At 69.9% G+C, this 56,017-nt stretch carries 55 protein-coding genes and 1 riboswitch (2 of these 56 running past the window's edge); of the genes, 34 read left to right on the top strand and 21 right to left on the bottom strand.

The genetic code is table 11. From position 1 onward, the window contains the following. The 5 genes from ACWDUM_RS05865 to ACWDUM_RS05845 all read left to right on the top strand — a co-directional run. On the top strand, positions 1-34 hold the end of the coding sequence (locus ACWDUM_RS05865) for a cysteine dioxygenase (protein ID WP_450112348.1). Its footprint begins 536 nt before the window's first position; only the last 34 of its 570 coding nucleotides appear in the window; its start codon lies beyond the left edge, outside the window; its stop codon occupies positions 32-34. Beyond that, the gene (locus tag ACWDUM_RS05860) at positions 31-453 is read left to right on the top strand and encodes a rhodanese-like domain-containing protein (protein ID WP_450112347.1); all 423 of its coding nucleotides are present in this window, start codon (positions 31-33) and stop codon (positions 451-453) included. The genes ACWDUM_RS05865 and ACWDUM_RS05860 overlap by 4 nt, the downstream gene beginning before the upstream one ends. 93 nt (positions 454-546) lie before the next feature. Then, positions 547-2,055, top strand: a complete 1,509-nt coding sequence (gene lysS, locus ACWDUM_RS05855; RefSeq protein WP_450112346.1) for a lysine--tRNA ligase — start codon at positions 547-549, stop codon at positions 2,053-2,055. A gap of 117 nt (positions 2,056-2,172) precedes the next feature. Continuing rightward, positions 2,173-2,517, top strand: coding sequence for a histone-like nucleoid-structuring protein Lsr2 (locus ACWDUM_RS05850; RefSeq protein ID WP_450112345.1), 345 nt, complete (start codon positions 2,173-2,175; stop codon positions 2,515-2,517). 152 nt (positions 2,518-2,669) lie between these two features. Then, positions 2,670-3,584: an esterase/lipase family protein gene (locus ACWDUM_RS05845; protein WP_450133336.1), complete on the top strand. Its 915-nt coding sequence runs from the start codon at positions 2,670-2,672 to the stop codon at positions 3,582-3,584. A gap of 163 nt (positions 3,585-3,747) precedes the next feature. Here ACWDUM_RS05845 and ACWDUM_RS05840 read toward each other — a convergent pair whose 3' ends face one another. Then, on the bottom strand, positions 3,748-4,722 hold the full coding sequence (locus tag ACWDUM_RS05840; RefSeq protein ID WP_450133214.1) for an Acg family FMN-binding oxidoreductase: 975 nt from the start codon (positions 4,720-4,722) through the stop codon (positions 3,748-3,750). 415 nt (positions 4,723-5,137) lie between these two features. Here ACWDUM_RS05840 and ACWDUM_RS05835 point away from each other — a divergent pair, with 415 nt between their 5' ends. From ACWDUM_RS05835 to ACWDUM_RS05810, 6 genes are all read left to right on the top strand, one after another. Further along, positions 5,138-7,684: an ATP-dependent Clp protease ATP-binding subunit gene (locus ACWDUM_RS05835; protein ID WP_450112343.1), complete on the top strand. Its 2,547-nt coding sequence runs from the start codon at positions 5,138-5,140 to the stop codon at positions 7,682-7,684. 157 nt (positions 7,685-7,841) lie between these two features. Beyond that, complete coding sequence (locus tag ACWDUM_RS05830) at positions 7,842-9,008, top strand: alpha/beta hydrolase family protein (protein ID WP_450133213.1); 1,167 nt, start codon at positions 7,842-7,844, stop codon at positions 9,006-9,008. 131 nt (positions 9,009-9,139) lie between these two features. After that, positions 9,140-10,771, top strand: a complete 1,632-nt coding sequence (locus tag ACWDUM_RS05825; RefSeq protein WP_450133212.1) for an MFS transporter — start codon at positions 9,140-9,142, stop codon at positions 10,769-10,771. 94 nt (positions 10,772-10,865) lie between these two features. Continuing rightward, a complete protein-coding gene (locus ACWDUM_RS05820) occupies positions 10,866-11,300 on the top strand; it encodes an OsmC family protein (RefSeq protein ID WP_450133211.1) in 435 nt (144 codons plus the stop codon). A gap of 185 nt (positions 11,301-11,485) precedes the next feature. After that, the gene (locus ACWDUM_RS05815) at positions 11,486-11,665 is read left to right on the top strand and encodes a hypothetical protein (protein WP_450112339.1); all 180 of its coding nucleotides are present in this window, start codon (positions 11,486-11,488) and stop codon (positions 11,663-11,665) included. A gap of 182 nt (positions 11,666-11,847) precedes the next feature. After that, positions 11,848-12,594 (top strand): DsbA family oxidoreductase, encoded by a 747-nt coding sequence (locus ACWDUM_RS05810; protein WP_450133210.1) that lies wholly within the window; start codon positions 11,848-11,850, stop codon positions 12,592-12,594. Between the two features lie 85 nt (positions 12,595-12,679). On the opposite strand, the gene ACWDUM_RS05805 is transcribed toward ACWDUM_RS05810, so the two are convergent. From ACWDUM_RS05805 to ACWDUM_RS05795, 3 genes are all read right to left on the bottom strand, one after another. Then, positions 12,680-13,489 (bottom strand): CbtA family protein, encoded by an 810-nt coding sequence (locus tag ACWDUM_RS05805; protein ID WP_450133209.1) that lies wholly within the window; start codon positions 13,487-13,489, stop codon positions 12,680-12,682. After that, positions 13,480-13,674, bottom strand: a complete 195-nt coding sequence (locus ACWDUM_RS05800; protein ID WP_450112336.1) for a CbtB domain-containing protein — start codon at positions 13,672-13,674, stop codon at positions 13,480-13,482. The genes ACWDUM_RS05805 and ACWDUM_RS05800 overlap by 10 nt, the downstream gene beginning before the upstream one ends. Before the next feature lie 27 nt (positions 13,675-13,701). Continuing rightward, positions 13,702-13,839, bottom strand: a riboswitch (cobalamin riboswitch). Positions 13,840-13,913: 74 nt separating this feature from the next. Next, a complete protein-coding gene (locus ACWDUM_RS05795) occupies positions 13,914-14,276 on the bottom strand; it encodes a nuclear transport factor 2 family protein (RefSeq protein ID WP_450133208.1) in 363 nt (120 codons plus the stop codon). Positions 14,277-14,408: 132 nt separating this feature from the next. Here ACWDUM_RS05795 and ACWDUM_RS05790 point away from each other — a divergent pair, with 132 nt between their 5' ends. After that, positions 14,409-15,200, top strand: a complete 792-nt coding sequence (locus ACWDUM_RS05790; RefSeq protein WP_450133207.1) for a helix-turn-helix domain-containing protein — start codon at positions 14,409-14,411, stop codon at positions 15,198-15,200. 54 nt (positions 15,201-15,254) lie between these two features. Here ACWDUM_RS05790 and ACWDUM_RS05785 read toward each other — a convergent pair whose 3' ends face one another. Further along, positions 15,255-15,566 (bottom strand): antibiotic biosynthesis monooxygenase family protein, encoded by a 312-nt coding sequence (locus tag ACWDUM_RS05785; RefSeq protein ID WP_450112333.1) that lies wholly within the window; start codon positions 15,564-15,566, stop codon positions 15,255-15,257. 40 nt (positions 15,567-15,606) lie between these two features. After that, positions 15,607-16,002: a MarR family winged helix-turn-helix transcriptional regulator gene (locus ACWDUM_RS05780; RefSeq protein WP_450133206.1), complete on the bottom strand. Its 396-nt coding sequence runs from the start codon at positions 16,000-16,002 to the stop codon at positions 15,607-15,609. Positions 16,003-16,102: 100 nt separating this feature from the next. On the opposite strand from ACWDUM_RS05780, the gene ACWDUM_RS05775 reads away from it, so the two are divergent. The 3 genes from ACWDUM_RS05775 (at position 16,103) to ACWDUM_RS05765 (ending at position 18,799) form a co-directional block, all read left to right on the top strand. Further along, positions 16,103-17,569, top strand: coding sequence for an MFS transporter (locus ACWDUM_RS05775; protein WP_450133205.1), 1,467 nt, complete (start codon positions 16,103-16,105; stop codon positions 17,567-17,569). 49 nt (positions 17,570-17,618) lie between these two features. Beyond that, on the top strand, positions 17,619-18,371 hold the full coding sequence (locus tag ACWDUM_RS05770) for an alpha/beta fold hydrolase (protein WP_450133204.1): 753 nt from the start codon (positions 17,619-17,621) through the stop codon (positions 18,369-18,371). A 62-nt stretch (positions 18,372-18,433) separates the two neighbouring features. Further along, positions 18,434-18,799, top strand: a complete 366-nt coding sequence (locus tag ACWDUM_RS05765; protein WP_450133203.1) for an Imm51 family immunity protein — start codon at positions 18,434-18,436, stop codon at positions 18,797-18,799. A 26-nt stretch (positions 18,800-18,825) separates the two neighbouring features. Here ACWDUM_RS05765 and ACWDUM_RS05760 read toward each other — a convergent pair whose 3' ends face one another. Beyond that, the gene (locus ACWDUM_RS05760; RefSeq protein ID WP_450133202.1) at positions 18,826-19,695 is read right to left on the bottom strand and encodes an A/G-specific adenine glycosylase; all 870 of its coding nucleotides are present in this window, start codon (positions 19,693-19,695) and stop codon (positions 18,826-18,828) included. A 78-nt stretch (positions 19,696-19,773) separates the two neighbouring features. On the opposite strand from ACWDUM_RS05760, the gene ACWDUM_RS05755 reads away from it, so the two are divergent. Beyond that, a complete protein-coding gene (locus ACWDUM_RS05755) occupies positions 19,774-20,406 on the top strand; it encodes a carbonic anhydrase (RefSeq protein ID WP_450112327.1) in 633 nt (210 codons plus the stop codon). Positions 20,407-20,490: 84 nt separating this feature from the next. After that, entirely contained in the window at positions 20,491-21,183 is a 693-nt protein-coding gene (locus ACWDUM_RS05750) for a hypothetical protein (protein WP_450112326.1), read from the top strand. 71 nt (positions 21,184-21,254) lie between these two features. Here ACWDUM_RS05750 and disA read toward each other — a convergent pair whose 3' ends face one another. After that, positions 21,255-22,334 (bottom strand): DNA integrity scanning diadenylate cyclase DisA, encoded by a 1,080-nt coding sequence (gene disA / locus ACWDUM_RS05745; RefSeq protein ID WP_450112325.1) that lies wholly within the window; start codon positions 22,332-22,334, stop codon positions 21,255-21,257. Positions 22,335-22,433: 99 nt separating this feature from the next. Here disA and ACWDUM_RS05740 point away from each other — a divergent pair, with 99 nt between their 5' ends. Next, a complete protein-coding gene (locus ACWDUM_RS05740; RefSeq protein WP_450112324.1) occupies positions 22,434-22,994 on the top strand; it encodes a PaaI family thioesterase in 561 nt (186 codons plus the stop codon). Between the two features lie 161 nt (positions 22,995-23,155). Here the strand turns inward: ACWDUM_RS05740 and radA are convergent, their stop codons facing one another. The 3 genes from radA to ACWDUM_RS05725 all read right to left on the bottom strand — a co-directional run bounded on the left by radA (position 23,156) and on the right by ACWDUM_RS05725 (position 25,969). Beyond that, complete coding sequence (radA, locus tag ACWDUM_RS05735; RefSeq protein WP_450112323.1) at positions 23,156-24,556, bottom strand: DNA repair protein RadA; 1,401 nt, start codon at positions 24,554-24,556, stop codon at positions 23,156-23,158. 95 nt (positions 24,557-24,651) lie between these two features. After that, on the bottom strand, positions 24,652-25,179 hold the full coding sequence (locus ACWDUM_RS05730) for a gamma carbonic anhydrase family protein (protein ID WP_450112322.1): 528 nt from the start codon (positions 25,177-25,179) through the stop codon (positions 24,652-24,654). 169 nt (positions 25,180-25,348) lie between these two features. Further along, entirely contained in the window at positions 25,349-25,969 is a 621-nt protein-coding gene (locus ACWDUM_RS05725) for a hypothetical protein (RefSeq protein ID WP_450112321.1), read from the bottom strand. 278 nt (positions 25,970-26,247) lie between these two features. On the opposite strand from ACWDUM_RS05725, the gene carD reads away from it, so the two are divergent. From carD to ACWDUM_RS05685, 8 genes are all read left to right on the top strand, one after another. Beyond that, positions 26,248-26,736, top strand: coding sequence for an RNA polymerase-binding transcription factor CarD (gene carD, locus ACWDUM_RS05720; RefSeq protein WP_345352957.1), 489 nt, complete (start codon positions 26,248-26,250; stop codon positions 26,734-26,736). A gap of 23 nt (positions 26,737-26,759) precedes the next feature. Beyond that, positions 26,760-27,467, top strand: a complete 708-nt coding sequence (gene ispD, locus ACWDUM_RS05715; protein WP_450133201.1) for a 2-C-methyl-D-erythritol 4-phosphate cytidylyltransferase — start codon at positions 26,760-26,762, stop codon at positions 27,465-27,467. A gap of 12 nt (positions 27,468-27,479) precedes the next feature. Then, complete coding sequence (gene ispF, locus ACWDUM_RS05710; protein WP_450133200.1) at positions 27,480-27,956, top strand: 2-C-methyl-D-erythritol 2,4-cyclodiphosphate synthase; 477 nt, start codon at positions 27,480-27,482, stop codon at positions 27,954-27,956. Between the two features lie 11 nt (positions 27,957-27,967). After that, positions 27,968-29,374 carry a cysteine--tRNA ligase gene (gene cysS, locus ACWDUM_RS05705; protein WP_450133199.1) on the top strand — a complete coding sequence of 469 codons (1,407 nt, stop codon included), beginning with the start codon at positions 27,968-27,970 and terminating at the stop codon, positions 29,372-29,374. A 2-nt stretch (positions 29,375-29,376) separates the two neighbouring features. Continuing rightward, positions 29,377-30,354 (top strand): 23S rRNA (guanosine(2251)-2'-O)-methyltransferase RlmB, encoded by a 978-nt coding sequence (gene rlmB, locus ACWDUM_RS05700; RefSeq protein ID WP_450133198.1) that lies wholly within the window; start codon positions 29,377-29,379, stop codon positions 30,352-30,354. 63 nt (positions 30,355-30,417) lie between these two features. Next, positions 30,418-31,623 (top strand): amidase family protein, encoded by a 1,206-nt coding sequence (locus ACWDUM_RS05695; RefSeq protein WP_450133197.1) that lies wholly within the window; start codon positions 30,418-30,420, stop codon positions 31,621-31,623. 170 nt (positions 31,624-31,793) lie between these two features. Further along, complete coding sequence (locus tag ACWDUM_RS05690; RefSeq protein ID WP_450133196.1) at positions 31,794-32,483, top strand: ZIP family metal transporter; 690 nt, start codon at positions 31,794-31,796, stop codon at positions 32,481-32,483. A gap of 60 nt (positions 32,484-32,543) precedes the next feature. After that, the gene (locus tag ACWDUM_RS05685) at positions 32,544-33,959 is read left to right on the top strand and encodes an MFS transporter (RefSeq protein WP_450133195.1); all 1,416 of its coding nucleotides are present in this window, start codon (positions 32,544-32,546) and stop codon (positions 33,957-33,959) included. Here ACWDUM_RS05685 and ACWDUM_RS05680 read toward each other — a convergent pair. Genes ACWDUM_RS05680 through ACWDUM_RS05665 form a run of 4 tightly spaced genes read right to left on the bottom strand, consistent with a single transcriptional unit; the run spans position 33,944 to position 40,433 of the window. Further along, on the bottom strand, positions 33,944-37,570 hold the full coding sequence (locus ACWDUM_RS05680; RefSeq protein WP_450133194.1) for a hydantoinase B/oxoprolinase family protein: 3,627 nt from the start codon (positions 37,568-37,570) through the stop codon (positions 33,944-33,946). The two genes, ACWDUM_RS05685 and ACWDUM_RS05680, sit on opposite strands and share 16 nt — an antisense overlap. A gap of 49 nt (positions 37,571-37,619) precedes the next feature. Continuing rightward, positions 37,620-38,507: a metal ABC transporter permease gene (locus ACWDUM_RS05675; protein WP_450133193.1), complete on the bottom strand. Its 888-nt coding sequence runs from the start codon at positions 38,505-38,507 to the stop codon at positions 37,620-37,622. A 13-nt stretch (positions 38,508-38,520) separates the two neighbouring features. Continuing rightward, positions 38,521-39,354: a metal ABC transporter ATP-binding protein gene (locus ACWDUM_RS05670; protein WP_450133192.1), complete on the bottom strand. Its 834-nt coding sequence runs from the start codon at positions 39,352-39,354 to the stop codon at positions 38,521-38,523. After that, complete coding sequence (locus ACWDUM_RS05665) at positions 39,351-40,433, bottom strand: metal ABC transporter solute-binding protein, Zn/Mn family (RefSeq protein ID WP_450133191.1); 1,083 nt, start codon at positions 40,431-40,433, stop codon at positions 39,351-39,353. The genes ACWDUM_RS05670 and ACWDUM_RS05665 overlap by 4 nt, the downstream gene beginning before the upstream one ends. 85 nt (positions 40,434-40,518) lie before the next feature. On the opposite strand from ACWDUM_RS05665, the gene ACWDUM_RS05660 reads away from it, so the two are divergent. Next, positions 40,519-41,628: a LacI family DNA-binding transcriptional regulator gene (locus tag ACWDUM_RS05660; RefSeq protein WP_450112309.1), complete on the top strand. Its 1,110-nt coding sequence runs from the start codon at positions 40,519-40,521 to the stop codon at positions 41,626-41,628. Between the two features lie 120 nt (positions 41,629-41,748). Further along, positions 41,749-42,120, top strand: coding sequence for a nuclear transport factor 2 family protein (locus tag ACWDUM_RS05655; RefSeq protein WP_450112308.1), 372 nt, complete (start codon positions 41,749-41,751; stop codon positions 42,118-42,120). A 67-nt stretch (positions 42,121-42,187) separates the two neighbouring features. Here the strand turns inward: ACWDUM_RS05655 and otsB are convergent, their stop codons facing one another. Both otsB and kstR read right to left on the bottom strand, forming a co-directional pair. Beyond that, the gene (gene otsB / locus ACWDUM_RS05650; RefSeq protein WP_450133190.1) at positions 42,188-44,728 is read right to left on the bottom strand and encodes a trehalose-phosphatase; all 2,541 of its coding nucleotides are present in this window, start codon (positions 44,726-44,728) and stop codon (positions 42,188-42,190) included. A gap of 14 nt (positions 44,729-44,742) precedes the next feature. Then, positions 44,743-45,399, bottom strand: coding sequence for a cholesterol catabolism transcriptional regulator KstR (kstR, locus tag ACWDUM_RS05645; RefSeq protein ID WP_450112306.1), 657 nt, complete (start codon positions 45,397-45,399; stop codon positions 44,743-44,745). Between the two features lie 127 nt (positions 45,400-45,526). Here kstR and ACWDUM_RS05640 point away from each other — a divergent pair, with 127 nt between their 5' ends. The 6 genes from ACWDUM_RS05640 (at position 45,527) to ACWDUM_RS05615 (ending at position 52,652) form a co-directional block, all read left to right on the top strand. Then, positions 45,527-47,704, top strand: coding sequence for an acyl-CoA dehydrogenase (locus tag ACWDUM_RS05640; protein ID WP_450133189.1), 2,178 nt, complete (start codon positions 45,527-45,529; stop codon positions 47,702-47,704). A gap of 110 nt (positions 47,705-47,814) precedes the next feature. Further along, a complete protein-coding gene (locus ACWDUM_RS05635; protein WP_450112304.1) occupies positions 47,815-48,924 on the top strand; it encodes an acyl-CoA dehydrogenase family protein in 1,110 nt (369 codons plus the stop codon). Beyond that, positions 48,909-50,075 (top strand): acyl-CoA dehydrogenase family protein, encoded by a 1,167-nt coding sequence (locus ACWDUM_RS05630; protein WP_450133188.1) that lies wholly within the window; start codon positions 48,909-48,911, stop codon positions 50,073-50,075. The genes ACWDUM_RS05635 and ACWDUM_RS05630 overlap by 16 nt, the downstream gene beginning before the upstream one ends. Further along, positions 50,072-51,076 carry a bifunctional MaoC family dehydratase N-terminal/OB-fold nucleic acid binding domain-containing protein gene (locus ACWDUM_RS05625; protein WP_450133187.1) on the top strand — a complete coding sequence of 335 codons (1,005 nt, stop codon included), beginning with the start codon at positions 50,072-50,074 and terminating at the stop codon, positions 51,074-51,076. Before ACWDUM_RS05630 ends, ACWDUM_RS05625 begins: the two co-directional genes overlap by 4 nt. Then, positions 51,076-51,486 (top strand): MaoC family dehydratase, encoded by a 411-nt coding sequence (locus ACWDUM_RS05620; RefSeq protein WP_450133186.1) that lies wholly within the window; start codon positions 51,076-51,078, stop codon positions 51,484-51,486. Before ACWDUM_RS05625 ends, ACWDUM_RS05620 begins: the two co-directional genes overlap by 1 nt. After that, positions 51,483-52,652, top strand: coding sequence for a lipid-transfer protein (locus tag ACWDUM_RS05615; RefSeq protein WP_450133185.1), 1,170 nt, complete (start codon positions 51,483-51,485; stop codon positions 52,650-52,652). Before ACWDUM_RS05620 ends, ACWDUM_RS05615 begins: the two co-directional genes overlap by 4 nt. A gap of 82 nt (positions 52,653-52,734) precedes the next feature. Here the strand turns inward: ACWDUM_RS05615 and ACWDUM_RS05610 are convergent, their stop codons facing one another. The 4 genes in view from ACWDUM_RS05610 to ACWDUM_RS05595 are tightly spaced (at most 11 nt apart) and all read right to left on the bottom strand, a layout consistent with a single transcriptional unit that may run on beyond the window. Continuing rightward, positions 52,735-53,994, bottom strand: coding sequence for an FAD-dependent monooxygenase (locus tag ACWDUM_RS05610; protein ID WP_450133184.1), 1,260 nt, complete (start codon positions 53,992-53,994; stop codon positions 52,735-52,737). A gap of 11 nt (positions 53,995-54,005) precedes the next feature. Next, positions 54,006-54,716, bottom strand: a complete 711-nt coding sequence (locus tag ACWDUM_RS05605; protein ID WP_450133183.1) for a maleylpyruvate isomerase family mycothiol-dependent enzyme — start codon at positions 54,714-54,716, stop codon at positions 54,006-54,008. Then, positions 54,713-55,549: a fumarylacetoacetate hydrolase family protein gene (locus ACWDUM_RS05600; RefSeq protein WP_450133182.1), complete on the bottom strand. Its 837-nt coding sequence runs from the start codon at positions 55,547-55,549 to the stop codon at positions 54,713-54,715. Before ACWDUM_RS05600 ends, ACWDUM_RS05605 begins: the two co-directional genes overlap by 4 nt. Next, positions 55,546-56,017, bottom strand: partial view of a cupin domain-containing protein gene (locus ACWDUM_RS05595; protein ID WP_450133181.1) — the end only. 665 nt of this gene lie beyond the right edge of the window; only the last 472 of its 1,137 coding nucleotides appear in the window; the start codon falls outside the window, past its right edge — the gene reads right to left on this strand; the stop codon is at positions 55,546-55,548. Before ACWDUM_RS05595 ends, ACWDUM_RS05600 begins: the two co-directional genes overlap by 4 nt.

The following is a 56,017-nucleotide window of genomic DNA, read 5'->3' as shown; positions in this document are numbered from 1 at the left end:
GCTCACCGATCTCCCGGAAGGACTGTCGGCATGACCATCGACGAAATGCTCGAGAATGCCCGCAGCGCCTACCGGCGCACCACCGTGTTCGAACTCGCGGACGCCGTCGCCCGGGGCGCCATCCTGGTCGACATCCGACCGCAGGCCCAGCGCGATCGCGAGGGCACCCTGCCCGGCGCGCTGGCGATCGAGCGCAACGTGCTCGAGTGGCGACTCGACCCGGCCAGCAACGCGCGCATCGCGCTGGCCGCCGACCACGACGTCGAGTGGATCGTCGTCTGCTCCGAGGGGTACACCTCCAGTCTGGCCGCGGCGGCGCTGCAGGAACTGGGTCTGCGCCGGGCCAGTGATCTGGTCGGCGGGTACCAGGCGATCCGGGCCGCCGGCCTGCTCGGCGTCGCCACCCGGTCCCGGCACCTGATCCGGGACACCGAGGCGGTCGCCGCTCACTGAGCGGCGGTCACGCCCGGCGTCGGCGGGTCCCGTCGGCCGGTTGGGACGACCGTCGCGGTCGCTCCTCACGGCGGGGCATTACCCTGGTCAACCGTGAGTGATGTAGCAGCCGAGCACGACGACACCCCCGAGCAGCTTCGTATCCGCCGCGAGAAGCGGGAGCGGATCCTGGAGCAGGGCGGGCAGGCGTATCCCGTCTCGGTGCCGCGCACCCACTCGCTGGCGGAGATTCGCGCGAAGTACCCCGACCTGGAGCCGGACACCGCGACCGGCGAGCAGGTCGGTGTCGTGGGCCGGGTGATCTTCGTCCGCAACACGGGCAAGCTGTGCTTCGCGACCCTTCAGGAGGGCGACGGCACCCAGCTGCAGGCGATGCTCAGCCTCGCGAACGTCGGTGAGGACGCCCTCGCCGCATGGAAGTCGGACGTCGACCTCGGCGACCACGTGTTCGTGCGCGGCGAGGTGATCAGCTCCCGCCGCGGCGAGCTGTCGGTGATGGCCGATTCGTGGCAGCTCGCGTCCAAGTCGCTGCGTCCGCTCCCGGTCGCGCACAAGGAGATGAACGAGGAGTCGCGCGTCCGTCAGCGCTACGTCGACCTGATCGTGCGGCCCGAGGCCCGTGAGATGGCCCGCAAGCGGGTCTCGGTGGTGCGGGAACTGCGCAACGCGCTCGAACGCCGGGGCTTCCTCGAGGTCGAGACCCCGATGCTGCAGACCATCGCCGGTGGTGCCGCAGCCCGGCCGTTCATCACGCACTCGAACGCGCTCGACATCGACCTGTACCTGCGGATCGCTCCGGAACTGTTCCTCAAGCGCTGCGTGGTCGGTGGCATCGAGAAGGTTTTCGAGATCAACCGCAATTTCCGCAACGAGGGCACCGACTCGACGCATTCGCCGGAGTTCGCGATGCTCGAGACCTACGAGGCGTACGGCACCTACGACGATTCCGCGACGATGATCCGCGAATTGATCCAGGAGGTTGCGCAGAACGCCCTGGGCACGCAGGTCGTCACGCTGGCGGACGGCACCGAGTACGACCTGAGCGGCGAGTGGAAGACGATGGAGATGTATCCGTCGTTGTCCGCCGCGATCGGCGTCGAGGTGACCCCGGACACCACCGTCGACGAGCTGCTCGCGCTCGCCGCGAAGGTGGGTCTCGAGGTGCCGAAGGACAAGGGTTACGGTCACGGCAAGCTCGTCGAGGAGCTGTGGGAGCACCAGTGCGGCGATCAGCTCCACGAGCCGACGTTCGTCCGCAACTTCCCGGTGGAGACGTCGCCGCTGACCCGGCAGCATCGCAGCCTGCCCGGGGTCACGGAGAAGTGGGACCTGTACGTGCGGGGCTTCGAGTTGGCCACCGGGTACTCGGAACTCGTCGATCCCGTCATCCAGCGCGAGCGGTTCGTCGATCAGGCGCGTCTGGCCGCGGCCGGTGACGACGAGGCGATGGCCCTCGACGAGGAGTTCCTCGCGGCGATGGAGCACGGCATGCCGCCGACCACCGGCACCGGTATGGGCATCGACCGACTGCTGATGGCATTGACCGGATTCGGTATCCGGGAAACCATCTTGTTCCCAATTGTCCGGCCGTCCGCGCGGTGATCGATTTCTAATAGATTTGCCATTATCCGACATTCGGTATTCTCGGTGCGGGGGTAGACTCGCGGAATCCGGTGCACGGGGCTCGGAATGCGCGTTATTGCGAAGGGAACTCGGGTCATGGCAAAGAAGGTCACCGTCACTCTGATCGACGACGTGGATCAGGAGTCGACAGCTGACGAAACGGTTGAGTTCGGGCTCGACGGGGTGACCTACGAGATCGATCTGTCGTCGGAGAATGCGGCCCGTTTGCGTGAGCAGCTCGAGGTGTGGGTTTCGCACGCACGCAAGTCGACGGGGCGTCGTCGCGGAAAGCCTGCTCAGGTCGCCGGAAAGTCCCGAGTGGCGGTGGATCGCGAACAGAGTGCCGCGATCCGCGAGTGGGCGCGGCGCAATGGCCATCCCGTGTCCGCCCGGGGTCGAATTTCCGCCGAAATCACCGAGCTGTACAACAAGGCAAACTGAACCACCACATTTCCCTGCCCGTTTCCCCTGTCCACGCATCGCTGCGCTGCTAGCCTGCGGGCAGGGGAAACGGCGTCAACAAAGGGGGGTGCGTGGTGCGAGTGCGAAATGTCTCCAGTGTCAGGCTCGGGGCCGCATTGTTCGCTGCGTTAATTCTTGCATCGGCGACTCTATTTCTCGGCGCCGGTAATGTCCGCGCGACACCGGCGCCCCTCCCCGTTCCGTACCAGTTCCTGGCCGGCGTCCCGTTGGAACTCGGCAATCCCGGCGGATCCGCCCCGGGGTCGAACGACTGGAACTGCAAGCCCACCGCGGAGCATCCGGAGCCGGTCGTGCTCGTGCACGGCACCGCAGGCAACCGGCAGACCAACTGGGCGACCTACGCGCCTCTGCTGGCGAACGAGGGTTACTGCGTCTTCGCCCTGACCTACGGCGCCCACGAGGCTCTCCCGTGGCCGATCAGCGCCCTCGGTGGGATGGCCCCGATGGAGGAGAGCGCCGCACAACTCGGTGCGTTCGTGGATCGGGTGCTCGCCGCAACGGGCGCGCGGAAGGTCGACATCGTCGGCCATTCCCAGGGCACCCTCATGCCGACGTACTGGGTCAAGTTCCTCGGTGGCGCCGACAAGGTGGGGAAGTACGTCTCGCTGGCGCCGCTGTGGAACGGAGAGGGAGCGTTCGAGCTGGACACGAACCTCGCCGCACTCCGGCAGGGCGGGCTCGACGTGGCCGGGCCTGCGATCGCCCCGCTGTGCTCCGCGTGCGGGCAGTTCGTCGCCGGATCCCGGTTCATGACCGCGCTGCGTGACGGCGGTGTCTACGCGCCGGGCATCACCTACACGAACATCATCACCCGGTACGACGAGGTCGTGATCCCGTACACGAGCGGCTACGAGGAGGGTCCGAACGCAACCAACATCCTCGTCCAGGACCGCTGCGACCGGAACTTCGGCGACCACCTGTCCATTGCCGGTGAACCGGTCGCGGCGACGCTCGTGCTCAACGCGCTCGATCCCGCGCATCCGCGACCGGTGCCGTGCGTGTTCGTCCCGCCGGTCGTCGGCTAGACCTGGGGCATCTCTCCCAATCCCCGTTTCGGCGCCCCTGTCGCCCAATCGCCGCCCTGCTGCGTTGTCGTCGGCGCCGATACAACCCCGGTATCGGCTTCTCCTCCGCCTTCGGGGGCGATTGCTTCACCAGGTGCATCCGAGAGGAATTGAGAGACACGCACTAAGCGAAGGTCAGCACCTGGGTGACCGGTCGGCGCGGGGTGTCGTTCAAGGTCGCCGGGTGGGTCGGCGTGCCGACCCGGATCAGCAGTTGCGGGAACCCGGCCTCGGGGGCGAGCGCGTGGATGACGTCGCGGCTGCGATCGATGTCGGTCAGGTGGGTGAGCGGGCACGTGGCGAGCCGCTGCACCGTCGCCTCGAGCGAGACCGCGGACAGGGCCTGACCGCACCGAACCCAGTCGGTGGGGCCGTCCCCCCGGGTGCTGAGCACCAGCACGGTCGATTCGTCGACCGCGTCATCACCCGGGGCCGGTGCGGTGTGCGGGTCGGGGAACGCACGACCGACCGGCACCTTCGCGCGCTCGGCGCGGGTCGCCAGTGCGCTCTCCGGGATGCCCTCGGTCTCGAAGCTGTGCCCGGCCCACCAGTGCAGTTCGGCCTGGTAGGAGGCGTCGTACCGGCGTGCCGCGGAGCTCAGCTCGGTGGCCTCGGCCAGCGTGGGGCGGGTGTCGGCGGCCAGGAAGGTCACCGTCACGTCGTCGTCGGTGACGGTGCCGAGCAGTTTGTGCAGCAACGGGTTGTCGGGCAGCGGCGCGAACGCGGTGCGGTCGGTGCGGCGCCGCCGGATCGCGGCTAGCAGGTCGAAATCGTGGGACTGGGGCCGCGCATCCCGGCTGAAGCGGATCGTCGCCACCAGTTGCGGCTGTGCGGGGTCCGGGAGCAGGTCGACGTGGGCGCACCAGCGCAGTGCCGTCAGCGCGACCGTCAGATGGTGCAGGGCCGCGCCGCAGCTGATGAGCAGCTGCCGGCCGCGCGGGTCGGCGGCAACCAGGAGGCGGCTGGGGTCGGCGTACAGGTCGAGCCGGCCTGCGTCGTAACGCCACAGCCACGGCTGACTGTTGTGCACCGACGGGGCCCGGCAGGCCAGGTCCACTGCGGTGCGTACGACATCGGTGTCGGGGATGATGGCGTCCATGGCGTGGTCCTCACGATCTTGTCCTTGTGGACAAGTCTCGGCCGGGCCGAATCCCGAGGCTAGGGTCGATGGTCCCGACTTCGTCGCCCGTCGTCCGAGCGCGGCGAATCGTGTTCCGGGCCGCCGGTCGGAAACCTCGATGTTCGGCGGCGGGAATTTCCTCGACCGTTTCTCGTTCGGACAATAGGAACGCATTGCGGGGGAGCAAACTGCCCCTTCCGGCACTGTTCGCTGATGGCGTAGCGCCGTCGGGAAACGAAACCCCTGGCTGCTGCGTTGGGACAGGTAAGCATGCAGACTGTCCCCGTCTTCAATGGGATGGAGGCGGCGCAGGTCGCATCACCGGCCACTAGAGTGGAGGTGCGGCTCGTAAATCCCGCTGGGGATCTACCCATAAAGAACGTGAGGGAGAGCGATGTTCGAGAGGTTCACCGACCGCGCACGGCGCGTTGTTGTCCTGGCCCAGGAAGAGGCCCGGATGCTCAACCACAACTACATCGGCACCGAACACATCCTGCTCGGCCTCATTCACGAGGGCGAGGGTGTGGCGGCGAAGTCGCTTGAGTCGTTGGGTATCTCCCTCGAGGGCGTGCGCAGCCAGGTGGAAGAGATCATCGGGCAGGGGCAGCAGGCCCCGTCCGGTCACATCCCGTTCACCCCGCGTGCGAAGAAGGTGCTGGAGCTGAGCCTGCGCGAGGCGCTGCAGCTCGGCCACAACTACATCGGCACCGAGCACATCCTGCTCGGCCTGATCCGTGAGGGCGAGGGCGTCGCCGCCCAGGTGCTGGTCAAGCTCGGCGCCGACCTGAACCGGGTCCGTCAGCAGGTCATCCAGCTGCTGTCCGGCTACCAGGGCAAGGAGCCGACGGAGACCGGCGGAGGCCGCGGCGAGGCAGGCACCCCGTCCACCTCGTTGGTTCTCGACCAGTTCGGCCGCAACCTGACGCAGGCCGCGCTCGAGGGCAAACTCGACCCGGTCATCGGCCGCTCGAAAGAGATCGAGCGCGTCATGCAGGTGCTCAGCCGTCGCACCAAGAACAACCCGGTGCTGATCGGCGAGCCCGGCGTCGGCAAGACCGCCGTCGTCGAGGGCCTGGCGCAGGCCATCGTCAACGGCGAGGTCCCCGAGACCCTCAAGGACAAGCAGCTCTACACCCTCGACCTGGGTTCCCTGGTCGCGGGCAGCCGGTACCGCGGTGACTTCGAGGAACGCCTGAAGAAGGTCCTCAAGGAGATCAACACCCGCGGCGACATCATCCTGTTCATCGACGAGCTGCACACCCTGGTCGGTGCCGGCGCGGCCGAGGGCGCGATCGACGCGGCCTCGATCCTGAAGCCGAAGCTGGCCCGCGGCGAGCTGCAGACCATCGGTGCGACCACCCTCGACGAGTACCGCAAGTACATCGAGAAGGACGCCGCCCTCGAGCGCCGGTTCCAGCCGGTGCAGGTCGGTGAGCCGACGGTCGAGCACACCATCGAGATCCTCAAGGGTCTGCGGGACCGGTACGAGGCGCACCACCGCGTCTCGATCACCGACGGTGCGCTCGTCGCGGCGGCCACCCTCGCGGACCGCTACATCAACGACCGCTTCCTGCCGGACAAGGCGATCGACCTGATCGACGAGGCAGGCGCCCGGATGCGCATCCGCCGGATGACCGCGCCGCCGGACCTGCGCGAGTTCGACGACAAGATCGCCGACGCGCGCCGGGAGAAGGAGTCCGCGATCGATGCGCAGGACTTCGAGAAGGCCGCGAGCCTGCGCGACAAGGAGAAGCAGCTGGTCGCGCAGCGCGGCGAGCGGGAGAAGCAGTGGCGCTCCGGCGACCTCGACGTCATCGCCGAGGTCGACGACGAGCAGATCGCCGAGGTCCTGGGCAACTGGACCGGCATCCCGGTGTTCAAGCTCACCGAGGAGGAGACCACCCGTCTGCTCCGCATGGAGGACGAGCTGCACAAGCGGATCATCGGCCAGGAGGACGCCGTCAAGGCGGTCTCGAAGGCGATCCGCCGCACCCGTGCCGGCCTGAAGGATCCGAAGCGTCCGTCCGGTTCGTTCATCTTCGCCGGCCCGTCCGGTGTCGGTAAGACCGAGCTGTCCAAGGCGCTGGCGAACTTCCTGTTCGGCGACGACGACGCGCTCATCCAGATCGACATGGGCGAGTTCCACGACCGCTTCACCGCCTCGCGGCTGTTCGGTGCCCCTCCGGGCTACGTCGGCTACGAGGAGGGCGGCCAGCTCACCGAGAAGGTGCGACGCAAGCCGTTCTCGGTGGTGCTGTTCGACGAGATCGAGAAGGCGCACCAGGAGATCTACAACACCCTCCTGCAGGTGCTCGAGGACGGCCGCCTCACCGACGGTCAGGGTCGCACGGTCGACTTCAAGAACACCGTGCTGATCTTCACCTCGAACCTGGGCACCGCCGACATCTCGAAGGCCGTCGGGCTGGGCTTCTCGTCCGGCAGCGGCAGCGAGTCGAACTACGAGCGCATGAAGCTCAAGGTTCACGACGAGCTCAAGAAGCACTTCCGTCCCGAGTTCCTCAACCGCATCGACGACATCATCGTCTTCCACCAGCTCACGCAGGAACAGATCATCGAGATGGTGGATCTGATGATCGGCCGTGTCGAGAAGCAGCTGAAGAACAAGGACATGGACATCGAGCTGACCGAGCAGGCGAAGGCGCTGCTCGCCAAGCGTGGCTTCGATCCGGTGCTGGGTGCGCGGCCGCTGCGTCGCACCATCCAGCGCGAGATCGAGGACCAGCTGTCGGAGAAGATCCTCTTCAACGAGCTGGGCCCGGGCCAGATCGTCCTGGTCGACGTCGAGGGCTGGGACGGCGAGGGTGCCGGCGAGAACGCGAAGTTCACGTTCACCGGAACCCCGAAGCCGGTCAAGGTTCCCGATTCGCCGGCCGAGGCGCTGGCGAGCGCAGGCGAGTCCGACACCGCCGCAGGCGAGTAGGCACAGCACACACCACGACGCCCCGGAAGCATCCGCTTCCGGGGCGTCGTGGTGTGTGGGTCGGTTGCCGGTTGCCGGTTGTCGGTTGCGGAGTTTCTTATGATCGAACGACGAACGATCGCAGGGGGCGCCGGTGTCCGAGCGCAGGCTCGTATGCGTGACCGCCGCGGCTGTGCTGGTGCTCGTCGCGGGGTTGGTGCAGGCCCTCGCCGTGCCGGTGGCCCATGCACAGGGGGTGGTGTTGCCGATACCGACCGGACCGTACCCGGTCGGCAGTGCGGCACTGCACCTGATCGACGAAGGCCGCGCCGACCCCTGGCATCCTGACCGGCGCCGCGAACTGATGGTCACCGTGTGGTATCCGGCGCGGGACGTGGCCGGCCGTCCACGCGCCGGCTACACCGGTGCCGAGGCGGCTCTCGGCTACCCGCTCGGCGGGCGTCCCCTGACCGGAGTGACGGGGAACTCGTACGTCGGAGCCCCGGTCGACGATGCGCTCGGGGCGGTGCCGACCGTGCTGTTCTCGCCCGGCTTCGGCACCGCGCGCGGCGTATACACGGTGATGGCCGAGGAGCTCGCGAGCCGTGGCTTCGTGGTGGTCGCGATGGATCACACCTTCGAGACCCCGGCGGTGGCGTTCCCCGGTGAGCGCGTCGAGTACGTGGACACCGCGGTGCTGCGGGACGAGTCGATGATCGATGTCCGTGTCGCCGACAGCCGCTTCGTGCTCGACGATCTGTCCCGGATCGCGGCAGGCGTGAACCCGGACGCCGAGCAGGCCGCGCTCCCCGCTGGCCTCGCACAGGGCCTCGACCTCGACCGGGTCGGGATGTTCGGGCACTCGTACGGCGGGTACACAGCGGTGGAGGTGATGCGGGTGGACGCGCGCGTCGATGCCGTCGTCGACCTCGACGGAGCGATCGGGTCCGACGACGAGCCGTCGTCCGCGGTGACGGAGCCGCCGGATCGACCGGTCCTGCTGTTGGCGAGCGGGGCCACCTACCGGTCGAGGGGTGGCGGCCCGGTGACCTGGGATCCGACGTGGGGTCCGTTCCTGACGAACCACCGCGGCTGGGTGCGGGCGATTGCCCTACTCGACTCCGGGCACTTCAGTTATTCGGACCTACCCGTCTTCATTCCCATTGCCTCGGGGGTGTTGCCGTCGATCACCGCCGCGGCCGGGATCGGCTCGCCCGAGCGCGCGATCGCGGTGCAGCGCGAGTACGTCCCCGCGATGTTCGACCGGTTTCTGCGTGATCGTGACGGCGCGCTCCTGGACGGTCCGTCACCGCGGTTCCCTGAAATGCGCTTCTGGGGGCAGTGACCGGGCCGCACCGGTCGGCCGGGTCGCCGGTGACGAGCGGCCCGACGGATCACCGCCGGCTTGCCGTCCATGGGAAGTGCAGGCCGAGGCTACACCGGACCACGCGGTTTGCCACGGTGTTCCCCGGATCGATGGCGGAAGGTGCGGACGTGGTGTCCACTTGTACGGTGGCAACCCTCGTGGAGACCCGTCCCGCGCGTGCGTCGCTGGTGCTGACGACGCTGATTCTCGTTGCGGCCGTGGCGAATCTGAACCTTGCCGTCGCGAACGTCGCGCTGCCCGACATCGGGCGCGACTTCGACGCCAGTCAGACGTCGCTGAACCTGATCGCGGTCGGGTTCTCGCTGGGCCTGGCCGCGTCGGTGCTCTATCTCGGCGCGGTGGGGGACCGCTACGGCCGCAAGACGATGCTGGTGCTGGGCATGCTGCTGTCGCTGCCTGCCTCCCTGCTCGCCGGATTCGCGCCGAACGAGCAGGTGCTGTTTCTCGCCCGGGTGCTCGGCGGCCTCTCCGCGGGCATGGCCTACCCGACCACCCTCGCCCTGATCACCGCACTGTGGGCGGGCGCGGCACGAACCAAGGCGATCGCGTTGTGGTCGGCGATTGGCGGCGGGTTGTCCGCGCTGGGTCCGCTGGTCGCCGGGGCCCTGCTGGAATGGTTCTTCTGGGGTTCGGTGTTCCTGGTGACCATTCCGCTGGTGTTGGTGGCGCTCGCGATGACGGTGGTGTTCGTGCCGAGCCACGTCAACGAGTCGTCCGATCCGGTCGACCATCTGGGAGGGATGGTGTCGGTGGTCCTGGTGGGTGCCCTTGTGCTCGGCATCAACTTCCTCCCCGTGGACGGGATGAAGACGACGGCTCTGGTCGCGCTCGGGATCGCGGCGGTCGCCGGGATCGTGTTCGTCCTCCGCCAGTTGCGCGCCCGCAACCCCCTGTTCGACCTGAGGATCGCCAGGCGCCGGATCTTCTGGGTCGCCGCGGTGGCGGGCATCATCGTGTTCGGCACGCTGATGGGGGCGATGTACGTCAGCCAGCAGTATCTGCAGAACGTGCTCGAGTACTCCACCATCGCGGCGGGATCGGCGGCGTTGCCCGCCGCGATCGTCATGATCCTGGTCGCGCCGCACTCGGCCCGGCTCGTCGAGTCCAGGGGATCGCGGTTCACGCTGCTGACCGGGTACGTCGCAATTGTCGCGGGACTCGCGGTGGCGCTGCTGCTGTGGAATGAGGACGCCGACTACTGGGTGATCGCGCTCGGCTTCATGCTCCTCGGCGCAGGCGTGGGCCTGGCGGGAACCCCGGCGTCGCACTCCCTCACCGGGTCCGTCCCGGTGTCGCGTGCCGGAATGGCCTCTGGCACAGCCGATCTGCAGCGCGATCTCGGTGGTGCGATCGTGCAGTCCATCCTCGGTGCACTGCTCACCGCGGGATACACGGCGTCGTTCTCGGCCACCATCGCCGCGACCCCGCAGGCGTCCGAGGTCAGCGAGCAGACGCAAACCGCGTTGGAGAAGTCGTTCGCGGGGGCGGTGAACATCGCCGAGCGCTACCCGCAGTACGCGCAGCAGATCATCGCCGCCGCCCGTTCGGCCTTCCTCGAGGGCGACAACCGCGCGTACGCCGCCGCGATCGTGATCGTGCTGATCGGTGCCGCGCTGGTGTTCTTCGCGTTCCCCCGAGGGGATGCGGAGCGTGCACTGCTCGAGCGGTACGCGTCCGAGGACACCGCCGACGATCCGGACCGGAAGATGGCCGAGTCCTAGGCCGGTCGCCGGTGCGCCGAAAAGGGCGCCCGCGGGGCGGGCCGGGACGAGACTGGTGGGGTCCCGCTCGTCCGCCACTCGGAAGGAATCGCTCATGCCCACTCGTACCGCACGCACCGCATGGAACGGAACCCTCGAGCAGGGCTCCGGCCAGACCGAGCTGACCAGCTCGGGCCTGGCGACGTTCGACGTCTCCTTCCCGAAACGCGCCGCGGAGGAGGCGAATGGCGCCACCAGCCCCGAGGAGCTGATCGCGGCGGCACACTCGGCGTGCTACGCGATGCAGCTGTCGGCTCTGATCGGTGAGGCAGGCGGGGTGCCGCAGAGCTTGGAGGTCACCGCTGTCGTCGGTCTCGGCCCCGACGATCCCGGATTCAAGCTGACCGGGATCACGCTGACCGTCCGGGGTGAGGTCGAGGGTCTCGACGCCGACGGGTTCGCGCGGGTCGCGCAGGCGGCGAAGGAGACGTGCCCGGTCAGCAAGGCGTTGACGGGTGTGCCGATCACCCTGGACGCGGCGCTCGTTTGATCGCTGTACAAAAGATTGATCCTCGCAAAATGGCGTGAGCTCATTTATCATGGATTTCGCCGCGCCGATGCGTGAAGACGCCGTGAGACGCGGAATTCCCTTTGAAAAAATGGCACATCGTGAGACTTCGGTTAATTTCCGTCGCCTCGGACCAACGACTGCCGCCGAAGTGAGGATCGAATAACGTGGCCAACTCCGTCAAGGCTCCCGCCCGCCATCTCGTCGCGAAGATTGCCCTGGTAGGGGCGCTTGCCGCTGTGCCGCTCGGCTTCGCCGCCCCGGCGTTCGCAGTGGGCACCCATGCCGGCAGCTGCAATTTCAACGGGAACGTGAAGTGGGTGAAGGATTGCCCCGACGCGAAGTAGGAGTGAAATCGCGCGGCACCGAACAATTTCAATCGATGTAAGAAAACTGCCCCGGGCACCGAATGGTTCCCGGGGCAGTTCGTATTTGCGCCTGTGACGCAATCGGGATTCGGTCACCTGTCCGGCGCCTGATGCCGGGACGACCCGGCCGACGGGCCCTGGAACAAAACTCACGGTGATCGATGTTTCAACCAGTCGTGAGCCTCGAATCCGTTGACCCGTCCGCCCCCGTCGTGCTGGAGGTGTGGTCCGACATCGCCTGTCCGTGGTGCTACATCGGCAAGAAGCGGTTCGAGACCGCTCTCGCGCAGTTCCCGCACCGCGATCAGGTGCAGGTCGTGTGGCGGTCCTACCTGCTCTCCCCGGACACCCCGGTCGGACTGCGGCGCCCCGAGATCGACGCACTCGTCGAGATGAAGGGAATGCCCGCTGACCAGGTGAAGCAGATGTTCGCGCACGTCGCGAGCACCGCCGCCGCCGACGGGCTGACGATGGACTTCGAGACCGTCATTGCGGCCAACACCTTCGACGCGCACCGGCTCGTCCACTTCGCAGGCGACCGCGGTGAGGACCTGATGGCCGCGCTGTTTCGCGCCCACTTCGAACAGGGTCGAGTCGTCGACGACCGCGACGAGCTGGTCGCGATCGCCGCGGAGGCCGGGCTCGACGCCGACGCCGTCCGCTCTGCCCTCGATTCCGACGCCGAGGTCGACCGCGTGCGTGAGGATCTCGCGCAGGCCCGCGCGCTCGGTGTCTCCGGGGTTCCGTTCTTCGTCGCCAACCGGGCGATCGGTGTCTCCGGCGCCCAGCCCGTCGAGGTCTTCACCCAGCTGCTGGAGAAGGCCTACGCCGACGCGAGTCCGATCGTCACCCTCGCCGGTGCCGCCGACGCGGACGGCGCCTGCACCGACGGCTCCTGCGCCGTCTGAGGCGCGCCGGACCCCACCAACGGCTGAAGGGCACCTTCGTTCGGACAATGCGAACGAAGGTGCCCTTCAGGCAGGTGGGGACGGGTCAGCGCGTGCCGGCGAGCGCGGGCTGCATACGGGTCGCGCGCTCGGTGAGGAACGCGAACCCGAGTCCGAGGGCCAGCCACAGCGTCGCCTGGATGGCGAGCGACGAGATGCGGAATTCCCACAGGAGTGTCGCGGGGAAGTCCTCGCCGACCTCGTTGATGCCGGGCATCACGACGTAGCCGACGGCGACGACCGCGAGGAATGCCAGCACCGGGGCCGCGACCTGGATGGACAGGTAGCCGGTGGACGCCACCAGGCGTGCGACGTAGACGGCCACGGCCACCGCGAACAGACCCAGGACGACCGACGCGAGCCACAGCCAGGTGCGCTGGTTGATGGTGTCCGGGTCGCCGACCGCGGGCGGGTTCGCCGGGTACTTGAAGAACGGCACCGCCTCGATCGCGAGCCAGCCCGCACCGGCCAGTGCCAATGCCAGCACCGGGCCGGACAGCGTGGTGACTCGGCGTGCGTAGTGGGCGACGACCGCGAATATCGCGCCCAGAGCCAGACCGGCGAGCGTGGTCGCGAGGAACAGCCCGGCCCGCTGGCCGTCGCGGCTGACCAGGGCGTCGTCGCCGTGGGAATGGCCCGCCGTTGCACTGGCCTCGGCGTCGCCGTGGTCGTGTGCCGCCGTGGTGTCGTGCGCGTGCTCCTCGGCCGGGGCGGAGGCGGCTTCCTCGATCGCGATGGCCGCGTCGACGTGCGGTTCGCCGATCACGAACGCGACGGCACCGGCCAACAGGCCTGCGACGAGGCCGGCCAGCAGGCCGCGGACGAGGAGTTTCGTGAAAGTGTCGGTCAGTGGCACGGCAGTCCCAGCAGGTGTCGACCGTCATGCATGAGTTCGTGCATGTACATGCCGGTGCGCGAGACCGCGCCCTGGTCGAAACCGACCAGGTACAGGGTCAGCATCGCGAGCAGGACCACGCCCGCGATGATCAGGGCAACACCGACCGACTCGGTCGACCTGCTGGGGGTGTGAACAACAGCCATCGTTCCTCCTTGGGATTACGCGTCCCTCAAAGCACAGGCGATGACGACGGTGTCTGGCTGTCGAGGAAGCCCTCGATTACAGTGGCGCGACCGCTCCGGACTCGTACCGGATTCCCGTCGGGCATCGCAATTACTCGCGCACTGTCGCACCGACCTGCCTCCGGTGTCAATCGGGACACGGCGCCGCCGCCCGATCCCTCGGTGGCCCGGACGGTGTCCGGGCCGCCCGTCGGGGAGGCTCAGGAGGGCACCTTGTCGAGGAATCCGAGCACGTGCACGAGCCGTCCCGCCTCGTCGTGCTCGACGACGTCGAAGCCCTCGATCAGGTCCTCGGCGCCGGTGGGCCCGAGCTGCCAGCCGAACCGGGCCTGCTCGTGGTGGCCGTCCACCGGGCCGCGGAGCCGGAAGCGCATCCCGGGGAACCGCCCCTGGACCGCGCCGATCGTCGCGTCGATCTCCGCGTGACCGCACGCCGCGACCGTCGGGTCGACGTAGCGACCGTCCGGCGCCCACAGTTCCTCGATCGAGGTGCGGCGCGCGCCGGGGTCGGTTTCGTTCCAGACCGCGATGTACCTGGCGGCGAGGGTGTCGAAGTCGCTCATGGGAGCCTCTTTCGATCGGTTGTGCCGGCCCGGGTGGCCGACTGACGAGACCACTGTGCGGCCGGTGCGGCCGGTCGTCGATTACCCGGGAGGTAATGGATCCGCCTCCCCGGTCGCACCTAGGCTCGGGCGATGACCACACTCGTGGGACGGGATCGGCCGGTCGGTGATCTGCTACGTCACTGGCGTGAACACCGACGGATGAGTCAGCTGGAACTGGCCGGCCGTGCGGAGGTGTCGGCCCGGCATGTCAGTTTCCTCGAGACGGGGCGTTCGCGCCCGACCCGGGCGATGCTGTTGAGGCTCAGTGAACAGCTGGACATTCCACTGCGGGAACGTAATTCGCTCTTCCTTGCGGCGGGCTTCGCGCCCGCCTACCCGGAGCATGCACTCGGTGACGTCCCGATGGCCTCGGTGGCGCGGGCGATCGGGCAGATCCTGCACGCACATCTGCCTTCCCCGGCGGTGGTCGTGGATCGGCACTGGCACCTGGTGGACGGCAACGACGCGGTCGCGCTGCTGGTCGACGGCTGCTCTGCGGACCTGCTCGAGCCCCCGGTGAACGTGCTGCGCCTGAGTCTGCACCCGGAGGGCATGGCCCCGAGGATCGTGAACCTCGGCCAGTGGCGAGCCCACGTGCTGCGCCGCCTCGAGCACCAGATTGCCGCGACCGGCGACCCGGTGCTCGGTGGTCTCGCCACCGAGCTCGCGGGCTATCCGTGTGCCGATCCCGCGGTCGAACCGGAGCCGGGTGCGCTGGTGGTGCCGATCCGAATCCGTACGGCGGCAGGCGAACTGGCACTCCTGAGCGCAACGACGGTGTTCGGGACGCCGCTCGACGTCACCGTGGCGGAGCTGGCGATCGAGACGTTTCACGCCGCCGACGAACGCACGGCCGAGGCGCTGCGTCGGTTCGCGGGTTGACGGCGCGCCGGCCGCCGCGAAAGCGCGCGGCCGGCGCTGCCGGAAGGGGGTGGGTCAGGCCTGCTTCGCCGCGACGTCGAGGACGACCTCGAACTCGAGCAGCGAGGCGCCGGTCGCGACCGGCTTCTTGGCCTCGCCGGCGTGCGCGGCGCGGGCGTCGCCGTCACGCCATGCGGCGAAGGCGTCCTCGGACTCCCACTGGGTCACGACGAAGTAGCGGGTCTCACCGCCCGTCGGACGCAGCAGCTGGAAGCCGAGGAACCCCGGCGAGTTCTCCACAGTGCCCGCGCGCTGTGCGAACCGCTTCTCCAGCTCCGGACCGGCGCCCTCGGGCACCTCGATTGCGTTGATCTTCACGACTGCCATGGCCGCGAGGGTACTCCCGCCGGGCCCGGTGCCGGCCGGTTCAGCCCGCGGCGGCGGTGTCGGGTTCGCCGAGATGGTCGGTCAGTACCGCCAGCTGGATCTTGCTGGCGTCGGCGTGCACCTCGCGTCCGGCGTCGGTGACGTCGACGAAGACGCCTCGACGGTCGGATTCGCACAGCGATCGCGACACCAGGCCGGCCTTCTCGAGCCGGGCGACGCTGCGGGAGAGGGCGCTCGGGCTGAGGTACATGTCGGCGGCCAGTTCCTGCATCCGTGGATGCGTACAGGTCACCGACACCAGGCGGTCCAGCGTCTCGAAGTCGCTCATGCTCAGCCCGTGTGCGCTCTGCATCTGCCGGTCGAGCTCGCATGCGATGCCGTTGTACCGGCTGAGCAGGGCGCGCCAACTGTCGCGCAGCTCCGCTTCTGTCGTCATGGCCGCATCCTAGTTCGGCCCCCGGATGGGTGCAAGCAAAATAAATGCAAAGGAAATTTATGCTTGTGCATTGATTGCGCGTGCATCTAATCTTGCCGACGTGACTGTCACCGGAACCACCTCGAACCTGACAACGCCGGATTCCCCAGCCCCCGAACAGGGTTGGACCGGCCGCCTCTGGGGGATCCTCGCGGTGCTCTGCGTCGTGATGTTCCTCGACGGCCTCGACGTCTCCATGGTCGGCGTCGCGCTCCCGTCCATCGGTGCCGAACTCGGCCTCGACACCACCTCGCTGCAATGGATCATCAACGGCTACGTGCTCGGTTTCGGTGGCCTGCTGCTGCTCGGTGGGCGCACCGCCGACCTGCTCGGCCGCCGCCGCGTCTTTCTCGTGGCACTGTCCGTCTTCGCGGTCGCGTCGCTGATCGGAGGCGTCGTCGACAACGGAACCCTGCTCATCGTGACGCGTTTCGTGAAGGGCCTCGCCGCGGCGTTCACCGCTCCGACCGCGATGTCGATCCTGACCACGACGTTCCGGGAGGGTTCCGCCCGCAACCGGGCGCTGTCGATCTTCTCGGTCTTCGGCGCGAGTGGCTACTCGTCCGGACTGATCCTCGGCGGTCTGCTCACCAGCGCGGGCTGGCGGTGGACGTTCCTGATGCCGGTGCCGTTCGCGGTCGCCGCGCTCGCGGCGGCGTGGGTGCTGATCCCGAAGGACCGTCCGGCCGACAGCGGAGGGCACGACCTCGTCGGCGCGGTCACCCTCGTCACGGGAATGCTGCTCACCGTCTACACCGTGGTGTCCGCACCGTCCCGCGGATGGGCGGATCCGCTCACCCTCGGATCGTTCGTACTCGCTGCGGCCCTGCTGATCTCGTTCTTCGTGATCGAGAACCGGGTGCCGCACCCGCTGGTGCGGCTGAGCATCCTGCGGGTGGGGACCATCGTGCGGGCCAACCTTGCCGTCGTCGCGCTGTTCGGCTCCTACCTGAGCTTCCAGTTCATGATGACGATCTTCCTGCAGTCTGTATTGGGCTGGTCGCCGTTGAAGATGGCGCTGGCGCTGCTGCCGACCGGGTTGATCGTCGCGGTGACATCGCCGTTCGTCGGTCGGCCGATCGACCGGTTCGGAACCTCCCCGGTGATCCTGGCCGCGCTCACCTCGCTCAGCCTGGGCTACCTGTGGTTCCTGTTCGTCGGCAGTGATCAGCCGACGTACGCGGTGGCGATCCTGCCCGCCGCGATCCTCCTCGGCATCGGGTTCGCACTCGGTTTCACCTCGATCATGGCGCAGGCCACCGCCGGTGTGGACGACGCGGAGCAGGGCTTGGCCTCGGGGTTGGTGCAAACCTCCGCCCAGGTCGGCGCCGCGCTCGTGTTGGCACTGACCACCGCGTTGGTCACCGCCGGATCGCATGCCGGGGGATCGGCCGACGCCGGTTTCGACCAGTTCCGGCCCGGTCTCGTCCTGGTGACCGGTGTGGCGCTGGTCGGTCTGGCGATCACCGTCGCACCGTCGATCCGGCGCCGCAGATACACCGCGGTCCCCACGCCCTGGCAGGACTGATCGGAGGTTGTTCACCGATGTGGCGCGGCACCGGGCTAGCCTCGGTGCCGTGCTGCATGACGAGGGTGGGACCGGCCGGCCGATTCTGTTGCTCCACGGGCTGATGGGCAGCGCCCGAACCTGGCGTCGACACGTGCCATGGCTGCGCGATCACGGCCACGTGTACACGTTCGACGCGGCTGGGCACGGCCGCCCGGCGCCGACGGAACTGACCACCGAGGCGTTCGTCGCCGACCTTGCGGCCGCGCTGGACCCGATCGACGAGCCGATGGCCGTGATCGGTCACTCGATGGGCGGACTGCACGGCTGGTGTTTCGCCGCCGCCCACCCCGGCAGGGTGCGGGCACTGGTCGTCGAGGACATGGCGCCCGATTTCCGGGGGCGAACCGCAGCGGAGTGGGCGGCGATGATCGGGTCCTGGCCGACCCCGTTCCGCGACGAGCAGCACATGGTCGAGTTCTTCGGACCCGTTGCCGCGCAGTACTTCATGGACTCGTTCGACCGCCGCGACGACGGCTACCACCTGCACGGTGAGGTGCCCGTCTGGCGCGACATCTCCGAGGAGTGGGGCACCCGCGACTTCTGGTCGCAGTGGGCGGAGGTGCAGGCGCCCGCGCTGCTGCTCGAAGGCGAGTTCACCATCACCCCGGCGGGGCAGATGCGGGAGATGGCGCGGATGCCGAGGAAGGCCGAGACCCGCTACGAGTGGGTCGCCGGTGCGGGACATCTCGTGCACGACGACCGGCCCGCCGAGTACCGCGCGGCTGTCGAGACCTTCCTCGCCGACGTCGACCGGCCGTAGTCGCCCGGTAGCACCGACCTCCGGTTCGCGCTGGTGTCGGACGGCTTGGATACGGTTGCGCCATGGCAACTCCCAGCGACTTCGACGCCCTCCGCCCCGTCCTTCTCGTCACCGGGGACAACAGCTCCAGCATCATCTACTCGCCCGGTGGGCCCGAATACCATCAGCACCGAACGGCGCTGGAGGCACATGGAATCGAGGGTTCCGGCTACGACTTCTCGGGCGCACTCCAGGCGGTGCTGACGGATCGGTCCCCGGCGACACTCGACGCGGTGGGCTTCGATCCCGAGGGCGGCATGGTCAGCGTGTACGGCAACGACCTCGACGCCCTGCTGATCGCCGCACGGACCCTGCACACCCTGGTTCTGGACGCCGACGCGCTGGGGGCCGCTCTCGCCCGCTCGATCGAGCTCGGCCTCGACGACTAGGTCGAAACCGACTGGGGCGAACCGATTCAGCCCTCCCCGGCGAGGGCGAAGAGTCCGTCCTCGGTCTGCTCGATCAGTCCGTCGACGAGCAGCGAGTCCAGTGCCCGGTCCCGCTGTGCGACGTCGGTGAGCCAGACCTGGTCCAGCCGCGCGCGTTCCACGGGTCCGTGACTGTCCCGCAGGACGTCGAGGAGGCGGCCGCGCACCTGCCTGTCGGTGCCCGCGAACTTCTGCACCCTGCGTGGCGGTCCGGTGTGCGCGGGCCGTCCGGCCGCCACCCACGCACAGTCGTCGAGCGGGCAGCGTCCGCAGTCGGGGGTGCGGGCCGTGCACACGGTCGCCCCCAGTTCCATCAGTGCCGCCGAGAACACCGCCGCGCGGGCCCGGGTCCGGGGCAGCAGCACCTCCGCGTCGGCGAGGTCCCGGTTCGTCGACGGGTTGCCCGGTTCGGCGGCCCCGTGCACGGCGCGGGCGATGACCCGCCGAACGTTGGTGTCCACCACCGGAACCCGCTGTCCGTAGGCGAAGCACGCGACGGCCCGCGCGGTGTACGCGCCGATGCCGGGCAGGGACAGCAGCACGTCCACGTCGTCCGGCACCACGTCGCCGTGTTCGGCGGCGAGCACGCCCGCGCACTCGTGCAGGCGCAGCGCCCGGCGAGGGTAGCCGAGCTTGCCCCACGCCCGGAGTACCTCGCCCTGGCCCGCAGCGGCCATCGCCGACGGCACCGGCCAGCGCGCCACCCACTGCTCCCAGATCGGCGCCACCCGGGCGACCGGGGTCTGCTGGAGCATGATCTCGCTCATCAGGATGTGCCAGGCCGTGACCCCGTCGTGCCGCCACGGCAGGTCACGCGCCGCACGCTCGTACCAGCCGATCAGTGCGCTGGATTTCACCGGATCGTCACTCTGCCCTTCGCTGTTTCGCCAGGTCGCCACCGTGTCCGTTTCGGGGAGGGGTGCACAATGGCTGACATGCCCAATTCGAACCCCATTTCAGCCTGGAAGGCCCTCAAGGAGGGTAACGAGCGGTTCGTCAGTGACCAGCCGCTGCATCCCAGCCAGGGCATCGCCGACCGAGCGGAGCTCGTCAAGGGACAACATCCCACCGCGGTGCTGTTCGGATGCGGGGACTCCCGCGTCGCCGCCGAGATCATCTTCGACCAGGGGCTCGGCGACATGTTCGTCGTGCGTACCGCAGGTCACACCATCGACACCGCCGTCCTCGGATCGATCGAGTACGCGGTCGGTGAACTCAACGTGCCGCTGATCGTCGTGTTCGGCCACGACAGCTGCGGGGCGGTCGCCGCGACGCTCAAGGCACTCGACGACGGCGAGGTCCCCGGCGGGTTCATCCGCAGCCTCGTCGAACGAGTCACCCCGTCGATCCTGATGGGCCGTAACGAGGGACTGAGCACCGTCGACGAGCTCGAAGGCCGGCACGTGATCGAGACGGGCCGCCTGCTCATGGACCGGTCCCGGATCATCGCCGAGAAGGTCGAGAAGGGCACTTGCGCGATCGTCGGTGTCACCTACACGCTGGCCGACGGCAGCGTGAAGCTGATCAGTGTGGTCGGCGACGTCGGAGAGACCGCAGACGAAAGCTGACCGGGGGCCTGACACGCGGACAGGTGGACGACACGCCGGACCTGGTTGAGGGTGCGTGTACCGCGGGCACCTACCGTGGTATCCGTGATGGAACCGTCCGGGCCGCTGCCCCCCGAGATCTACTGGCGACGTCGCTGGCTTGCCATCGGTGCTGGGGTCGTCGCGCTTCTCCTGCTGATCTGGATCGTCTCCGCCCTCCGCGGCGGGGGCGACGACGATCCCGCCGCTGATGCGGCGGCCGTGAGTTCGTCGCTGACGTCGACGACCTCGGCCTCCGGATCGGCGACCGAGTCGAGTTCCGCCGCGGGCGGCGCGTCCGGATCGGAGTCGTCGGCGGCGTCCGGCGAGGGCTCCCCGTCCGGTACCGCCGTCGCCGCGCCCGCGGGCCAGTGCGCCGACAACTCCCTGGCCATCAAGGTCAGCGCCGACAAGGCGACGTACCCGGCGGGGGAGGAGCCGGAGTTCGGGATCGTCATCACCAACATCGGCAACGGGACGTGCGACCGGGACCTCGGCGCGGGGATGCAGCAGGTCCTCGTCTACACCCTCGACGGCCAGCAGCGGCTGTGGTCGAACAACGACTGCTACCCGAACGCCGCGCCCGACCTGCGCACACTCAAGCCCGGTGAGCAGGCTGCGTTCACGGTCAAGTGGTCCGGGGCGACCTCCGAGCCGGGATGCGCCGCACCCCGGGACCCGGTCGGCGCCGGCGCCTACACCGTGGTCGGGCAGCTCGGGAACCTGCGCAGCACCCCGGAGCCGTTCAACCTGAGCTGATGCGCTTTAGTTGCTCGTGAGTGAACTTCATCTCGGTGAGGGTGAAATTCGCTCACGGGCGGCCCAGCCGCTCAATCGAACGGGCCCGTGATCGATGTCTCGGCGAGCCGGGACAACCCCTCCCGGATGTGCCGGGCCCACAGCCCACCGATCCCGTCGACCGCCTGCAGGTCGGCGGCCGTCGCGGCGAGCAGCCCCTGCAGCGTGCCGAACGAGGCGACCAGCCGGTGCACCTGATGGAACTGGAGGCGCGGCACCCGCGCCAGCACGCGGTATCCGCGGGGGCTCATCGGCGCGTCCAGCGCCTCGATCGTCCCCGGGTACCCGAACGCCCGCGCGAGCGTGGTCAGGTCGAGCAGATCCGCGTCCGTCAGCTTGTCGAGTGCGGCGAGTGTGTGTTCGACCGACTCGGTGGACGGCTGGCCGGGGCCGGCCAGGTAGTCCCGCGCCACCAGCTGGCGGGCCACGTCGTTGTTGCCGACCAGCTCCTCGAGCTGCAGCGCCAGCTGTCTGCCGTCGGTGCCGAGTTCGAGGACGTCGCGTTCGATCTCGACGGACACCCGGCGGACCATCTCCAGCCGCTGCGCCACCGTCAGCGCATCACGGAGTGTGACGAAGTCCTCGATCTCGACGACGGACAGTGCGTTGGTGACCTCGGTCAGCCGCGACTTGTACCGCTCGAGGGTGGCGACCGCCTGGTTGGCGCGCGACAGGATCGTCGGTGAGCCCTCCAGTACGTGCCGGACGCCGCCGACGTACACGGAGACGATGCTCATCGACTGGCTCACGGACACCACCGGGTAGCCGGTCTGGATCGCGGTCCGCTCGGCGGCCCGATGTCGGGTGCCGGACTCGACGGTCGGGATCTTGTAGTCGGGCACCAGCTGGACGTTCGCGCGGACGATGCGCGTGCCGTCGGTCGAGAGCACCACCGCCCCGTCCATCTTCGACAGCTCGCGCAGCCGGGTGGGGGCGAACTCCACGTCGAGCTCGAATCCGCCGTCGCAGAGCTCCTCGATCTGGTCGTCGTAGCCGAGAACGATCAGTGCGCCGGTGCGTCCGCGCAGGATCCGTTCCAGCCCGTCCCTCAGTTCGGTGCCCGGTGCCAGCCGGGCAATCGTTTCGCGAAGCGTGGCCGCGGTGTCGTCCATCGCCGTCCCCCCTTGCCTCGCTGGAATCCGCGCGGCGCCGTACCGGTGCGCGGGAGGCGATCGTCCCACGCGGACATGTCGCGACTAGATTACCGAGACATGAGCGGTACCTGGACGTTGCCCGATGATCTCGAAATCCCCACCCGTCCCGATTTCTTTCCCGCGCCGGGTGAGGCGCTGCCTCAGCACTGGGCGAAATGCTTCGGATGTGGCGACGACCAGCCCACCGGTGCGGCGATGCACTTCACTGCGACGGAGGGCATCGAGGTCGTGGGGCGGCTGACCGTCGAGTCGCGTTTCCAGGGCGGCCCAGGCGTCATTCACGGCGGCATCCTGACGACGGCGTTCGACGAGACGCAGGGCATGGCCTGCATGGTTCTGGGGGTGCCGGTGGTGACCGGTCACCTGCAGGTCGACTTCGCCCGCCCGATCCCGCTCGGATCGGTGCTCGAGTTCCGGGCCCGCATCGACGGCATGGTCCGCCGCAAGGTGTACGCCAGCTCGGAGGTCCGGATCGTGGAGGGGCCGACTGCGAGCGACGAGGTCGCCGGGACCTCCCGCGGACTGTTCCTGACCATCAAGCCGGAGCACTTCAAACCGATGCGCGACTTCGTCGACGGTGTGCCGACGGTCCCGAACTTCGGCAACTCGACGCTTTAGGGCATGCCTCCCAACCCCCCATTGCGGCGCCCCCGGCGCTCAATCGCCGCCCAGCGGCGTTGTCGTCGGCGCCGATACAACAGCGGTATCGGCTTCTCCTCCGCCTTGCCGGACGACGATTGTTTCGCCGGGTGCATCCGAGTGGGATCAGGAGACACGCCCTAGACCGCCTCCATCCGGCGGGGGACCACGCGCAGGGCCTCCCTGATCGTGGCGACCTCGTCGACTCGCATGCCGGCCGGATGCGGCCCGGAGTCGCGCGGCACCACCGCGTGGGTGAACCCGAGCCGTTTGGCCTCGGCCAGTCGGCGGCCGACCGCGGTGACCCGGCGTACCTCACCGGCGAGTCCGACCTCGCCGAGCACGACCAGCCCGGACGGCAGCGGCTTGTCGCGGTCGGCGGAGACGATGGCCAGCGCGAGGGCGAGGTCGGCGGAGGGCTCGGTCAGCCGCATGCCGCCGACCGTCGCGGCGTAGACCTCCTTGTCGTGGGTGCGGATGTTGGCGTGTTTGGCGAGCACCGCCAGCACCATGGCAACCCGTGCTGCGTCCATGCCGCTCACCGCCCGGCGCGGGGAGGGGTTCTGGGTGGGCACCACCAGTCCCTGCACCTCGCCGAGGAGGGCGCGTTTGCCGTCCATCGCGACGGTGACGGCCGTGCCGGGGGCGGTGTCGTCGCGGTGGTGCAGGAACAGCCCGGACGGGTCGGTGACGCACTCGATGCCGTCCTCGTGCAGTTCGAAACAGCCGACCTCGTCGGCGGAACCGAACCGGTTCTTCACCCCGCGCAGCATCCGCAGCGTCGAGTGCTTGTCGCCCTCGAAGTGCAGGACCACGTCCACCAGGTGCTCGAGGGCGCGCGGACCGGCGACCGCGCCGTCCTTGGTGACGTGCCCGATGAGCAGCACGGGGATGCCGCTGGTCTTCGCGAGGGTGGTCAGCGCCGAGGTGATCGCCCGCACCTGGGTGACGCCACCGGTGACGCCCTCCACGTCGGCGGCGAGCATCGTCTGCACCGAGTCGACGATCAGCAGGGTCGGTTTGACCTGTTCGACGTGGCCGAAGATCGTCGCAAGGTCGGACTCGGCGGCCAGGTACACGCGGTCGTGGACGGCGCCGGTGCGGTCGGCGCGCAACCGGACCTGTCCGGCGGACTCCTCGCCGGTCACGTACAGGGAACGGTCGTCGGGACCCCGGCGCGCCCAGCGGTGCACGACCTCGAGCAGCAGCGTCGACTTGCCGACGCCCGGTTCGCCGGCGAGCAGCACCACCGATCCGGGCACGATGCCACCACCGAGCACCCGATCGAGTTCGGGTACCCCCGTCGGCTTGGCGCGGCTGACGGTCGCGCTGACCTGCGTCAGCGGGGTTGCGGGCGAGGTGGGGACCAGGCCCGTGCCCGCGCGCGCGCCGCTCGCGCCCGGCCGGTTCGCGACGGCAGCGAGGACGGGGGCGGCCTCCTCGACCGATCCCCACTCGCCGCACTCCGGGCAGCGGCCGACCCACTTCGCGACGGTGTACTGGCAGGCGGTGCATCGGTAGCTGGTCTTCGGTTTGGCCACGGAGGAAACCCTAGGCGCAGGGACCGACACCCGTCCTTCCGGTCGCGGTGGCACCCGGCGGTTCCTGGTGAGTCCGCCTCCGGCAGCGCGCGGTGTCAGGAAGTCGTTGCGGCCCGGTGCTTTCCGGCGAGCGCGCGGTAGCTCTCCGCGTTGTGGGCGATGTGCGCGATCTCCTCGTCGGTGAGCTCGCGTCGCACCCTGGCGGGAACCCCGGCCACCAGTGAGCGGGCCGGGATCTCGGCGCCCTCGAGCACCACGGCACCGGCCGCGACGAGGCAGTTCGCGCCGAGGCGAGCGCCGTTGAGGACCACGGCGCCCATGCCGATCAGCGAGTCGTCGCCGATGGTGCAGCCGTGCAGGACCGCGTTGTGGCCGACGCTGACGTTCGCGCCGACCGTCAGGGGGAATCCGGGGTCGGCGTGCATCGTCACGTTGTCCTGGATGTTGCTGCCCGCGCCGACGGTGATCGGCGCGGCGTCGCCGCGTGCGACCGCGCCGTACCAGATGCCGGCCTCCTCGTGCAGTGTCACGTCTCCGATCACGGTGGCGGTCGGCGCCAGCCACGCCGAGCCGGCGACGGTGGGCGCTGCGTCGTCGAAGGGCACCACGTGGGGTCCGGTCATGTGCTGCTCCTGATCGTCGGGTCGAACAGGTTGTGTCGCATCCCATTTTGGCCGATCAGCACCCGACCCGCCGGCCTGCGCACTCTCGTGTGGTGTCCGGCGAGGGACCCCGGAAACAGCGACGGCCCCCGACCTGGTGCAGGTCGGGGGCCGTCGGACGGCGATCGGGTCAGTGACCGGCGACGTGGTCGGCGAGGGTGCCGGCACCCTCGTTGCCGGACTTGTCGGACTCGTGGCGGTCGAGGATCGGTCCCGCGTCGACGGGGACGTCGACGACGATGTCCCCGGCGCGCTCGAACGTGAAGGTGACCGGCACGGTCAGGCCGGGGTAGACGCCCTCGGCGATGTCGTTGAGGGTGACCAGGATGATGTCGGTCTCGATCTTCTCGCCGTCATCGGTCACGGTGGCGTCCGGGACGCCGGAGCTCAGCGCGGTCTGCGGCCGGATCACGCGGCCTCCGACCTCGCCCGCGATGGTGACGGACGCGGCCTTGTCGGTGCTGATCTTCGCGAGCCGCTCGGGCTGGTGCTGGCTCTCGTTGACGGCGGTGAACGCGAGGGCGACGGTGCCGCCGGGCTTCAGGCTGTACTCCTCGCTGTTCGGGTACACGATGTGCACGTTGCGCAGCGAGATGTCGCCCTGGTTCGCGTAGTTGCCGTTGACGGCGGCGACCTGGGTGGAGGTCTGGGTGATCTGGCCCGCGCTGCAGGCGGACAGCGAGATGGCAGCTGCTGCGGCCAGGGCAACGGCGGTGGCGACTCGGCGAGTCGACGCATTCAGTGCTGTCACGGGGTGTCCTCCACGGCGTCGGGTCGTGTAACTCAACTAGGCAGAGTAGTAGTTCCCTCCGCGCGGGGCCTCCCCGGGTCGATCTTTGGCGGACGCGGTGTCGTGTGCCGGTGTGCCGAATTCCGGTGGGGCGGCGTCTTCCCCGGCCGTGTCGATGCAGGTTCGTGACCTGGTGTCAACCCCTCCGATCAGCCCGCTGTGCGTCTGACCAGGGACGTTGGAACCGGCGTTGGGGGAACCCGTGATAAACTGGGCAGATCGAAAGGGGCACGGGACAGATGATTTTTAAGGTCGGAGACACCGTCGTATACCCCCACCACGGAGCGGCGCTGATCGAGGCAATCGAAACTCGCACCATCAAGGGTGAACAAAAGGAATATCTCGTACTGAAGGTCGCCCAGGGCGATCTCACCGTCCGGGTCCCCGCAGAGAACGCCGAGTACGTCGGCGTTCGTGATGTTGTGGGTCAGGAAGGGCTCGACAAGGTCTTCCAGGTGCTGCGCGCGCCGCACACCGAGGAGCCGACCAACTGGTCGCGGCGGTACAAGGCGAACCTGGAGAAGCTGGCCTCCGGCGACGTGAACAAGGTGGCCGAGGTGGTTCGCGACCTGTGGCGCCGTGAGCAGGATCGCGGTCTGTCCGCCGGAGAGAAGCGGATGCTGGCCAAGGCCCGTCAGATCCTCGTCGGTGAGCTCGCGCTCGCCGAGGGCACGGACGACGAGAAGGCCGAAACCATCCTCGACGAGGTTCTCGCGGCAGCGTCCTGACGCCCGACGCGGACAAAACACAGATGAACACCGTGACAGGCCCGGTCGACGCGCACAGCGGAGGCCGGGTCGTTGCATTGGTTCCGGCCGCCGGGCAGGGGACGCGGCTCGGCGAGGACGTGCCCAAGGCTTTCGTGACCCTGCAGGGGCGGACGCTGCTGCAGTGGGCGGTCGTTGGTCTGCTCGACTCCGGCGCGGTCGACCGGGTGGTGGTGATCGTGCCGCCGGACCTGGTCGAGCGGACCCGTGACGATCTGCCCACCGGTGTCGACGTGGTCGGCGGCGGTGCGGAACGGACGGATTCGGTGCGCGCGGGTATCGCCGCGGCCGCGGACGCGGACCTGCTGCTCGTGCACGACGCGGCCCGCGCGCTGACCCCGCCCGCGCTGATCGCCCGGGTCGTTGCCGAGCTGCGCGCGGGACGGGAGGCGGTCGTCCCGGCCCTGCCGGTCGCCGACACGATCAAGTCGGTGGACCTGCTCGGGGTGGTCACCGGCACCCCGGAGCGGTCGGAGCTGCGTGCGGTGCAGACGCCGCAGGGTTTCGCCGCGGACCTGCTGCGGCGGGCCTACGACGCCACCGACGCGGCCGCCACCGACGACGCGGGGCTGGTCGAGCGGATCGGGGCGCGGGTCCGCACCATCGCAGGCGAACCACTGGCTTTCAAGATCACCACCCCCCTCGACCTCGCGTTGGCGCGAGCGTTGACGGACCCGGACACCGACGAATAGGAGCACAGGGCAGTGCGAGTGGGCATCGGCACGGACGTTCATCCGATCGAACCGGGGCGGCCGTGCTGGATCGCGGGCCTGCTGTTCGAGGGAGAGGACGGCTGCGCCGGCCATTCCGACGGCGACGTCGCCGCGCACGCACTGTGCGACGCGCTGCTGTCCGCGGCCGGCCTGGGCGATCTCGGTTCGGTGTTCGGGACCGGTCGCCCCGAGTGGTCGGGCGCCAGCGGCGCGACGCTGCTCGCGGAGGTCCGTCGGATGCTCGACGAGCACGGTCTCGCGGTCGGCAACGCGGCGGTCCAGGTGATCGGCAACCGGCCGAAGATCGGCCCGCGGCGCGTCGAGGCCCAGGACGCGCTCTCGGCAGTGCTCGACGCGCCGGTGTCGGTGTCCGCGACGACCACCGACGGACTCGGGTTGACCGGTCGCGGCGAGGGCATCGCTGCGGTGGCGACGGCGCTGGTCATCGCGGCCACGGCGGACCGGTAGGATCGCACGTCGTGACCCTGCGACTCTTCGACACCGAAACGCGGGCCCTGCGTGACTTCGTTCCGCTGGTCCCCGGCCACGCGTCGATCTATCTGTGTGGGGCGACCGTGCAGGGTGAGCCGCACATCGGCCACGTCCGCAGCGGTGTCGCGTTCGACGTCCTCCGCCGGTGGCTGCTCGCGCACGACCACGACGTGGCGTTCGTCCGCAACGTCACCGACATCGACGACAAGATCCTGAACAAGGCCGCCGACGCGGGTCGGCCGTGGTGGGAATGGGCCGCGACGTACGAGCGGTCGTTCACCTGGGCCTACGACCAGCTCGGTGTGCTGCCGCCGTCCGCGGAGCCGCGGGCGACCGGGCACGTCACCCAGATGGTCGAGCTGATGCAGCGGCTCATCGACGCCGGGCACGCCTACGCCGCGGCGGGTGACGTGTACTTCGACGTGCTCAGCTGGGAGAAGTACGGCGCGCTGTCCGGGCACAAGCTCGACGACGTCCACCAGGGCGAGAGCGCGGCCGAGGGCAAGCGCGACCCGCGAGACTTCACGCTGTGGAAGGCCGAGAAGCCGGGCGAGCCGTCCTGGCCGACGCCGTGGGGACGCGGCAGGCCCGGCTGGCACCTCGAGTGCTCCGCGATGGCCGGCGCCTACCTCGGTGGCGAGTTCGACATCCATTGTGGCGGACTGGATCTGGTGTTCCCGCATCACGAGAACGAGCTCGCGCAGAGCCGGGCCGCCGGGGACGGGTTCGCCCGGTACTGGCTGCACAACGGCTGGGTCACCATGGGCGGCGAGAAGATGTCGAAGTCGCTGGGCAACGTGCTGTCGGTGCCCAACGTCCTGAAAAGGGTTCGCCCGCAGGAACTCCGGTTCTACCTCGGCGGCGCGCACTACCGGTCCATGCTGGAGTACTCCGATCACGCGCTCGACGTCGCCGCGGAAACCTACCGGGGCATCGAGGCGTTCGTGCTCAAGACCGCGGAACGCGCGGGGGAGGTGCCGGTCGGCACCTGGACCGCGGAGTTCGCGGCCGCACTCGACGACGACCTCGGGGTGCCGAAGGCGCTCGCGGAGATCCACGGTCGTCAGCGCGAGGGCAACCGGGCGTTGACCGCCGGTGACCTCGACACCGCCGTCCTGATCGCCGGGCAGGTGCGCGCGATGATGGGCATCCTCGGCGTCGACCCACTCGACCCGCACTGGACGAGCGACTCCACCGACGCGTCCGCCGCGCACGCCGCGCTGGACGTGCTGGTTCGCTCCAGTCTGGACGCCAGGCAACAGGCCAAGGCCGACAAGAACTGGCCGGCGGCCGACGCGATCCGGGACCGGCTCGCGGCCGCGGGCATCGCGGTCACCGACACCGCCAACGGACCCGAGTGGTCCCTCGAGAAGAACCACAACGAAGCAGGGTAGTGATGGCAGGCAATTCGAGCAGGCGCGGCGCGGTCCGCAAGTCCGGCACCAAGAAGGGCCAGGTCGTCGGGTCCGGCGGCCAGCGGCGCAAGGGCCTCGAAGGCCGCGGCGCCACCCCGCCCGCGGTCGAGCGGACCAAGCACCCCGCCGCCAAGCGGGCCCGTGCGGCGGCCAAGGCCGGCGCCGGGCGACCGGCAGGCGGTGGGTCAGGCGGGCGCGGCGGATCGCCCCGCAAGGGCACCGACGGCCCGGAGAACGTGCTCGGCCGCAACCCGGTTCTCGAGTGCCTGCGGGCCGGTGTGCCTGCGACCGCGCTGTACGTCGCGGTCGGCACCGAGAACGACGACCGGCTGTCCGAGAGCGTGCAGATCGCCGCGGACAAGGGCATCTCCATCCTCGAGGTGCCGCGCACCGACCTGGACCGGATGAGCGCCAACGGCCTGCACCAGGGTGTCGCGCTGCAGGTGCCGCCGTTCCGGTACGCGCACCCCGACGACCTCCTCGCGAACGCCCGCACCCAGCAGGAGCCGGCGCTGCTGGTGGCGCTCGACAACATCACCGACCCCCGCAACCTCGGTGCGGTGGTCCGCTCGGTCGCGGCGTTCGGCGGTCACGGTGTGGTGATCCCGCAGCGGCGCAGCGCGTCGGTCACCGCGGTCGCGTGGCGGACCAGCGCCGGTGCCGCGGCGCGACTGCCGATCGCGCAGGCAACCAACCTGACCCGCACGCTCAAGGACTGGGCCGCGAAGGGTGTGCAGATCGTCGGCCTCGACGCCGGCGGAGACACCACCCTCGACGAGTACGACGGCACCGGTCCGGTCGTGGTCGTGGTCGGTTCGGAGGGCAAGGGCCTCTCACGCCTGGTGCGCGAGACCTGCGACACCATCCTGAGCATCCCGATGGCCGGCCCAGTCGAGTCGCTCAACGCGTCCGTCGCGGCCGGTGTCGTGCTCGCGGACATCGCCCGGCAGCGGCGCTGACGCGCCCGTGAGTCCTCCCGGCCTGCACGCGGACCGGAAGGACTCGCGGCCCCGGGGATGCGCATGATCGACGCAGGGGACCGGGGTCGCTCCGCTTCCGCGGTGTGGCGCGAGTTCGGGTACCCGCTGGTCGAACCCACCGGATCCGGACCGCTCGACGGCATGGCCGTCGCGGTCAAGGACCTTTTCGACCTCGCGGGTCATCGTGTCGGTGCCGGCAATCCGGTCCGGCTCGCGGAGGCTTCTCCGGCCACCCGCACCGCGCCGGTGGTCGCGGCCCTGCTTGCGGCGGGCGCGTCCGTCGCGGGGATCGCCCGGACCGACGAGTTCGCCTACAGCCTCGCCGGGACCAACGCCCACTACGGGACGCCTCCCAATCCCGCTGCACCCGAACGGATCCCAGGAGGATCGAGTTCCGGTCCGGCCAGCGCAGTCGCGCTCGGCGATGCTGCGGTCGGGCTCGGCACGGACACCGCTGGGTCGATCCGGGTGCCCGCGTCGTACCAGGGGCTGTACGGGATCCGCACCACGCACGCCGCGGTGTCCGCTGTCGGGGTGCTGCCGCTGGCGCCGTCCTTCGACACCGTCGGGTGGCTGGCGCGCGATCCCGGCACCCTGCATGCGGTCGGTCGGGTGCTGCTGCCGCCGCAGCAGCCGCGGACGTTCGCGCGGGCGCTGGTGTGCGACGCGCTGGTCGCGCTCGCCTCCGCGGAGGTGCGGGACGCCGTGGCCGCGGCCGTCACCCGGTGGACGAACGCCGCGAACCTCCCGGCGATCGAACGGTGTGACATCGACACCGGCGCCCTGCCGGGCGCCGTCCGCGACTTCCAGACCGTCCAGGGCTGGGAGGCGTGGCACGCGCACGGTGCGTGGATCTCCCGGCACCGGGCCACGCTGAACCCCGACGTGGGCGCCCGGTTCGACACGGCGGCCGGGTACACCGCACTGGACCGGCGGCGGGCCTGGGACAGGTTGTGCAGCTTCGCATCCCAGGTGGATGCCCTGCTCGGTGACGACCTTCTGCTGGTGCCCTCGGCGTCCTCCGTGGCGCCGATCGTTGCGGAGGCGGCCCTCGGCGGCGAGGTGATCGAACGGGAGCGGGCCGCGACCTTCGCGCTCACCTGCATCGCCGGTGCCACCGGGCGTTGCGCGGTGAGTGTGCCTCTGCCGGTGGAGATCCCGATCGGGCTGTGCATCGTCGGACCCCGAGGCCGCGACCTGGACGTGCTCGCGCTCGCGACGGCCGTCCGTGCTGCCGGAGTCGCCTAGCGCCGCCACGGCACTCCACGGCGAGCCGATTGGCGCTCACCTGTCCGCTCGCGGCACGGAGCGGGCCCGTGCCGCGAGCGTGGATGCACGTCAACCACCCGCCTCGAGCGCGCTCGCCCCCTCACCGTCGCCTACCCGCGGTCGCCGCTCCGCCGTCGTACGATCCCGGGATGGCGACCGCCCTCCTCTACGGTCTCGGGACCGCGCTGCCGATGCTCGTCGGCGCGTTCGTCGGGTTGCGCTACGACCTGCCGCGGCCGCTGCTGGCCGCACTGATGGCGTTCGGCGCGGGCGCGATGGTGGCCGCGGTGTCGACCGAACTGTTCCAGCCGGCGTTCGAGTCGGAAGGGGTCGTCGTCGCCGGCATCGCGCTGATGCTCGGTGCGCTGGTCTACGTGTTCGCCGACCACCTGATCGAGAACAAGCTCGGACCCGCAGCCCTCGGCTGGGCGCTGATGCTCGGCGCGCTGCTCGACGGCATTCCCGAGAACACCGCCCTCGGAGTCTCGCTCGGCGTCGAGGGCGGGCTCGTCCTGCTGGTGGCGATCGCGGTCGGCAACGTGCCGGAGGCGATGGCCGGCGCGGCGTCGATGCGGAAGCAACCGAACTTCGACCGGCGCCGCGCCGCGGTGCTGTGGACCGTCACCGCAGTCGTCCTCGTGCTGGTGGTGGTGCTCGCGTACGCCGCGTCCGACTCGATTCCACCGTCGCGGATCGCGGTGATCCAGGCCTTCGCCGGTGGGGCCACGATCGCCGTCCTCGCCGATTCGCTGATGCCCGAGGCGTATCGGGAGGGTGGCTGGTGGGTCGGCCTGTCGACGGCGCTGGGGTTCCTGGTCGCGTTCGCGCTCGGCGGTTAGCCCTGGGGGCGGCGGGGCGGGTTTGACCTCGACCGGACTCGAGGTTCTACGGTTGATGTCGTGCATGTGATCGACACGGAGGCCGGACCCCGGGGTTGGCGAGATCTGCTGGGGCCCGCTCATCTCGGGTCGATGGTGGTGCTGGCCGGTGGGGTCGCGCTGTACGCCACGAACATCTATCTGACGGCCAGCCTGCTGCCGTCCGCCGTCGAGGACATCGGCGGTGACAGGTTCTTCGCGTGGGCCACGACGATCTTCCTCGTGGCGTCGGTGGCGTCCGCGGTACTGGTCAGTCGGCTGCTGGCGCTCGTCGGGCCTCGGGCTGCCTACCTGGTCGCGATTGCCGCGTTCACCGCGGGCACGGTGGTGTGCGCGCTCGCCCCCGAGATGTGGGTGTTGCTCGCGGGGCGTGCGTTGCAGGGCGCGGGCGGCGGACTGATCAGTGGGCTCGGATACGCGTTGATCCGGTCGGTGCTGCCGTCCGGCCTGTGGACGCGGGCCTCCGCCCTGGTGTCCGCGATGTGGGGTGTGGGCACTTTCGTCGGACCCACCGTCGGGGGTGCGTTCGCGCAGTTCGGTTCGTGGCGGCTGGCGTTCGTCGCGCTCGCCGTGCTCGGCGTCGGCATCGCGGCCCTGGTGCCCCGTTACATCGTCGGCGGCCGACCCGAGTCGACCGGCGAGACCGTGCCGGTGGTGTCGATGGTGCTGCTCTCGGCTGCCGCGCTGGTGATGAGCGTGGCCGGTGTCGCGGGCTCGGGTACCGGGACCGCGGTGGGCGTCGCGGCCGCGCTGGTGCTGCTGGCGGTGTTCGTCGGATACGAACGCGCCCGGGGCGGCAGCGTGCTGCCGTCGGTGACCTTCGCCCGCGGCGGCACCCTGAAGTGGACGTACCTGACGATCGGACTCCTCGCGGTCGCGTCGACGGCGGAGACGTTCGTGCCACTGTTCGGGCAGCGGCTCGGTGGGCTCGCACCGCTCATGGCCGGGTTTCTCGGCGCGGCGCTCGCGATCGGCTGGACACTCGGCGAGGTGGCGAGCGCGGGCGCGCACCGGGCCCGGACCGTGCGGGCGGTCGTGGTGGCGGGTGGCGCGGCCGTGATCGCCGGGTTCGCGGCGTTGGCGATGTTACAGCGCTCCGACGCCCCCGGGTCGGTGATCTGGTTGTGGGCGGTCGCGTTGGCGGTCGTGGGGGCCGGAATCGGTGCCGCATGGCCGCACCTCGCCGCCTTCGCCATGGCCAGTTCCGAGGACCCGGTGCAGGGCGCGCGGGCCGCGTCGGCGATCAACACCGTGCAGCTGGTGTCGAACGCGGTCGGGTCCGCGATCGCCGGCGTGCTGGTGAATCTGGGGACGTCGACGACCGGGTCGGCGCGACTGCTGTACGGGGTGTTCGCCGCGATCGCCGTGCTCGGTGTGCTGACGGCGATGCGGGCGACCCGACCGCGAGCCCGACCCGGCTGCTACGGGGTGCCGTAACCGCCGCCGCCCGGCGTCTCGACGACCAGGACGTCGCCCGGTTGCACCTCCACCGAGTCACAGGCTGCCATCCGTACCACCGACCCGTCCCCGCGTTCGACCCGGTTGCTGCCCAGGCCGCCGGGGGAGCCGCCGGCCATGCCGTACGGCGGCACCCGGCGGTGTCCCGACAGCGTGCTAACCAGCATCGGCTCCAGGAACCGGAGCCTGCGGACCGCGCCGTCGCCGCCGCGCCAGCGCCCCTCGCCGCCGCTGCGGCGCCGAATCGCGAAGTCCTCCAGGAGCACCGGGAGTCGCCACTCGAGCACCTCGGGGTCGGTCAAGCGGGAGTTGGTCATGTGGGTCTGCACCACCGACGACCCGTCGAACCCGTCGCCTGCACCGGACCCGGAGCCGAGCGTCTCGTAGTACTGGTGCCGGTCGTTGCCGAAGGTGACGTTGTTCATCGTCCCGGACCCCTCGGCCTGCACGCCGAGCGCCCCGTACAGCGCGCCGGTCACGGCCTGCGACGTCTCCACGTTGCCGGCGACGACGGCGGCCGGATGGCTCGGCGCCAGCATCGACCCCTCGGGGATGACGAGGTGCAGGGGCCGCAGACAGCCGTCGTTGAGCGGGATGTCGTCGGCGACGAGGGTGCGGAACACGTAGAGCACAGCGGCCGTCGCGACCGACGACGGCGCGTTGAAGTTCGATTCGAGCTGTGGCGACGTTCCGGTGAAATCGATTGTCGCCGAGCGGCTCTGCCGGTCCACGCTCACCCGCACCGCGATCACCGCGCCGGAGTCGGTCTCGTACCGGTAGGAGCCCTCGGTGAGGGTGTCGACGACCCGGCGCACCGCCTCCTCGGCGTTGTCCTGCACGTGCCGCATGTACGCCTCGACCACGTCGAGTCCGAAGTGGTCGATCATCTTCGCGACCTCATCGACTCCCTTTGTGTTCGCGGCGATCTGGGCGCGAAGGTCGGCGAGGTTGGTTTCGGGATTCCTGGATGGGTACCGCGCGCCGGTCAGCAGGTCGAGGGTCTCGGCTTCGCGGATGCGGCCGTCGCGGGCGAGCAGCCAGTTGTCGAACAGTACCCCCTCCTCGTCGATCTCCCGGCTGGTGGCCGGCATCGACCCCGGGGTGATCCCGCCGATCTCGGCGTGGTGCCCGCGGGAGGCGACGTAGAACAGGATCTGTGCGCCCGGCTCATCGAAAACCGGTGTGATGACTGTGATGTCGGGGAGGTGGGTGCCGCCGTGGTACGGGTCGTTGACGGCGTAGACGTCACCACGCCGCATGTCGTTCCGCCGGCGTGCGATGACCTCCTTGACGCTGCTGCCCATCGAACCGAGGTGCACCGGGATGTGGGGGGCGTTGGCGATCAGGTTCCCGTCCGGATCGAACAGCGCGCACGAGAAGTCGAGTCGTTCCTTGATGTTCACGGACTGCGCCGTCGACTCCAGGGCCGCGCCCATCTGCTCTGCGATCGACATGAACAGGTTGTTGAAGATCTCGAGCATCACCGGGTCGGCCTGCGTGCCGATCGCGGCCTCGCCGCGAGCGGTCACCCGTTCGAGCAGCAGGTGCCCGGCCGCGGTGAGCGTGCCGCGCCAGCCCGGGTCCACCACGGTGGTGGAGTTGGCCTCGGCGAGGATCGCCGGTCCGGTCACCGCATCCCCGGGCCGCATGCGTGCGCGCTCGTACAGCGGCGCGTCGTGCCAGGCGCCGTCGTGGTACATCCGGACGGTGTCGGGGGCCTCGCCGGGCGCGTCGTCGGGCGCCGCCGCGACACCGGTCAGGTCCGGATGGTGGGTGAGCCCGGTCGCCTCGACGGCCACAGCGTCGACGATGAGCGGGCGATCCATCAGGAACGAATAGGTGCGCAGGTGCACGCCCTCGAACTCGGCGGTCATGGTCTCGGGATCGGTCAGGTCGATGGACACCGTGGTGTCCGTGCCGTCGTAGCGCAGGTGCGCGCGCCGGGTCAGCCGGATCCGGTCCGCGGGGACCCCCTCGTCTCCGAGTTCGGTGACGGCCGCCGACTCCAGCGCCTCGGCGACGGAGAGGATCCGGGGCATGGTGTCCGGTCCCAGAGCCGCGACCACCGACTGCTCCCGCATGACCGTGGTGTCGGCCAGGCCCATGCCCAGCGCCGAGAGGACGCCGGCCATCGGCGGGACCAGCACGGTGTGGATGCCCAGCGAGTCGGCGACCGCGCATGCGTGCTGGCCGCCGGCACCGCCGAACGTGGTCAGCGCGTACTCGGTGACGTCGTGCCCCTTCTGCACCGAGATGTGCTTGACCGCGTTGGCCATGTTCGCCACCGCGATGCGCAGGAAGCCCTCGGCCACCTGTTCGGGTGAGCGGTCGTCCGCGGTCCGTGCGCGGATGTCGGCTGCCAGCTCGGTGAAGCGGCTGCGCACGACGGCGCTGTCCAGGGGCTGGTCGCCGCCCGGCCCGAACACCAGGGGGAAGTGGTCGGGCTGGATGCGGCCGAGCATCACGTTGGCGTCGGTGACGGTGAGTGGTCCGCCACCCCGGTAGCAGGCGGGACCGGGATCGGCGCCGGCCGAGTCCGGGCCGACGCGGTACCGGCTGCCGTCGAAGTGCAGGATCGAGCCGCCGCCTGCGGCGACGGTGTGGATGTCCAGCATCGGTGCCCGTAGCCGGACCCCGGCAACCTGGGTGTCGAACACGCGCTCGTACTCGCCGGCGAAGTGCGACACGTCGGTCGAGGTGCCGCCCATGTCGAAGCCGATCACCTTGTCGAAGCCGGCCATCTGGGACATGCGCACCATGCCGACGATGCCGCCGGCCGGGCCCGAGAGGATCGCGTCCTTGCCGCGGAAGTGGCCCGCCTCGGCGAGGCCACCGTTGGACTGCATGAACATCAGCCGCACGCCCGGCAGCTGACCGGTCACCAGATCGACGTAGCGGCGCAGCACCGGCGAGAGGTAGGCGTCGACCACCGCGGTGTCCCCGCGCGGCACCAGCTTCATCAGCGGGCTGGCCACGCTGGACAGCGAGATCTGGGGGAACCCGATGCGATCGGCGAGCTCACCGATCGCCGCCTCGTGCTCGGGATACAGATGGCTGTGCATGCACACCACGGCCACCGCACCGATGCCGTCTGCGCGGGCCTGCCGGAGCTCGTTGGCCAGTCGGTCGAGATCCGGTGTGCGCAGGACGGTTCCGTCGGCCGTGACGCGCTCGTCGACCTCGATCACGCGCTCGTACAACAGCTCCGGCAGCTCGATCTGCCGGTCGAAGATGCGCGGCCGGTTCTGGTATCCGATCCGCAACGCGTCACCGAACCCCTTGGTGATGACGAGGGCCGTGCGCGCCCCGGTGCGCTCGAGCAGTGCGTTGGTGGCCACCGTGGTGCCCATCCGGACCTGCTCGACCCGGTCGGCGGTGACGGCGACCTCTCCGGGCGAAGCCTCGGGCCGTATCGGGTCGGTGCTCGACCCGAGCAGCGCGCGGATGCCGGCGACGGCTGCGTCGGCGTACCGGGCCGGGTTCTCCGACAGCAGCTTGTGAGTGACCAGGGTGCCGTCGGGTCGGCGGCCGACGATGTCGGTGAACGTGCCACCACGATCAACCCAGAATTCCCAACGCTTACCAGTCACGGTTCTCCCATCGCGAACGATCGGAGGTCAATCCTAGGGTGCGTTCGGCTCAGTGCCCGGCCGCGACCGCGACCCTTCCCGAGTTCGCGCGGCGCCGCGATCCGATCGCCCGGCACACCAGGTAGATCACGAACGAGATGGTGGTGACGAACGTCGACACCGGCACACCGGGGGCGAGCGAGAGCAGGATCCCGCCGACCGACGCTAGCTCGGCGAACAGGATCGCCAGCAGCGTGGTCTTGAGCGGGCTGGAGGTGACGCGCGCGGCCGCCGCGGCGGGGGTGATGAGCAGCGACAGCACCAGCAGGGCGCCGACGATCTGCACACCGAGCGCGGCGGCGACGCCGACGAGCACGGCGAACACCAGCGACAGTCCGCGGATCGGCACCCCGCGGGCGCGCGCCACCTCGGGGTCGGTGCTCGCGAACAACAGCGGCCGGTACACGACGACGAGCACGGCGAGCACGATCACCGCGAACACGAGCAGCAACTGCAGTCCGCTGTTGCCGACACCGACGATCTGCCCGACGAGCAGGGAGAAGCTGGTGCCGGTGCGGCCCGGGTAGAGCCACATGAACAGCACCGACAGGCCGAGACCGAACGACATGATCACGCCGATCACCGAATCGCGTTCGCGCGCCTTGCTTCCCAACAGCGCGAACAACACGGCGGCGATCACCGAACCGACGATGGCGCCGACCCCGACGCTGATCCCGGCGAGCAGGGCGGCGGACGCGCCGGTCAGTGACAGTTCGCTGGTGCCGTGCACGGCGAAGGACATCTGCCTGCTGATGATCAGCGGGCCGATCGCGCCGGCCAGCAGGCCGAGGATCGCGGCGGCGAGCAACGCCTGCTGGACGAAGTCGTACTGCAGCAGGTCGATGGTCGTCCGCCAGTCGAGCATGCTCGACAGCGCCCCGGTGAGTTTGTCGTTCATGCGAGGTTCTCGTTCATTCGTGGTCCTCGTGGTGTGCGCAGTCGGTGCTCAGTTCACCGGCGCCGCCGAGGGCGTCGATCGCGTCGCCGGTCCCGACGACGACGAGGCGGCCGCGCACGTGCAGCACCTCGACCTCGGTGCGGTACAGCTCGGAGAGCACCTCGGAGGTCATCACCTCGGCGGCGGTGCCGATCCGGAACCGGCCGTCGACGAGGTAGAGGACGCGGTCGACGAGCGGCAGGATCGGGTTGATCTCGTGGGTGACGAACAGGACCGCGGTGTCGTGCCGGCGCCGGCGCTGGTTGATCAGGTCGGAGACGCGGTGCTGGTTCGCCAGGTCCAGGCTGAGCAGTGGCTCGTCGCACAGCAGCACCTTCGGATCACCGACCAGGGCCTGTGCCACCCGCAGCCGCTGCTGCTCGCCCCCGGACAGCGAGCCGACCGGGGCGTTCGCGTACGCCTGCGCGCCGACCTCGGCGATCGCGGCGTCGACGATCGCCTTCCGGGCGTTGCGGCCACGCAGGCCGGTGCCCCAGCGGTGCCCGTCGACACCGAGGCCGACGAGGTCGCGACCGCGCAGCGGCAGTCCCTCGTCCATCGTCTTCTGCTGCGGGACGTACCCGACGTTCGGGTTGCCGACGCGGACGGGACTGCCTGCGATGCGCGCGGTGCCCGCGGTCAGCGGCACCTGGCCGAGCAGCATCTTGAGCAGTGACGTCTTGCCGGACCCGTTGGGGCCGAGGACGGCGACGAACTCGCCTGGTTCGACGTCCAGGTCCAGCCCCGACCACAGGGTGCGCCTGCCGTACGACAGTTCGGCGCCCTTCAGCGCGACCGCGGCCGTCACGCGGCGGGTCCGGTGGCGGCGGCGTCCAGTGCCTCGGCGAGCCGCTCCGCCGTCTCGGTCTGCCACTGCACGTAGTCGAGACCGTCGGGCAGGGTCTCGGTGACCTCGACGACCGGGAGTCCCGCGGTCTCCGCGGTGGACCGGATGTCGCGGGTCACCTTGTCCTCGGTCTGGCTGTTGTAGACGAGGACGGCCACCTTCTTGCCGGTCAGCAGGTCGCGGGTCGCGGCGATCGCGGCCGGCGGCGGGTCGTTGCCCTCTTCGACGGCCCGGGTGAAGTCGGCGGGCGTCTGATCGTGCAGGTCGGCGGCGGCGAGCAGGTAGTACGCGGTCGGCTCGGTCTGCGCGATCGCGGTCTGCGGGTGCTTCGCGGCGATCTCTGCGGTGGCGTCGGTGATGCCGTGCAGTTTCCCGTGGAACGTCTCGGCGTTCGCGGTGTACGCGGCGGCGTTCGCCGGGTCGAGCGCGCCGAGCTCGGCCGCGATCGTGTGGGCGACGGTGTCGACGGTGGGGATGTCGTACCAGACGTGCTCGTTGACCCCGCCGTTGTCGTGACTGTGCGAGTGCCCGGCTTCGGCGGCGGTGTCATGCGCGGCTTCGCCCGCGGTGTCATGCGCGGCTTCGCCCGCGGTGTCGTGGTCGTGCCCGGCGTGCAGGTCGGTATCCGCGCCGAACAGTTCGAAGGCGTTGACCGTCGGCTTGTCGGGGCCGCTGCCGAGGATGTCCTCGATGAACTCGTCGTAACCGCCGCCGTTGTAGACGACCAGGTCCGCATCGGTCACGGCGGCGGCGTCGCGGGGGCTGGCCTCGTAGGAGTGCGGATCGGCGGACGGTTCGGTGACGATCGAGGTGACGTCCGCGTGATCACCGGCGACGGCGGCGGCGACCGAGCCCCACACGTTGGTCGACGCGACGACCCTGATCCGGCCGTCGTGACCGGTGTCGGAGGTGGCGGTGCCGCAGGCGCTCAGGCCCAGCGTGGCGGCGGTTGCCAGTCCCAGTGCCGCGGCCGTCGCGCGGCCGGTCCGTCCACGGAGGTGGACGCGGGCGCGGCGGAACGGCAGTGATGAGAAGGGCATGCCGAAAATATTAATGGAAACCGTTTCCGTTGTACATTGGCGGGGCCGTGCTCTCGGTCACCCGGTGAGCGCGTACCGTCCCGTTATGCCCCGCTCTCGTCATCCGCATCGTCAGGCGACCCTGGCCTCCCTTGCGGCGGAGCTCAAGGTCTCCCGTACCACGGTGTCGAACGCCTACAACCGCCCCGATCAGCTTTCCGCCGAATTGCGTGCCCGCGTGCTCGAGGCGGCCAAACGTCGCGGCTACCCCGGCCCCGATCCGGTGGCCCGGTCGCTGCGCACCCGCAAGGCGGGCGCCGTGGGCCTGCTGCTGACCGAGGCGCTCAGCTACTCGTTCCGGGACCCCGCGGCGATGAGCTTCCTGGCGGGGTTGAGCGAATCCTGCGAGGAGGCCGGGCAGGGGCTGATGCTGATTCCCGCCGGCCCCGGGCGTGACGAGGTCGACGCCGCGGCGGTGGTGCAGCAGGCGGGGGTCGACGGGTTCGTCGTCTACTCCGTCGCCGACGACGATCCGCACCTCGCCGCGGTGCTCGAGCGGCACCTGCCCGTGGTCGTGTGCGACCAGCCCCGCCGGATCGCAGGGGCGGCCCTGGTCGGCATCGACGACCGCGGCGCGATGCGTGAGCTCGCCGATCACCTGATCTCGTTGGGTCACACCGAGATCGGGGTGCTGTGCATGCGGCTCGGTCACGATGCGCGCAACGGTCGCGCCGATGCCGAGCGGCTCCTGTCACCGAATTTCCACGTTCAGCGCGAACGTATCGCCGGGGTGCAGGACGCGTTGGCCGACGCGGGTCTGGATCCGTTGTCGCTCACGGTCTTCGAGAGCGCCGAGCACACGGTCGGTGCCGGGCACGCGGCGGCCGAACGGGCACTGGTGCTCAACCCGCGCATCACCGCGCTGCTGTGCACGACCGATGTGTTGGCGCTCGGTGCGCTCGAGTTCGCGCGGTGGCGCGGCATCGACGTGCCCGCAGAGTTGTCCATCACCGGTTTCGACGGCGTGCCCGATGCGTCGCGGGTCGGGCTGACCACCGTCCGGCAGCCGGCGGAGGAGAAGGGGCGCCGAGCGGGCGCGATGCTGCTGCGGGACTCGCATTCCGGGGTCGCGACCGTCGAGATACTCGATACCGAGCTGGTGCGCGGTCGCACCGCGGCCCCGCCCCGGCGGTGGGAACGCGGTCCGGCGGAGTAGCCGCACTCGCATCGTCCCGATGAGCGGAATGGTGCGGTCGATGACCCGCGGGTCCCCCTAGCGTGGACCCGCGGGTCATCGAGCCGCACCGAAATCGTTTCATCGCAAGGGAGATTCGACATGGCCACACCGGAGGAACTGCGCTCAGTCGTGGAGAGCTACGTGCGTCTGATCGCGGAAGGTTCGGGTACCGAGCGGGCCGCCCTGTTCGCGGACGACGCCGTCGTCGAGGATCCCGTCGGCAGCGAGCCGAAGGTGGGTCGCGCCGCGCTCGTGGAGTTCTTCGATCGTGGTGCCGCGATGGAGAACACCGCCGAACTGCTCGCCGTCCGGGTCGCGGGCGGCGAAGCAGTGGCCCACTTCAGTGTGGTGTCGAAGGCGGGCGGGACCACCTACACGTCCGCTCCGATCGACACCTTCCGCTTCAACGACGCCGGCGAGATCGTCGAACTGCGCGCCTACTGGGCGCCGGAGGACATGACCGTCTCGTAGGCGCTTCGCGCCTGTGAGTACTTGTGGTTGCCAGGGCCACCACAAGTACTCACAGGCGCCGCAGGCGCTAGCTCAGCAGCTGGGCGCAGCGAAGCAGCCCGATGTGGCTGTACGCCTGCGGGTGGTTGCCCAGGGAGCGTTCGGCGACCGGGTCGTACTCCTCGGCGAGCAGCCCGGTGGGCCCCGCCGCGGCGACCAGCTGCGCGAACAGCGCCTCCGCGTCGGCTCGCTGCCCGATCAGCAGGTACGCCTCGACGAGCCAGGCCGCGCACAGGTGGAAGCCCCCCTCGCCGCCCGGCAGGCCGTCGTCGTGGTGGTACCGGTACACGGTCGACCCGCTGCGCAGTTCGGCCTCGGTCGCGATGACAGTGGCCGCGAACCTCGGGTCGGACGGGTCGATCAGGCCGGACAGGCCGATGTGCAGGGTGGCCGCGTCGAGGTCGGTGCCGTCGTAGGCGGCGGTGTACGAGTTCGCGCGGTCGCTCCAGCCGCGATCCGTGACCTCGTCGGCGATCTCGTGCCGCAACGCCTCCCAGTCCACTCCCGCGGAGCGGCCGAAGTCCGTGGCCAGCTTCAGTGCGCGGTCGACCGTCACCCAGCACATGACCTTCGAGTACACGTGGTGGCGCGGGTTTCCGCGGATCTCCCAGATGCCGTTGTCGGGCTCGGCCCACCGGCGCTGCACGGCGGACACCATCGCCAGCACGAGGTCCCAGTCCCGGTCGGTCAGCGGTTCGGCGATCCCCTTCTTCTCGCGGGCCTGTGCCAGGTCCGCGATCAGCTCCACGATCGGTCCGAACACGTCCAACTGGACCTGCGAGTTCGCGGCGTTGCCGACGCGGACGGGGCGCGAGCCCCCGTATCCGGGCAGCGAGTCGATCACGGCCTCGGGTGGCAGATTGGTGCCGTGGATCGTGTAGAGCGGGTGCAGTCGTTCGGGGCCGGGGATGCTCTCGAGGACCCGGTGCACCCACTCGAGGAGCCCCTCGGCCTCGCCGAGCGAGCCGAGTGTCACCAGGGCGGACGCGGTCATCGACGCGTCCCGTAGCCAGCAGTAGCGGTAGTCCCAGTTGCGGACGCCGCCGAGTTCCTCCGGGAGCGAGGTGGTGGCCGCGGCGAGGATCGCACCGGAGTCGGTGTGCACGAGCCCGCGCAGTGTCAGCGCCGACCGCTTCATCAGTCCACGCTTGCGGGACGGCAGTTCCAGATCGTCCGCCCAGTCCCGCCAGTACGACTCCGCCTGCGCGCGGCGGTCCGGTTCCGGTACGGGTGACGGGCTCAGATCTGTGGTGCCGCAACGTAGTTCGAGAACGATCGGCCCGTTCGAGGGGTCGACGACCGCGTGCGCGGTCTGCTGGACGCCGTCGCTGACGATCTCCCATTCGACGCCCGGCGAGCGCAGCACGAGCGGATCGTTGATGCCGTACACCCGCAGGCCGTTCTCCTCCGGCTCCAGGTGCACCTGCACCTGGCCGAACTCAGGACGCGGTGCGAACGTCACCACGGCCTTCGCCCGGCCGGTGATCACCCGGGTCAGCTCGGTCCGTCCGGCCGGGACGTCGTGCGGCAGGTAGTCGGTGACCTGCAGGCTCGCCCAGCGCGTCTCCACCGTCATGGTGCCGTCGACGTAGCTCTGGCTCAGCGGCAGTCCGGCCCGGTACGGCTCGACGGTGAAGTGTCCGGCCCCGACCCCGCCGAGCAGGTGCGCGAACACCGCCGCCGAGTCCGGTTCGGGGTGACACAGCCAGGTCACTCCGGCTTCCGGGGTGAGCAGCGCGACGGTGCGCGGACTGGCGAGCATCGTGAGCCGTTCGATCGGCGGCGCGCTCTCACCGTTCAGCCAGGTGCGGCGTTCCTCGAGCAGGAAGGCCAACGCCGCGCCCACGTCCTCGGTGCGGTCGATCCGGAACTCGGCGAGCGTGTCGCCCTCGCCGACCTTCACCCCCACGTCCGGTCCCTGCAGGCGCGCGAACGCCTTCTCGTCGGTGACGTCGTCGCCGAAGAACACCGTCGCGGAGGCGCCCTCCCGGTGCCGGAGGATGTCGAGGGCCTCACCCTTGTCGGTCGTGATGACCGCCAGTTCGATGACGGCCTTGCCCTCGGTGACCTGGACACCGTTCCACTTGGCAGCGCCCTGGCGGACCCGGGTGAGCGCGGCCTCGCCGACCGCGGGGCTCGCGTTGCGCACGTGCAGCGCGGCACTGGCCGGTTTCACTTCGACTGCGACCCCGGGGCTCTCGGCGGCGATGCCCTGCAACTCGGCGGTGAGTTCGCGGAGGAGGCGGCGGGCGTCGTCGCTGATCTCGTGCACGAACCCCACGTCGAACTCGGAGCCGTGGCTGCCGACGAGTTGCACCTCGACCGGCAACCGGGAGAGCACCGCCAGATCGCGCAGCGCGCGTCCGGATACGACGGCGGACGTGGTCCCCGGCAGGATCGCGAGTGCGCGCAGGGCGCGGACCGCGTCCGGATGGGGGAACGCCTTCGCCGGATCCGACACGATCGGCGCCATGGTGCCGTCGTAGTCGGAGGTCACGAGAAGTCGCGGCGTCCTCGCGATGGAGACGAGACGCCGTCGGAGCTCGACTGGTAGATCCTGCGCACTCACCGCGCAAAGTCTACTTACGAACTGTGCTTGAGCTTGTACCCACCGAGCAACAGTTCGACGGTCAGTTCCAGACGGTTGGCGACATCGGTGGCCGACGAGCGTCGCGTCAGCCACGCGACCAGGTTCGACAGCCACACGTCGGAGATGACGCGGGCGATCTGAAGCTGCTCCTCGGTCGGCGTGCCGTCGCTGATCGCGCGGGCGAACAGCGAGTCCATCAGCCGGCCGACCTGGTCCACCTCGGCCGCGGCGGACGCGTCGGCGAACATGAAGGCGCGGGTCATCGCTTCGGTGAGCAGCGGGTCGCGCTGCATCGCCCGGGTGATCTGGCCGAGGATCAGGTGCATCCGCTCGATCGGGCTGTCGCCGGGCGGCATCTTCTTGCGGGAGTCGATCTTCTCGAATTCGCGGCCCAGCGCCGAGACCAGCAGGTGCACCTTCGACGGGAAGTACCGGTACAGGGTGCCGACCGCGACGTCGGCGCGCTCGGCGACCGCCCGCATCTGCACGGCCTCGTATCCGCCCTTCGACGCGAGCGCGAGAGTCGCGTCGAGAATGCGCTTGCGACGTTCGCGCTGCGCGTTCGAGCTGAGGTCGTCGTCCGTCAGCGTGGAGACGGCGCCGTTCGCTCCGGCCTTGCCGGCGGAGCGGGTGCGGGGGGAGGAGGTCATCGACGAGCTTCCTTGAAATGTCTAATGGTTTTATGTGCGCTTCGGTTCCGGCCTTGACTGAGAGCCGACTAAGAGATTAGAACACGTTCTAGAGGGTTTTGTCAGCACTGAAAGGGTGGCCAGGCTTGTGAGTATTGCCACGACAGACGAGCAGCGTGCGGTCCAGGAATCGATCCAGTCCTGGGCCCGTTCGGCGAATCCGGTCGAGACGCTGCGCCAGGGTCCGACCGACTCGTGGCGGACGCACTGGGGCGCGCTCGCCGAACTCGGCCTGTTCATGGTCGCCCAGGCGGAGGAGGTCGGTGGCGCCGACGGTGAGGTCGTCGACCTCGCGGTGATGCTCGAGCAGTCCGCCGCGTCCCTCGCCGCCGGTCCGGTGCTCTCGACCGCGCTCGCCGCACTCGTCGTGGGCCGCAGCGGAGAGCCGGCCGCCAAGCAGTGGGGTCCGGAACTCGCCGAGGGCGCGCTGCCGGTCGGTGTCGTGCTGGACGGCGACGTGAGCGCTGCCGTCGACGCCGACGGCACCGTGGTGCTGACCGGGGCGGCCGGGTTCGCGCTCGGCGGCGCACCCGGGATCGGCGTGCTGGTGCCCGCCACCCGGGCCGGCGACACCACCTCGGGCGAAGCCTCGGGTGATGTTGTCTGGTGCCTGGTCGAGGCCGGTGCGCCCGGGCTGACGGTCGAAGCCGTCCAGAACGTCGACGTGAGCGTCCCGTTGGCGACGGTGACCTGTGCCGGGGTGCGGGTCTCGTCGGACCGCGTGCTCTCGGAGGTGCGTCCCGGGCTGGTGCGCGACCTCGCCGCGACGCTGGCTGCCGCCGAGGCCGCGGGCATCGCGGGCTGGTGCCTGACCACGGCCGTCGAGTACGCGAAGATCCGCGAGCAGTTCGGCAAGCCGATCGGCTCGTTCCAGGCGATCAAGCATCTGTGCGCGGAGATGCTGTGCCGCGTCGAGCAGATCCGCGCGGTCGCGTGGGACGCCGCGGTGGCCGCCGAGGCCGGTGACGAGCTGCCGATCGCGGCCGCCGTCGCGGCGTCCGTGGCGCTGGACGCCGCCGTGGACACCGCCAAGGACTGCATCCAGGTGCTCGGTGGCATCGGCTTCACGTGGGAGCACGACGCGCACTTCTACCTGCGACGGGTCGTCTCCCTGCGGCAGCTGCTCGGCGGCGGCGCCGCGTGGCGGGCGCGCGTGGCGGAGCTGACCCGCGCCGGTGCGCGCAGACACCTCACCGTCGACCTCGGCGACCTCGAGGCGCAGCGCGCCTCGGTGCGCGCCGAGATCGAGGCGATCGTCGCCCTGCCCGAGACCGACCGTCGCGCCGCCTTCGCCGAGTCCGGCTACCTCGCCCCGCACTGGCCCGCGCCGTACGGGAAGTCCGCGAAGGCGGCCGAACAGATCCTCATCGGTGAGGAGCTCGCCCGCGCGGAGCTCGAGACCCCGAACCTGGTGATCGGGTGGTGGGCGGTGCCGACCGTCCTCGAGCACGGCACCGCCGAGCAGATCGAGCGGTTCGCGATGCCGACCCTGCGCGGTGACCTGGTCTGGTGCCAGCTGTTCTCCGAGCCGGGCGCAGGCTCCGACCTGGCCTCCCTGCGCACGACCGCGGAGAAGGTCGACGGAGGCTGGGTCCTCAACGGCCAGAAGGTGTGGACTTCCCTTGCCCGCGAAGCGGATTGGGCGATCTGCCTGGCTCGCACCGACAAGGACGCACCGAAGCACAAGGGCATCACCTACTTCCTGGTCGACATGCGCAGTGCGGGGATCCGGATCTCGCCGCTGCGGGAGATCACCGGCGACGCCCTGTTCAACGAGGTGTTCCTCGACGGTGTCTTCGTGCCCGACGACTGCGTGGTCGGGCAGGTGAACGGCGGCTGGAGGCTGGCGCGCACCACCCTCGCCAACGAGCGCGTCGCGATGAGCGGCGGGTCCTCGCTCGGCAAGGCGATGGAGGAGCTCCTCGAGCTCGCAGGCCGTGGGGGCACGGATCCGGTCACCGAGGACCGGATCGGCTTTCTCGTCGGTGACGCGATGGTCGGCTCGCTGCTCGAGCACCGCACCACCCTGCGTCAGCTCGACGGCCAGGATCCCGGTCCGGCGTCGAGCGTGCGCAAGCTGGTCGGGGTGCGGCACCGGCAGGCGGTCGCCGAGTACGCGCTCGAGTGCGCGGGCGTCGGCGGCGCGGTCGAAGGGCCGCTGTCCCGGGAGTTCCTCAACACCCGGTGCCTGACGATCGCCGGAGGCACCGAGCAGATCCTGCTCACCGTCGCCGCCGAACAGCTGCTCGGGCTGCCGCGCGGCTAGCACTACTGGAGAGTGGGAACGCGGCGGGCTCGGCCGCGAACCCGGTGTTTCAATGCTGAGCAGTCACACGTGCACTGATTTCCACGTATTTCGATAGGACGGTTTCTCAGGTGGACTTCACTCTTGGCAGTGAACAGCAGGCGGTGGCCGAGGTGGCCTCTGCCGTGCTGCAGACGGCGGCGAGCGCAGAGACGCTCGCGGCCATGGATCGCAACGCCCCCGTGTGGGACGCCACCCTGTGGCAGCGTCTCGCCGACGAGGGGGTGCTCTCGTTGCCGCTGCCGTCCGCGCTCGGCGGCGACGACCTCGGCATCGCCGAGATCGGTGTGCTGCTCGGCCAGGTCGGCCGGCACGCGGCGCAGGTCCCGGTTCTCGAGACCCTCGGGTTCGGTGTGCTGCCGCTGCTCGCGCTCGGCGGTGACCCGCAGCGGTTCCTCGCCGGTGTGGCCGGCGGCGCGATCCTCACCGCGGCGCTGAGCGAGCCGGGCGCGCCGCTGCCTGCGACGCCGGCGACCACCGCGACCGCCGACGGCGACGGATACGTCGTGACCGGCCGCAAGGTGGGCGTGCGGTACGCCGAGCAGGCCGCCTTCGTGCTGGTGCCGACGTCGGCCGGGGTGGCCGTCGTGGCGCCCGACGCCGACGGCGTCACGCTCACCCGCACGTTCACCCCGTCCCTGGCGCCGGAATACACGATGGCGCTCGACGGCGTGCGCATCGACTCGGGAGCGTTGCTCACGGGTGCCCGGGTCGAGGAGCTGTACCGGATCGCGCTCGCCGCGGTCGCCGCACAGGCCGCGGGCCTGGGGACCGGGATGACCAACCTGGCCGCCAAGCACGTGAGCACCCGCGAGCAGTTCGGCAAGCCGATTGCCGCATTCCAGGCCGTCTCGCAGCAACTCGCCGACTCCTACGTCACCGCTCGCACGCTGGAGCTGGCCGCGACGTCGGCGTGCTGGCGACTCGCGGAGGGCCTCGACGCCACAGAGGACACCGCGGTGGCCGCCTACTGGCTGGCCGAGCAGCTGCCGGTGGCGATGCAGCAGTGCATCCACATGCACGGCGGTCTCGGCGCCGACGTGACCTACCCGGCGCATCTGTACTACGAGCAGACCAAGGACTTCGTCCGGCTCGTCGGCGGCCCGTCGTCCCGTCTGTCCATTCTCGGCGCCCTCGGCGCCCGCGACCTCGGTGTGGAGGCAGCATGCTCATCGATCTGACCCCCGAGCAGAAGAAGCTCCAGGCGGAACTGCGGAAGTATTTCGCCGACCTGATCTCGCCGGAGGAGGCCGAGATCATGCTCACCGACCGGCACGGCCCGGTCTACCACGAGGTCATCCGCCGCATGGGCCGCGACGGCTGGCTTGGTGTCGGCTGGCCGAAGGAGTTCGGCGGCAAGGGTTTCGGTGAGATCGAGCAGCAGATCTTCACCAACGAGGCTGTCCGCGCGGACGTGCCGCTGCCGTCGGTGACGCTGCAGACCGTCGGCCCGACCCTGCAGGTGTACGGCACCGAGGAGCAGAAGCAGAAGTTCCTGCCCGGCATCCTCACCGGCGAGGTGCATTTCGCGATCGGGTACACCGAACCCGAGGCGGGCACCGACCTGGCGTCGCTGCGCACCACCGCGGTCCGCGACGGTGATCACTACATCGTCAACGGCCAGAAGTACTTCACCACCGGTGGACACGCCGCCGATTACATCTGGCTGGCCTGCCGCACCGGTACCACCGAGGACCGCCACCGCGGCATCTCGATCCTCATCGTCGACACCACGGATCCGGGCTTCTCGTCGACCCCGGTCATCACCGCGGACGGCGCACACCACGTCAACGCCACTTACTACGAGAACGTGCGCGTGCCGGCCTCGATGCTCGTCGGGGAGGAGAACAAGGGCTGGAAGCTGATCACGACCCAGCTCAACCACGAGCGTGTCATGCTCGGCCCGTCCGGCCGGGTCGGCGGGCTGTACGACCAGATCAGCGAGTGGGCGAAGCGTCCGGGCCCGGACGGGCAGCCGCTCGTCACGCAGCCCGACGTGCAGCGTGCGCTCGGTGAGATCCGCGCGATCTACCGGCTCAACGAACTGCTCAACTGGCAGGTCGCGTCGGCGGAGGGCGCCGTCGACATGGCCGACGCCTCGGCGACGAAGGTGTTCGCCACCGAGCAGATCCAGCGTATGGGTCGCCTGGCCGAGGAGGTCGTGGGCCGCTGGGGCGACCTGGCAGACCCCGAGACCGGGCACCTGCTGAGGTGGCTGGACGCGCAGACCAAGCGCAACCTCACCATCACCTTCGGCGGCGGCGTCAACGAGGTCATGCGTGACCTCATCTCCACCGCCGGTCTGGGTCTGCCGAAGGTGGCACGCCGATGAGCGAGCAGGACATTCTCGCTGCGGCGCAGCGGGTTCGGGACGGCGGCGCCAGCAAGCCGCGCAAGGGCCGTGATCCGATCAACATGCCGATGATCCGCAACTGGGTCGAGGCGATCGGCGACGAGAACCCCATCTACGTCGACGAGGACGCGGCGATCGCCGCCGGTCACGGCGGCCTCGTGGCACCGCCCGCGATGGCACAGGTGTGGACGATGCGCGGTCTCGGTGCGGTGCGCGAGGAGGACGACCCGCTCGGCCGGATGACCGAGATCCTCGACGAGGCCGGGTACACCTCGGTGGTCGCCACCAACTGCGACCAGACCTACCACCGCTACCTGCGTCCCGGTGAGGAAGTGACCATCGAGTCGGTCCTCGAAGACGTTGTGGGACCGAAGAAGACCGGTTTGGGGGAGGGCTGGTTCTTCACCACCCGCAACTACTGGAAGGTCGGTGACGAGGTCGTCGCCGAGATGCTGTTCCGGATCCTGAAGTTCGCGCCGCCCGCGAAGACCGAGGCGGCGGAACCGGCTCGCACCGAGGCCACCTCGAGCCTGGGCGGGCCGCTCGACGACCTCGACCCCACCCGGATGCTGCGTCCGTCGGTCTCGCGGGACACCGAGTTCTTCTGGGAGGGTGTGGCCGCCCACGAGTTGCGGATCCAGCAGCGGCAGGACGGGTCGTTGCAGCACCCGCCGGTGCCGGCGATCTGGAAGGACAAGTCCGAGCGGACCGACTACGTGGTCGCGTCCGGTCAGGGCACCGTGTTCAGTCACGTGGTGCACCACGCGCCGAAGGTGCCGGGTCGCTCGCTGCCGTTCGTGGTCGCGCTCGTCGAACTCGACGAGGGCGTGCGCATGCTCGGTGAGTTGCGCGGCATCGACCCGGCCGACGTGACCATCGGGCAGCGCGTCCAGGTGGAGTTCCTCGACCTGCCCGGCGACGACGAGACCGACCAGCAGCCGTGGACCCTGTACGCCTGGCGTCCAGTGAAGGAGTCGTGATGACCAGCACCCTCGACGTGTCGGTGGGGGAGAGCCTGCCGAGCCTGTCCATTCATGGCGACCCGACGTTCATCGTGTCGACGGCGTTGGCCACCAGGGACTTCCAGGACGTCCACCACGACCGTGACAAGGCGCAGCAGCGCGGGTCGAAGGACATCTTCGTCAACATCCTCACCGACACCGGCCTGGTGCAGCGGTACGTCACGGACTGGGCGGGCCCGCGCGCGGTGATCAAGTCGATCAAGCTGCGTCTCGGTGTGCCGTGGTACGCGTACGACACCCTGACCCTGACCGGCTCGGTCGCCTCCGTCGAGGACGGCCTGGTCACCCTCGACATCGTCGGCAAGGACAGCCTCGGTGACCACATCAAGTCCACGGTCACCCTCGTGATGGATGGAGCAGCCCAGTGAGCGAGCTGTCCGGCAAGGCCGCGATCGTCGGCATCGGCGCCACCGACTTCTCCAAGGATTCCGGTCGCAGCGAACTGCGTCTGGCCGCGGAAGCGGTGCAGGCCGCCCTCGACGACGCGGGCCTGAAGCCGTCGGACGTGGACGGGCTGACGTCGTTCACGATGGACACCAACACCGAAGTGGCCGTGGCCCGTTCGGTGGGCATCCCGAACCTGAAGTTCTTCTCCCGCATCCACTACGGGGGCGGCGCGGCCTGCGCGACCATCCAGCAGGCGGCGATGGCCGTGGCCACCGGCGTCGCGGACGTCGTGGTCGCCTACCGCGCGTTCAACGAGCGGTCGGGAATGCGCTTCGGCCAGGTCAATTCGGCTCTGGTGCAGCAGGTGAACTCGTCGGGCACCGACAACGCCTTCTCGTACCCGCACGGCCTGAGCACCCCGGCGTCGTTCGTGGCGATGATCGCGCAGCGCTACATGCACGTCTACGGGGCGACCAGTGCCGACTTCGGCCGGGTGGCGGTCGCCGACCGCAAGCACGCGGCGACCAACCCGAACGCGTTCTTCTACGGCAAGCCGATCACCATCGAGGACCACCAGAACTCGCGGTACATCGCGGAGCCGCTGCACCTGCTGGACTGCTGTCAGGAGACCGACGGCGGCATCGCGATCGTGGTGACGTCTCCGGAGCGGGCGAAGGATCTGCCGAACACGCCGGCGATCATCGCCGCCGCCGCGCAGGGCAGCGGCGCTGACCAGTACATCATGACCAGCTACTACCGGGACGGCCTGAGCGGTCTGCCGGAAATGGGTCTGGTGGGCGACCAGTTGTGGGCCCAGTCGGGGCTGCGGCCGCAGGACATGCAGACGGCGGTGCTGTACGACCACTTCACCCCGTACGTGCTGATGCAGCTCGAGGAGCTCGGGTTCTGCGGTCGCGGCGAGGCGAAGGAGTTCATCGCCGACGGCGCCATCGAACTCGGCGGGCGGCTGCCGCTCAACACGCACGGCGGCCAGCTCGGCGAGGGCTACATCCACGGCATGAACGGCATCGCCGAGGGCGTGCGCCAGATCCGCGGCACGTCGGTCAACCAGGTGCCGGACGTGCAGAACGTGCTCGTCACCGCCGGCACCGGCGTCCCGACGTCGGGCCTGGTGCTCACGGCCTGACCCTCCAGCATCGAAAACGGGTGGCTCCCGGCGCAGTCCCTTGTGGGGAGTGCGGGAGCCACCCGTTTCTCGTTCTCGGCGGCTAGCGGCCCAGAACCAGCTCGGCCGCCGAGGCGAGGGGCACGATCGGGTACATCGGTGCCTCGTCTTCCGGGAACAGGGCGGTGGGCCCGTAGATCCAGTCGGTGTAGGTGTAGTCGTGCGTGTCGCGGTCCCGCAGCAGCAGGTTCCGCTGCTCACGCGGCACGCCGTCGAGATGCCACAGCTCACCCCACGCGCGTGCGGTGGTGAGCACGCGGCGGCAGTGCTCGGGCCGAACCGCGTTGTACGAGGCCAGGGTTGCGTCCCAGTCGACCGCGGCACCGGGGTCGGTGTCCCGCAGCCGGGCGACGTGCTCGGCGAGCACCCAGCCGTCCTCGATGGCCATGATCGCGCCCTGGGCCATGTACTGCAGTGGCGGGTGTGCCGCGTCGCCGAGCAGCGCGATCCGGCCGTGCACCCAGTTCGAGATCGGGTCCCGGTCGAACATCCGCCACCACTTGTCCCGCCACATGAACGGGATGCCCTCGCGGACCTCCGGGCAGGCCGCGGTGAACGCGGCGTCGAGCTCGTCGGGGGTGCCCCAGTCGTCCTCTCCGGCCAGTGCCTTGGGCGACTCGAAAACGGCGACCTGGTTGAGCATTTCGCCGCCCCGTAGTCCGTAGTGCACGAAGTGGTGCCGGGGGCCGACGTAGACGACGACCTCGGACAGGTCCACCGGCCGGTCGCCCAGGTCCGCGACAGGGACCGTGCCGCGGTACGCGACGTACGCGGACGAGACCGGCTCGTCCTCGACCAGCAGCTTGCGGGCGACGGAGTGCAGGCCGTCGGCCGCGATCACCAGGCCGGCCTCGTGTACGTCCCCGTTCGCGAGGCGGACGAGCGCTCCGGTTGCGGTGTTCTCGTAGGCGACGGCCTTCGCGTCGGTGATCAGCTCGACCCCGGCGCGTTCGCAGGCCCGCAGGAACATTCCGTGCAGGTCGCTCCGGTGGATGACCAGATACGGGAACCCGTAACGCCTTTCGAGGTCGACCAGGTCCAGCCGGGTCAGCTCCGTCGCGTCGACGGCGTCGCGCATGACCATCGCCTCGGGAACGACGCCGAGGCTCTTGGCTTCGTCGAGCAGCCCGTACTCGTCGAGGATGCGGGTGCAGTTCGGTGCGATCTGCAGACCGGCACCGACCTCGCCGAAGGCCGCTGCCCGCTCCAGTACCCGGACGGTCAGGCCCTTCCGGGTCAGCGCGAACGCCGCGCTGAGACCGCCGATGCCGCCGCCGACGACGATGACGTCGGGTGTGTTCATGGTGTCTCCGTTCACAGCCATGCCGGCAGCGCCGGCGCGGGGGATCCGTCGGTGGTCGACAGGTCGGCGGCGCGGCCGCTGAGGTAGGCGATCAGGTCGGCCAGGGGTGCGGCGACCGTGACCGCCGCGTCGGTGCCCGGCAGGTCCCAGGCGATGTCGGCGTCGGTCGCCTCGAGCCGCAGTGCGACGGCGGGTGCGGCGCTGCGCTTGGCGACGATGTCGTCGCCGAGCGCAGCCAGGAAGTCGGCCGGCAGGTCGGCGAACGTGGTGCCGGTGCCGAGATCGACCGCGTGCACGCAGACCTCGCGCGTGCGCAGCCACGGGATCTCGGTGGCCGGGACGGTGCGCCCCTGGGCGGTGACGATCGGCCGGCTCCACTGCTCGTCGGTGAGCCGGTCCATCTCCGCCTCTAGCTTCTCCGCCGAGGCCGGTGCCCAGGACAGCAGTTCGGCCGCCGGTCGCCGGGCACCCTCCTCGATCCCCTGCGCGCGGGCGTCGGGGGAGGCATACATCGGGGTGGTGATCCCGCTCTCGGCCCAGTGCACGAGGTTGCCGAGGGCCTCGGCGTTCGCGGCGACGTGGGCGACGAGGTGGCGGCGGCTCCAACCCGGCAGCCCGGACGGCGCGGCCAGACCGGCCTCGTCGAGGCCCGCGACGCCGGCGAGGTACAGCGCGGTGCCCTGCTGCATCCAGCGGCGGGTGTCGGCGAACGCGCGGGTCATTCCTTGATCACCTTGTTGGTGCACGCACCGAGCCCCTCGACGGAGGTCACGACGGTCTCGCCGCCGAGCAGGTACACCTTCGGGTCGCGGGCGTGCCCGACGCCGGCGGGAGTGCCGGTCGCGATCAGGTCACCCGGGTTGAGCCGGATGACGGTCGAGACGTACTTGACCAGGGTGACCGGGTCGAACAGCAGTGTTCCGGTGTTGTCGCGCTGCATGACCTGGCCGTCGACCGTCGTGGTGACCTCGAGGGCCGGGCGGACGCCGCCGACCTCGTCGGGTGTGACCAGGAACGGGCCGACCGGGGTCGAGGAGTCCCAGATCTTGCCCTGGGTCCATTCGATCGTGCGGAACTGCCAGTCGCGCACCGAGATGTCGTTCATCACGGTGAAACCCGCGATCGCGGCCTCGGCCTCGGCGTCGTTCGCCCGGCGGACCTGCTTGCCGATGACGACGACGAGCTCGACCTCCCAGTCGAGGGCGTCGGTCTCGGCGGGCTTGACGACGTCGTCGTTGGCGCCGATCAGCGTGTCGGCGAACTTCGGGAACAGCGTCGGGTAGGAGGGCAGCTCGCGGCCCATCTCCTTGATGTGGTTGGTGTAGTTGTGCCCGACGCACACCACCTTCGACGGCTGCGGGACCACCGGCGCGAAGTCGGCGCCCTCGAGCGGGTAGGTGGCGGCACCTTCGGCAGAGGTAGCGGCGGCCCGTTCCCGCCAGTCGTCGCGGGCCAGGAAGACACCCAGATCGGCATCGCCCAGATCGACAAGCAGGTCGCCCTCGAGCTTGACTGCGCGGGTCGAGCCGCCGGTGCGAATTGTGCTGAGCCTCATCGGGAAATCTCCATTCGGTTGAGCGCGAGTGCTTCGAAGACGGGGGCGTCGCCGAAGCGGAACAGGTCGAGGGCGCCGGAATCGGAGTCGGTGCCGCCGGCTTCGGATCGGACCGAGAAGGCGGTCCAGGACGGTACGACGAACAGGTCGCCGCGGGTGACGGTCCAGCTGTTGTCGCCGACGGTGACCGTGCCCGAGCCGTCGAAGACCTGGTAGACGCTCGACCCGGTTTCCCGCACCGGGGCGGTCTCGGCGCCCCGCACGACGCGGTGGAACTCGGTGCGCATCGTCGGCAGGACGTCGCCTCCGGTGTGCGGATTGGTGTAGCGGACCGCGGCGTGGCCGGGTTCGACGGTGCCGCCGTGGCCCTCGGCCTCGATCGCCAGCTGGTCGGTGAGCGCACGGTCGGTGTGCTCCCACTTGTAGGACAGCAGTGGGGTGCCCGGTGCGACCGGGGTCGCACTCAGC

The organism is Rhodococcus sp. NPDC003322, assembly GCF_053589555.1.
The sequence above is the reverse complement of the archived record's forward strand: the minus strand, read 5'-3'. Positions and strand labels throughout refer to the sequence as shown.

What these genes read in the sequence shown, in the direction of transcription:
- ACWDUM_RS05860 (WP_450112347.1), top strand. Translation starts at nt 31, where the DNA reads ATGACCATCGACGAAATGCTCGAGAATGCCCGCAGCGCCTACCGGCGC.
- ACWDUM_RS05850 (WP_450112345.1), top strand. Translation starts at nt 2,173, where the DNA reads ATGGCAAAGAAGGTCACCGTCACTCTGATCGACGACGTGGATCAGGAG.
- ACWDUM_RS05840 (WP_450133214.1), bottom strand. Translation starts at nt 4,722, where the DNA reads ATGGACGCCATCATCCCCGACACCGATGTCGTACGCACCGCAGTGGAC.
- ACWDUM_RS05835 (WP_450112343.1), top strand. Translation starts at nt 5,138, where the DNA reads ATGTTCGAGAGGTTCACCGACCGCGCACGGCGCGTTGTTGTCCTGGCC.
- ACWDUM_RS05825 (WP_450133212.1), top strand. Translation starts at nt 9,140, where the DNA reads ATGGCGGAAGGTGCGGACGTGGTGTCCACTTGTACGGTGGCAACCCTC.
- ACWDUM_RS05820 (WP_450133211.1), top strand. Translation starts at nt 10,866, where the DNA reads ATGCCCACTCGTACCGCACGCACCGCATGGAACGGAACCCTCGAGCAG.
- ACWDUM_RS05810 (WP_450133210.1), top strand. Translation starts at nt 11,848, where the DNA reads ATGTTTCAACCAGTCGTGAGCCTCGAATCCGTTGACCCGTCCGCCCCC.
- ACWDUM_RS05800 (WP_450112336.1), bottom strand. Translation starts at nt 13,674, where the DNA reads ATGGCTGTTGTTCACACCCCCAGCAGGTCGACCGAGTCGGTCGGTGTT.
- ACWDUM_RS05795 (WP_450133208.1), bottom strand. Translation starts at nt 14,276, where the DNA reads ATGAGCGACTTCGACACCCTCGCCGCCAGGTACATCGCGGTCTGGAAC.
- ACWDUM_RS05790 (WP_450133207.1), top strand. Translation starts at nt 14,409, where the DNA reads ATGACCACACTCGTGGGACGGGATCGGCCGGTCGGTGATCTGCTACGT.
- ACWDUM_RS05785 (WP_450112333.1), bottom strand. Translation starts at nt 15,566, where the DNA reads ATGGCAGTCGTGAAGATCAACGCAATCGAGGTGCCCGAGGGCGCCGGT.
- ACWDUM_RS05780 (WP_450133206.1), bottom strand. Translation starts at nt 16,002, where the DNA reads ATGACGACAGAAGCGGAGCTGCGCGACAGTTGGCGCGCCCTGCTCAGC.
- ACWDUM_RS05765 (WP_450133203.1), top strand. Translation starts at nt 18,434, where the DNA reads ATGGCAACTCCCAGCGACTTCGACGCCCTCCGCCCCGTCCTTCTCGTC.
- ACWDUM_RS05755 (WP_450112327.1), top strand. Translation starts at nt 19,774, where the DNA reads ATGCCCAATTCGAACCCCATTTCAGCCTGGAAGGCCCTCAAGGAGGGT.
- disA (WP_450112325.1), bottom strand. Translation starts at nt 22,334, where the DNA reads ATGGACGACACCGCGGCCACGCTTCGCGAAACGATTGCCCGGCTGGCA.
- ACWDUM_RS05740 (WP_450112324.1), top strand. Translation starts at nt 22,434, where the DNA reads ATGAGCGGTACCTGGACGTTGCCCGATGATCTCGAAATCCCCACCCGT.
- ACWDUM_RS05730 (WP_450112322.1), bottom strand. Translation starts at nt 25,179, where the DNA reads ATGACCGGACCCCACGTGGTGCCCTTCGACGACGCAGCGCCCACCGTC.
- carD (WP_345352957.1), top strand. Translation starts at nt 26,248, where the DNA reads ATGATTTTTAAGGTCGGAGACACCGTCGTATACCCCCACCACGGAGCG.
- ispD (WP_450133201.1), top strand. Translation starts at nt 26,760, where the DNA reads ATGAACACCGTGACAGGCCCGGTCGACGCGCACAGCGGAGGCCGGGTC.
- rlmB (WP_450133198.1), top strand. Translation starts at nt 29,377, where the DNA reads ATGGCAGGCAATTCGAGCAGGCGCGGCGCGGTCCGCAAGTCCGGCACC.
- ACWDUM_RS05695 (WP_450133197.1), top strand. Translation starts at nt 30,418, where the DNA reads ATGATCGACGCAGGGGACCGGGGTCGCTCCGCTTCCGCGGTGTGGCGC.
- ACWDUM_RS05690 (WP_450133196.1), top strand. Translation starts at nt 31,794, where the DNA reads ATGGCGACCGCCCTCCTCTACGGTCTCGGGACCGCGCTGCCGATGCTC.
- ACWDUM_RS05675 (WP_450133193.1), bottom strand. Translation starts at nt 38,507, where the DNA reads ATGAACGACAAACTCACCGGGGCGCTGTCGAGCATGCTCGACTGGCGG.
- ACWDUM_RS05665 (WP_450133191.1), bottom strand. Translation starts at nt 40,433, where the DNA reads ATGCCCTTCTCATCACTGCCGTTCCGCCGCGCCCGCGTCCACCTCCGT.
- ACWDUM_RS05660 (WP_450112309.1), top strand. Translation starts at nt 40,519, where the DNA reads ATGCCCCGCTCTCGTCATCCGCATCGTCAGGCGACCCTGGCCTCCCTT.
- ACWDUM_RS05655 (WP_450112308.1), top strand. Translation starts at nt 41,749, where the DNA reads ATGGCCACACCGGAGGAACTGCGCTCAGTCGTGGAGAGCTACGTGCGT.
- kstR (WP_450112306.1), bottom strand. Translation starts at nt 45,399, where the DNA reads ATGACCTCCTCCCCCCGCACCCGCTCCGCCGGCAAGGCCGGAGCGAAC.
- ACWDUM_RS05630 (WP_450133188.1), top strand. Translation starts at nt 48,909, where the DNA reads ATGCTCATCGATCTGACCCCCGAGCAGAAGAAGCTCCAGGCGGAACTG.
- ACWDUM_RS05625 (WP_450133187.1), top strand. Translation starts at nt 50,072, where the DNA reads ATGAGCGAGCAGGACATTCTCGCTGCGGCGCAGCGGGTTCGGGACGGC.
- ACWDUM_RS05620 (WP_450133186.1), top strand. Translation starts at nt 51,076, where the DNA reads ATGACCAGCACCCTCGACGTGTCGGTGGGGGAGAGCCTGCCGAGCCTG.
- ACWDUM_RS05610 (WP_450133184.1), bottom strand. Translation starts at nt 53,994, where the DNA reads ATGAACACACCCGACGTCATCGTCGTCGGCGGCGGCATCGGCGGTCTC.
- ACWDUM_RS05605 (WP_450133183.1), bottom strand. Translation starts at nt 54,716, where the DNA reads ATGACCCGCGCGTTCGCCGACACCCGCCGCTGGATGCAGCAGGGCACC.
- ACWDUM_RS05600 (WP_450133182.1), bottom strand. Translation starts at nt 55,549, where the DNA reads ATGAGGCTCAGCACAATTCGCACCGGCGGCTCGACCCGCGCAGTCAAG.